At 54.9% G+C, this 56,618-nt stretch carries 55 protein-coding genes (2 of these 55 cut by a window edge); 20 read left to right on the top strand and 35 right to left on the bottom strand.

What is annotated here, in order from left to right:
- Positions 1–79 carry the 5' portion of a 2-hydroxychromene-2-carboxylate isomerase gene (locus tag GOX75_RS04750; RefSeq protein ID WP_171121432.1) on the bottom strand. Its footprint begins 527 nt before the window's first position, so only the first 79 of its 606 coding nucleotides appear in the window; the start codon lies at positions 77–79; its stop codon lies beyond the left edge, outside the window.
- A gap of 246 nt (positions 80–325) precedes the next feature.
- Between GOX75_RS04750 and GOX75_RS04755 the strand changes: the two genes are divergently transcribed.
- Positions 326–1,195 carry an acyl-CoA thioesterase II gene (locus GOX75_RS04755; RefSeq protein WP_171121433.1) on the top strand — a complete coding sequence of 290 codons (870 nt, stop codon included), beginning with the start codon at positions 326–328 and terminating at the stop codon, positions 1,193–1,195.
- Positions 1,196–1,362: 167 nt separating this feature from the next.
- Here the strand turns inward: GOX75_RS04755 and GOX75_RS04760 are convergent, their stop codons facing one another.
- The 11 genes from GOX75_RS04760 to GOX75_RS04810 form a co-directional block, all read right to left on the bottom strand.
- A complete protein-coding gene (locus tag GOX75_RS04760) occupies positions 1,363–2,592 on the bottom strand; it encodes an acyl-CoA dehydrogenase (RefSeq protein ID WP_171121434.1) in 1,230 nt (409 codons plus the stop codon).
- A gap of 123 nt (positions 2,593–2,715) precedes the next feature.
- Positions 2,716–3,405 carry a phosphate regulon transcriptional regulator PhoB gene (gene phoB / locus GOX75_RS04765; protein ID WP_171121435.1) on the bottom strand — a complete coding sequence of 230 codons (690 nt, stop codon included), beginning with the start codon at positions 3,403–3,405 and terminating at the stop codon, positions 2,716–2,718.
- A gap of 3 nt (positions 3,406–3,408) precedes the next feature.
- A complete protein-coding gene (gene phoU, locus GOX75_RS04770; protein ID WP_171121436.1) occupies positions 3,409–4,119 on the bottom strand; it encodes a phosphate signaling complex protein PhoU in 711 nt (236 codons plus the stop codon).
- A 16-nt stretch (positions 4,120–4,135) separates the two neighbouring features.
- On the bottom strand, positions 4,136–4,933 hold the full coding sequence (gene pstB / locus GOX75_RS04775; protein ID WP_171121437.1) for a phosphate ABC transporter ATP-binding protein PstB: 798 nt from the start codon (positions 4,931–4,933) through the stop codon (positions 4,136–4,138).
- A gap of 10 nt (positions 4,934–4,943) precedes the next feature.
- Positions 4,944–6,305, bottom strand: a complete 1,362-nt coding sequence (gene pstA, locus GOX75_RS04780; protein WP_171121438.1) for a phosphate ABC transporter permease PstA — start codon at positions 6,303–6,305, stop codon at positions 4,944–4,946.
- Complete coding sequence (gene pstC / locus GOX75_RS04785) at positions 6,302–7,774, bottom strand: phosphate ABC transporter permease subunit PstC (RefSeq protein ID WP_171121439.1); 1,473 nt, start codon at positions 7,772–7,774, stop codon at positions 6,302–6,304. The genes pstA and pstC overlap by 4 nt, the downstream gene beginning before the upstream one ends.
- Positions 7,775–7,858: 84 nt before the next feature.
- A complete protein-coding gene (locus GOX75_RS04790) occupies positions 7,859–8,899 on the bottom strand; it encodes a substrate-binding domain-containing protein (RefSeq protein ID WP_171121440.1) in 1,041 nt (346 codons plus the stop codon).
- A gap of 196 nt (positions 8,900–9,095) precedes the next feature.
- A complete protein-coding gene (locus tag GOX75_RS04795) occupies positions 9,096–10,142 on the bottom strand; it encodes an ATP-binding protein (RefSeq protein ID WP_171121441.1) in 1,047 nt (348 codons plus the stop codon).
- A 22-nt stretch (positions 10,143–10,164) separates the two neighbouring features.
- Positions 10,165–10,686, bottom strand: a complete 522-nt coding sequence (locus tag GOX75_RS04800) for a gamma carbonic anhydrase family protein (RefSeq protein WP_171121442.1) — start codon at positions 10,684–10,686, stop codon at positions 10,165–10,167.
- Positions 10,683–11,324, bottom strand: a complete 642-nt coding sequence (gmk, locus tag GOX75_RS04805; RefSeq protein WP_171121443.1) for a guanylate kinase — start codon at positions 11,322–11,324, stop codon at positions 10,683–10,685. The genes GOX75_RS04800 and gmk overlap by 4 nt, the downstream gene beginning before the upstream one ends.
- A 15-nt stretch (positions 11,325–11,339) precedes the next feature.
- Positions 11,340–12,218: a YicC/YloC family endoribonuclease gene (locus GOX75_RS04810; RefSeq protein WP_254428762.1), complete on the bottom strand. Its 879-nt coding sequence runs from the start codon at positions 12,216–12,218 to the stop codon at positions 11,340–11,342.
- Positions 12,219–12,474: 256 nt separating this feature from the next.
- Between GOX75_RS04810 and GOX75_RS04815 the strand changes: the two genes are divergently transcribed.
- Positions 12,475–13,092 (top strand): PAS domain-containing protein, encoded by a 618-nt coding sequence (locus tag GOX75_RS04815; RefSeq protein WP_171121445.1) that lies wholly within the window; start codon positions 12,475–12,477, stop codon positions 13,090–13,092.
- A gap of 96 nt (positions 13,093–13,188) precedes the next feature.
- Here the strand turns inward: GOX75_RS04815 and GOX75_RS04820 are convergent, their stop codons facing one another.
- On the bottom strand, positions 13,189–14,559 hold the full coding sequence (locus tag GOX75_RS04820) for a class II 3-deoxy-7-phosphoheptulonate synthase (protein ID WP_171121446.1): 1,371 nt from the start codon (positions 14,557–14,559) through the stop codon (positions 13,189–13,191).
- A gap of 168 nt (positions 14,560–14,727) precedes the next feature.
- Here GOX75_RS04820 and GOX75_RS04825 point away from each other — a divergent pair, with 168 nt between their 5' ends.
- Positions 14,728–15,732: a GlxA family transcriptional regulator gene (locus GOX75_RS04825; RefSeq protein WP_171121447.1), complete on the top strand. Its 1,005-nt coding sequence runs from the start codon at positions 14,728–14,730 to the stop codon at positions 15,730–15,732.
- Here the strand turns inward: GOX75_RS04825 and GOX75_RS04830 are convergent.
- The gene (locus GOX75_RS04830) at positions 15,729–16,826 is read right to left on the bottom strand and encodes a PQQ-dependent sugar dehydrogenase (protein WP_171121448.1); all 1,098 of its coding nucleotides are present in this window, start codon (positions 16,824–16,826) and stop codon (positions 15,729–15,731) included. The genes GOX75_RS04825 and GOX75_RS04830 overlap by 4 nt on opposite strands.
- Before the next feature lie 153 nt (positions 16,827–16,979).
- On the opposite strand from GOX75_RS04830, the gene GOX75_RS04835 reads away from it, so the two are divergent.
- The 6 genes from GOX75_RS04835 to GOX75_RS04860 all read left to right on the top strand — a co-directional run bounded on the left by GOX75_RS04835 (position 16,980) and on the right by GOX75_RS04860 (position 23,065).
- Positions 16,980–18,161: an ABC transporter substrate-binding protein gene (locus GOX75_RS04835; RefSeq protein ID WP_171121449.1), complete on the top strand. Its 1,182-nt coding sequence runs from the start codon at positions 16,980–16,982 to the stop codon at positions 18,159–18,161.
- Positions 18,162–18,288: 127 nt separating this feature from the next.
- Positions 18,289–19,077, top strand: coding sequence for an ABC transporter ATP-binding protein (locus GOX75_RS04840; RefSeq protein WP_171121450.1), 789 nt, complete (start codon positions 18,289–18,291; stop codon positions 19,075–19,077).
- Entirely contained in the window at positions 19,074–19,904 is an 831-nt protein-coding gene (locus tag GOX75_RS04845; protein ID WP_171121451.1) for an ABC transporter ATP-binding protein, read from the top strand. The genes GOX75_RS04840 and GOX75_RS04845 overlap by 4 nt, the downstream gene beginning before the upstream one ends.
- A 427-nt stretch (positions 19,905–20,331) precedes the next feature.
- A complete protein-coding gene (locus GOX75_RS04850) occupies positions 20,332–21,342 on the top strand; it encodes a branched-chain amino acid ABC transporter permease (protein WP_171121452.1) in 1,011 nt (336 codons plus the stop codon).
- Positions 21,339–22,652 (top strand): branched-chain amino acid ABC transporter permease, encoded by a 1,314-nt coding sequence (locus tag GOX75_RS04855; protein ID WP_171121453.1) that lies wholly within the window; start codon positions 21,339–21,341, stop codon positions 22,650–22,652. The genes GOX75_RS04850 and GOX75_RS04855 overlap by 4 nt, the downstream gene beginning before the upstream one ends.
- Positions 22,653–22,792: 140 nt before the next feature.
- Entirely contained in the window at positions 22,793–23,065 is a 273-nt protein-coding gene (locus tag GOX75_RS04860; RefSeq protein ID WP_254428763.1) for a hypothetical protein, read from the top strand.
- Positions 23,066–23,110: 45 nt separating this feature from the next.
- Here GOX75_RS04860 and GOX75_RS04865 read toward each other — a convergent pair whose 3' ends face one another.
- Entirely contained in the window at positions 23,111–24,652 is a 1,542-nt protein-coding gene (locus tag GOX75_RS04865; RefSeq protein WP_171121454.1) for a helicase HerA-like domain-containing protein, read from the bottom strand.
- A 435-nt stretch (positions 24,653–25,087) separates the two neighbouring features.
- Here GOX75_RS04865 and GOX75_RS04870 point away from each other — a divergent pair, with 435 nt between their 5' ends.
- Positions 25,088–25,681: an invasion associated locus B family protein gene (locus GOX75_RS04870; RefSeq protein WP_171121455.1), complete on the top strand. Its 594-nt coding sequence runs from the start codon at positions 25,088–25,090 to the stop codon at positions 25,679–25,681.
- Between the two features lie 57 nt (positions 25,682–25,738).
- Here GOX75_RS04870 and GOX75_RS04875 read toward each other — a convergent pair whose 3' ends face one another.
- The 4 genes from GOX75_RS04875 to GOX75_RS04890 are packed head-to-tail and all read right to left on the bottom strand — an operon-like array spanning position 25,739 to position 29,975.
- On the bottom strand, positions 25,739–26,947 hold the full coding sequence (locus GOX75_RS04875; protein ID WP_171121456.1) for a beta-ketoacyl synthase: 1,209 nt from the start codon (positions 26,945–26,947) through the stop codon (positions 25,739–25,741).
- A gap of 9 nt (positions 26,948–26,956) precedes the next feature.
- Complete coding sequence (locus tag GOX75_RS04880) at positions 26,957–27,214, bottom strand: acyl carrier protein (protein ID WP_171121457.1); 258 nt, start codon at positions 27,212–27,214, stop codon at positions 26,957–26,959.
- 32 nt (positions 27,215–27,246) lie between these two features.
- Positions 27,247–28,338, bottom strand: a complete 1,092-nt coding sequence (gene lpxD / locus GOX75_RS04885) for a UDP-3-O-(3-hydroxymyristoyl)glucosamine N-acyltransferase (protein ID WP_171121458.1) — start codon at positions 28,336–28,338, stop codon at positions 27,247–27,249.
- Between the two features lie 35 nt (positions 28,339–28,373).
- On the bottom strand, positions 28,374–29,975 hold the full coding sequence (locus GOX75_RS04890) for a murein L,D-transpeptidase (RefSeq protein WP_171121459.1): 1,602 nt from the start codon (positions 29,973–29,975) through the stop codon (positions 28,374–28,376).
- A gap of 356 nt (positions 29,976–30,331) precedes the next feature.
- Between GOX75_RS04890 and GOX75_RS04895 the strand changes: the two genes are divergently transcribed.
- A complete protein-coding gene (locus GOX75_RS04895; RefSeq protein ID WP_171121460.1) occupies positions 30,332–30,901 on the top strand; it encodes a DUF882 domain-containing protein in 570 nt (189 codons plus the stop codon).
- A 587-nt stretch (positions 30,902–31,488) separates the two neighbouring features.
- Here the strand turns inward: GOX75_RS04895 and GOX75_RS20310 are convergent.
- Both GOX75_RS20310 and GOX75_RS04900 read right to left on the bottom strand, forming a co-directional pair.
- A complete protein-coding gene (locus GOX75_RS20310; RefSeq protein WP_254428764.1) occupies positions 31,489–31,707 on the bottom strand; it encodes a GDCCVxC domain-containing (seleno)protein in 219 nt (72 codons plus the stop codon).
- A 4-nt stretch (positions 31,708–31,711) separates the two neighbouring features.
- Positions 31,712–32,035, bottom strand: coding sequence for a hypothetical protein (locus GOX75_RS04900; protein WP_170527115.1), 324 nt, complete (start codon positions 32,033–32,035; stop codon positions 31,712–31,714).
- 99 nt (positions 32,036–32,134) lie between these two features.
- Here GOX75_RS04900 and GOX75_RS04905 point away from each other — a divergent pair, with 99 nt between their 5' ends.
- From GOX75_RS04905 to GOX75_RS04915, 3 genes are all read left to right on the top strand, one after another.
- Positions 32,135–32,533, top strand: coding sequence for a MerR family transcriptional regulator (locus tag GOX75_RS04905; protein WP_170527113.1), 399 nt, complete (start codon positions 32,135–32,137; stop codon positions 32,531–32,533).
- A 103-nt stretch (positions 32,534–32,636) separates the two neighbouring features.
- Complete coding sequence (locus tag GOX75_RS04910) at positions 32,637–34,040, top strand: sensor histidine kinase (RefSeq protein ID WP_170527111.1); 1,404 nt, start codon at positions 32,637–32,639, stop codon at positions 34,038–34,040.
- Positions 34,037–34,684, top strand: coding sequence for a response regulator transcription factor (locus GOX75_RS04915; protein WP_170527109.1), 648 nt, complete (start codon positions 34,037–34,039; stop codon positions 34,682–34,684). The genes GOX75_RS04910 and GOX75_RS04915 overlap by 4 nt, the downstream gene beginning before the upstream one ends.
- A 75-nt stretch (positions 34,685–34,759) precedes the next feature.
- On the opposite strand, the gene GOX75_RS20230 is transcribed toward GOX75_RS04915, so the two are convergent.
- On the bottom strand, positions 34,760–35,584 hold the full coding sequence (locus GOX75_RS20230) for a hypothetical protein (protein WP_174825815.1): 825 nt from the start codon (positions 35,582–35,584) through the stop codon (positions 34,760–34,762).
- Positions 35,585–35,742: 158 nt separating this feature from the next.
- On the bottom strand, positions 35,743–36,624 hold the full coding sequence (locus tag GOX75_RS04925; protein ID WP_170527107.1) for a cation diffusion facilitator family transporter: 882 nt from the start codon (positions 36,622–36,624) through the stop codon (positions 35,743–35,745).
- A 234-nt stretch (positions 36,625–36,858) separates the two neighbouring features.
- Between GOX75_RS04925 and GOX75_RS04930 the strand changes: the two genes are divergently transcribed.
- A complete protein-coding gene (locus GOX75_RS04930; RefSeq protein WP_170527105.1) occupies positions 36,859–37,557 on the top strand; it encodes a hypothetical protein in 699 nt (232 codons plus the stop codon).
- 344 nt (positions 37,558–37,901) lie between these two features.
- Here the strand turns inward: GOX75_RS04930 and GOX75_RS04935 are convergent, their stop codons facing one another.
- Both GOX75_RS04935 and GOX75_RS04940 read right to left on the bottom strand, forming a co-directional pair.
- The gene (locus GOX75_RS04935; RefSeq protein WP_171121461.1) at positions 37,902–40,004 is read right to left on the bottom strand and encodes a DUF1214 domain-containing protein; all 2,103 of its coding nucleotides are present in this window, start codon (positions 40,002–40,004) and stop codon (positions 37,902–37,904) included.
- Between the two features lie 53 nt (positions 40,005–40,057).
- Complete coding sequence (locus GOX75_RS04940) at positions 40,058–41,569, bottom strand: DUF1214 domain-containing protein (RefSeq protein WP_217354419.1); 1,512 nt, start codon at positions 41,567–41,569, stop codon at positions 40,058–40,060.
- Between the two features lie 92 nt (positions 41,570–41,661).
- Here GOX75_RS04940 and GOX75_RS04945 point away from each other — a divergent pair, with 92 nt between their 5' ends.
- Entirely contained in the window at positions 41,662–42,684 is a 1,023-nt protein-coding gene (locus tag GOX75_RS04945; protein WP_170527101.1) for an AraC family transcriptional regulator, read from the top strand.
- 219 nt (positions 42,685–42,903) lie between these two features.
- On the opposite strand, the gene GOX75_RS04950 is transcribed toward GOX75_RS04945, so the two are convergent.
- From GOX75_RS04950 to GOX75_RS04980, 7 genes are all read right to left on the bottom strand, one after another.
- A complete protein-coding gene (locus tag GOX75_RS04950; protein WP_170527099.1) occupies positions 42,904–44,289 on the bottom strand; it encodes a transposase in 1,386 nt (461 codons plus the stop codon).
- Between the two features lie 274 nt (positions 44,290–44,563).
- Positions 44,564–45,820, bottom strand: coding sequence for a response regulator (locus GOX75_RS04955; protein ID WP_170527097.1), 1,257 nt, complete (start codon positions 45,818–45,820; stop codon positions 44,564–44,566).
- Positions 45,817–46,203 (bottom strand): response regulator, encoded by a 387-nt coding sequence (locus GOX75_RS04960; protein ID WP_170385089.1) that lies wholly within the window; start codon positions 46,201–46,203, stop codon positions 45,817–45,819. The genes GOX75_RS04955 and GOX75_RS04960 overlap by 4 nt, the downstream gene beginning before the upstream one ends.
- Positions 46,200–49,784: a PAS-domain containing protein gene (locus tag GOX75_RS04965; protein ID WP_170527095.1), complete on the bottom strand. Its 3,585-nt coding sequence runs from the start codon at positions 49,782–49,784 to the stop codon at positions 46,200–46,202. Before GOX75_RS04965 ends, GOX75_RS04960 begins: the two co-directional genes overlap by 4 nt.
- 419 nt (positions 49,785–50,203) lie before the next feature.
- Positions 50,204–50,749, bottom strand: a complete 546-nt coding sequence (locus GOX75_RS04970; protein WP_171121462.1) for a cytochrome c — start codon at positions 50,747–50,749, stop codon at positions 50,204–50,206.
- A 38-nt stretch (positions 50,750–50,787) separates the two neighbouring features.
- The gene (locus GOX75_RS04975; RefSeq protein WP_170527091.1) at positions 50,788–51,255 is read right to left on the bottom strand and encodes a DUF411 domain-containing protein; all 468 of its coding nucleotides are present in this window, start codon (positions 51,253–51,255) and stop codon (positions 50,788–50,790) included.
- A gap of 74 nt (positions 51,256–51,329) precedes the next feature.
- Entirely contained in the window at positions 51,330–51,959 is a 630-nt protein-coding gene (locus GOX75_RS04980) for a cation transporter (RefSeq protein WP_170527089.1), read from the bottom strand.
- 73 nt (positions 51,960–52,032) lie between these two features.
- Between GOX75_RS04980 and GOX75_RS04985 the strand changes: the two genes are divergently transcribed.
- Entirely contained in the window at positions 52,033–52,449 is a 417-nt protein-coding gene (locus GOX75_RS04985; RefSeq protein WP_170527087.1) for a helix-turn-helix domain-containing protein, read from the top strand.
- Between the two features lie 206 nt (positions 52,450–52,655).
- Here the strand turns inward: GOX75_RS04985 and GOX75_RS04990 are convergent, their stop codons facing one another.
- Positions 52,656–53,891: a hypothetical protein gene (locus GOX75_RS04990; RefSeq protein WP_170527085.1), complete on the bottom strand. Its 1,236-nt coding sequence runs from the start codon at positions 53,889–53,891 to the stop codon at positions 52,656–52,658.
- Positions 53,888–54,283: a sigma-70 domain-containing protein gene (locus tag GOX75_RS04995; RefSeq protein ID WP_170527084.1), complete on the bottom strand. Its 396-nt coding sequence runs from the start codon at positions 54,281–54,283 to the stop codon at positions 53,888–53,890. Before GOX75_RS04995 ends, GOX75_RS04990 begins: the two co-directional genes overlap by 4 nt.
- 177 nt (positions 54,284–54,460) lie before the next feature.
- Between GOX75_RS04995 and GOX75_RS05000 the strand changes: the two genes are divergently transcribed.
- The 3 genes from GOX75_RS05000 (at position 54,461) to GOX75_RS05010 (ending at position 56,531) form a co-directional block, all read left to right on the top strand.
- Positions 54,461–54,781: a hypothetical protein gene (locus GOX75_RS05000; RefSeq protein ID WP_170527082.1), complete on the top strand. Its 321-nt coding sequence runs from the start codon at positions 54,461–54,463 to the stop codon at positions 54,779–54,781.
- A gap of 181 nt (positions 54,782–54,962) precedes the next feature.
- Entirely contained in the window at positions 54,963–55,706 is a 744-nt protein-coding gene (locus tag GOX75_RS05005) for a hypothetical protein (protein ID WP_170527080.1), read from the top strand.
- 354 nt (positions 55,707–56,060) lie between these two features.
- Positions 56,061–56,531 (top strand): hypothetical protein, encoded by a 471-nt coding sequence (locus tag GOX75_RS05010; protein WP_170527078.1) that lies wholly within the window; start codon positions 56,061–56,063, stop codon positions 56,529–56,531.
- A gap of 5 nt (positions 56,532–56,536) precedes the next feature.
- Here the strand turns inward: GOX75_RS05010 and GOX75_RS05015 are convergent, their stop codons facing one another.
- On the bottom strand, positions 56,537–56,618 hold the final stretch of the coding sequence (locus tag GOX75_RS05015) for a HigA family addiction module antitoxin (protein WP_170527076.1). It continues 197 nt past the right edge of the window; the window shows 82 of its 279 coding nt (coding positions 198–279); the start codon falls outside the window, past its right edge; its stop codon occupies positions 56,537–56,539.

Raw genomic sequence — 56,618 nt, forward strand, 5'->3', positions numbered from 1 at the left:
CCAACTCAGGCAGTATCTTATGCGCAAGAAACGCATTTGGACTGCAAAAATCATAAATAAAATCTATGGCTTGCGACATGTTCTTCCTCCTGAAGGAATATGGCTAATACGCACTCACCACAAGCAAATGATTCTCCAACTGCTAACAGTTTAACAGACTGATGCCCTTAAAGTGCGACAGCAGGCGAATTCCGCCGATTTCCTGCCGATCTGCTTAGTGATGCCTCATGAAATCGAATCTCCCTACGGCATTCAGTCAGGGCAATGATTGAACGAAACGGGCTAGACTGTTACGCCATGTCTTAAATCCAACTGGAGACCCCGTATGACCGAGGCAGAACGTATTCTCATAGACCTTTTGAACCTCGAAAGATTGGAAGTTGACCTTTATCGGGGCGTAGGGTCAGGCGGCGAAACATCCACACGGATATTCGGCGGGCAGGTGGTTGCCCAGGCGCTTTCCGCCGCGTATCGCACAGTGGACGAACGGCTGTGCCATTCCTTACATGCATATTTTATTCGACCTGGCGATCCATCAGTACCTGTTATTTATCAAGTTGATAGAGCCCGAGATGGAGGTTCATTCACAACGCGCCGGGTCGTTGCAATTCAACACGGAAAGCAAATCCTGAACATGTCCGCATCGTTTCATGTGCGCGACGAAGGCTGGGATCATCAGCATGATATGCCGCAACTGGAAAAGCCGGAAAATTATCCAGCACGCACAGAGCTAAAGGAAAAATACCTGAGCGCGCTTCCGGAACGATTGCATGGCGAACTGATGCGTGAACGTCCAATTGAAGTGCGAGAAGTCAACCATGTGCATCCTTTGAAACCAGAGAAAACAGACGATCGCAACCAAATGTGGATGCGCATGAATGCCGCAAAGCAAGCAGATGAAAGAACGCAACAATTACTACTGACCTATGCGTCCGACATGAGCCTGTTGAGTTCTGGGATGCGACCACATGGGCTGAGCTGGTTCACAGGCGAAGTTAATGGCGCAAGCCTTGACCACGCCATGTGGTTTCACGCTCCGGTGCGGTTCGAGAACTGGCACTTATACTCAATGGATTCCCCGTGGACCGGACGAGGCCGGAATTTTAATCGAGGCTCAATCTATTCCGAAGACGGAATCCTGGTGGCATCGGTTGCTCAGGAAGGGTTAATGCGGAAAGTCCAAAGGAGCTCGTAAGATTCTGTTTTAACATCAAATTTCCAAGGCAAATGCTGTTTGTACGGCTGTTTTCTAACGCCGCATATTCACAATTTAACCATAATACCGATTATGCGAACAATCATTGCAGCCCCACAATGAAAAATCGCAGGACTTCCATCCTGCGATTCAACAGTAAAATCCCCTTAGTAAAACGCCTGCAATCCGGTTTGCGCGCGTCCGAGGATCAAGGCATGCACGTCATGCGTTCCTTCATAGGTGTTTACCGTCTCAAGGTTGACCATGTGGCGGATCACCTGGAATTCCAGAGAAATCCCGTTGCCGCCATGCATGTCGCGGGCCATGCGTGCGATTTCAAGCGCCTTACCACAGTTGTTGCGCTTGACGATCGAAATCATCTCAGGCGCTGCTTCGGCCTGATCCATCAGACGACCGACACGCAGACTGCCCTGCAACCCCAACGCAATCTCGGTCTGCATGTCAGCTAGCTTGCGTTGGAACAACTGTGTTTGGGCCAAAGGTTTGTCGAATTGCTTTCGGTCCAAGCCGTATTGACGTGCGCCATGCCAACAAGCCTCGGCTGCGCCCATGACGCCCCAGCTAATTCCATAGCGTGCGCGATTCAGACAGCCAAACGGGCCTTTCAAACCTTGCACATGCGGTAACAAAGCATCGTCGCCCACTTCGACACCATCCAGAACGATCTCACCAGTGATCGACGCACGCAAGCTCATCTTGTTTTGAATTTTCGGAGCACTCAGCCCCTTGAGGCCTTTTTCCAGAACGAACCCACGAATTTTACCGTCATGCGCATCCGACTTGGCCCAGATCACGAAGACATCCGAAATCGGAGAGTTCGAAATCCACATTTTGCTGCCGGTCAGCCGATAGCCGCCGTCAATCTTTTCGGCACGGGTTTTCATACCGGCCGGGTCTGAACCAGCATCCGGTTCGGTCAGCCCGAAACACCCAATCCATTCACCGCTGGCAAGTTTGGGCAGATATTTCCGGCGTTGTTCTTCGCTGCCATAGGCATAGATCGGGTACATCACCAATGAGCTTTGAACCGACATCATCGAACGATAACCAGAGTCCACGCGCTCTACTTCACGGGCGACCAAACCATAGGAAACGTATCCCCCGCCCAAGCCACCGTATTCTTCAGGGATCGTTGTCCCCAACAGGCCCATTTCACCCATTTCCCGAAAGATCTCGGGGTCGGTTTCTTCGTTCTGAAAGGCGTCGGTGGCTCGGGGCTGCAGCTTTTCCTGCGCATAAGCCCGCGCGCTGTCGGAAATCATCCGCTCGTCTTCCGTCAACTGATCAGACAGACGGAATGGATCGTCCCAGGCGAATTGCCCCAAGTCCGGTGCATCTTTGGCGCGCAAGGTGGGCTTCGTATTGGGGGCGTTCATGGTGTGTCTCCGCTCAAATATCTGGGCGCAAACTAACCTGTCAGCCTTTCAAATGACAGTAAGAGATTCGCAACCAACCATGAGTTTTTCTCATGGTCGATTACGCGTGTCCCCTGCCCGGCTTTACCCCAGAGCGTAACCTGCACCGCGTACGGTGCGAACAGGATCTTCGCCACCATGTTGGGTCAATGCTTTGCGCAACCGTCCGATATGCACATCTACCGTCCGTGTATCGACATAGATATCGCGGCCCCACACGCGGTCCAATAGCTGCTCACGGCTCCAAACACGCCCCGGCTTTTCCATGAACGTGCTCAGAAGACGGAATTCTGTCGGGCCAAGCTTCAGAGGTTTACTGTCTCGGCTGACCTTATGTGTTTCGGAATCCAGTATGATATCACCGAACTCCAGCCTAATGCCCACTGTTGCAGGCCGTACGCGCCGCAGTTGAGTTCTGACCCGGGCCATCAGTTCGACAACCGAATATGGCTTGACCACATAGTCATCCGCTCCGGTTTCCAGACCGCGCACCTTGTCGACCTCTTCCGTGCGAGCAGACAGCATAATGATCGGAATGGAACGCGTATCGGGCCTTGATTTTAGCCTGCGGCAAACCTCGATCCCGCTGAGATTTGGCATCATCCAGTCCAGAACGATGATGTCCGGACTGTCCTCATCGACCAAAAGCAGGGCCTCGTCCCCGTTCTCGGCCTTGGCCACCCGAAACCCCTCGGCCTCAAGGTTGTACGCCAGCACCTCACGCTGTGCCAGCTCATCTTCGACCACAAGAACGGTGGGTTGGTCGGCGGACATGTGTCAGATCTCCTGCGGGGTGTGCGACGTGATATCGGCCTTGGGTCGCGCCTCGGCGGGGCGTTCACCCGTGACAAGATAGACAACCTGTTCGGCAATGGCGGTGACGTGGTCGCCCATGCGTTCGATGTTCTTGGCAATGAAATGCAAGTGCATACAGGAAGAAATGTTGCGCGGGTCTTCGGCCATGAAGGTCAGAAACTCGCGGAAGAGGCCGTTATACATTTGGTCCACCTCTTCATCACGGTTGATGACATCGGTGGCCAGTTCGGCGTCACGTTGGATATAAGCGTCCAAAGCATCACGCAGCATATGTTCAACCTCGCGGGCCATACGGCGAAGGGCCGCAGCGCTGCCGTTGATCTCACCCGCATTGACCAGAACCGTAGTGCGCTTGGCGATGTTCTTGGCATAGTCCCCAATACGTTCCAGGTTGCCTGAAACCTTTAGCACCGACAGCACCAGACGCAGATCACTGGCCGTTGGCGCACGCAAGGCGATAAGACGCGCAGTTTCTTCGTCGATCAGCTCTTCCAGCGCGTCGATGGCCTTGTCGCCTGCGCGGACCTGCTGGGCCAGCTCTTCATCTCGTGATTCCAGCGAGCGAGCGGCGCCCATGATGGCAGCCTCAACCAGACCGCCCATTTTCATGATGTGGGCCTGAATCGCTTCGAGATCGCGGTCGAAAGCGGATGCAATATGTTGTTCAGTCATGATCTGATACCTGTCCTCAACCGATCCGGCCGGTGATGTAGCTTTCGGTGCGGGGATCTTCGGGGTTGGTGAAGATCTGGCCTGTCTCGCCAAATTCGACGAGGTTGCCGAGGTGGAAGAATGCGGTTTTCTGGCTGACCCGCGCAGCCTGCTGCATCGAGTGGGTCACGATCACCACCGAATAGCGCGAGCGCAACTCGTCAATCAGTTCCTCGACCTGTGCGGTTGCAATTGGATCAAGGGCCGAGCACGGCTCATCCATCAGAAGGACTTCCGGTGCAGTCGCAATGGCGCGTGCGATGCACAGACGCTGCTGCTGACCACCGGATAGGCCGGTGCCGGGGGCATCCAGACGATCCTTGACCTCATCCCAGATCGCACCACGGCGTAGGGATTTTTCAACGATTTCGTCCAGTTCCGCCTTGTTCTTGGCAAGGCCGTGAATGCGTGGGCCATAGGCCACGTTGTCATAGATTGACTTGGGGAACGGGTTCGGCTTCTGGAACACCATACCCACTTTGGCGCGCAGCTGCACCGGATCAACGCGCTTGTCATAGATATCTTCACCATCCAGCAGGATGTCGCCCTCAACCCGGCAGATGTCGATCGTGTCGTTCATCCGATTCAGACAGCGCAGAAAAGTGGACTTGCCGCAACCCGACGGGCCAATGAACGCAGTCACAGTTTTTTCTTCAATCTCAACGTTCACGTCCTTGATGGCGTGAGTGTCGCCGTAATAGACCTGAACCTTGTTCGCGGCGATCTTGATAGCTTTGGAGTCCACGGCTCTCTCCACTCGTGTCATATCGTTCATAATTAGCCCCTTACCAGCGGCGTTCAAAGCGGCGGCGCAGGAGTACCGCGATGGTGTTCATTGTCACGAGGAAGATCAACAGAATGATGATTCCCCCCCAAGCACGTTCGTAAAAAGCAGGGTCAGCGCGTTTGGACCATTCGTAGATTTGTGCAGGCATGGCCGAGTTCGGCGACAGGAACCCCGCCACAATCCCATCCGGCGGGTTCGAGGCGATAAAGCCCACCATCCCGATCAAAAGCAGCGGTGCGGTTTCGCCAAGCGCCTGCGCCAGACCAATGATGGTGCCGGTCAAAATGCCGGGAGCGGCCAGCGGCAGCACATGGTGGAACACCGCCTGCATTTTCGAGGCCCCTACCCCAAGGGCTGCATCGCGGATCGACGGCGGCACCGCCTTCAGCGACGCGCGTGTCGAGATGATGATCGTCGGCAACGTCATCAGCGTCAGCACCAAACCGCCCACCAGCGGCGCCGAGGTCGGTAAGTGCATATAGTTGATGAACACGGCCAGACCCAAAATACCGAACACAATCGACGGGACGGCGGCCAGATTCGAAATGTTCACCTCAATGATATCTGTCAGCCGGTTCTGTGGCGCAAACTCCTCAAGATAGATCGAGGCCGCAACACCGATCGGCAGCGCCAAAGCCAACACCACGAACATCATGAACAGCGATCCCAGCATAGACACACCGATCCCCGCGGCCTCGGGCCGTTGGTCTGAAGCGTCAGAGCCGAAGATGAAATCGGGGTTGAACGCCTTATACAGCACACCCGCGTCCCGCAATTGATCTACAAAATCCAACTGTGCAGCCGTTATGCTTTTGTCATTGGCGATAGACTCACGGGTGACGCGGCCTTTCATATACCCATCGACGCGGCTGTTGACCAGAAAGCGGAAGCTGACGGTTTTGCCGATCTGATCAGGGTTGGCGATCACGTAGTTCCGCAACTGAGCCTGCGCCGACTTTGACAGGATCTTACCCATTTCTTTGGGTTTCAGATCCGTCTGAATACCAAGTTCCTGTACTTCGGCCTCAAGCGCCGAGGCAATCAACGGGGCATATCCGAAGGTCGAGACCTTTTTGATATCTTCGATGTTGCGGTTGCCCTTCTTGTCCAGCTTGTCGGCCTTTAGCTCGACATTCAGCTCAAGAAAGCTCTGCTGGAAGGCGCCGGTGCCTGCTGTCACGATATTCGCGACCAGAATGATCAGCATCAGCAGGCCAATCCCGATGGCGGCAACCCCGTACAGCTTGAACCGACCCTCGGCGGCATTACGGCGTTTGGTGCGCGCGTCTTTCTCGAACAGTGAGCCACCCCTGGGCTTTGCAGCAGGAGCAGCGCCAGGCGTTTGGGAAATATCGGTCATTCGTACTGCTCCCGGTATTTGCGTACGATATAAAGGGCGAAGATGTTCAGCCCCAGCGTGATGATGAACAGGGTCAGACCCAGCGCAAAGGCCACCAGCGTCTCAGGGCTGGCAAAGTCGGTATCGCCGGTCAACTGACTGACGATCCGGGTTGTGATGGTCGTCATCGCCTCGAACGGGTTGCCCGAGAACTTGGCGATTGCACCGGCGGCCATAACCACGATCATTGTCTCGCCAATGGCGCGGCTGGCGGCCAGCAGGATCGCACCCACGATACCCGGCAAAGCGGCGGGCAGAACCACCTGACGCACGGTTTCGGACTTTGTAGCACCTAATCCCAACGACCCATCGCGCATCGACTGCGGAACCGCGTTGATGATGTCATCCGACAGCGAGGACACGAACGGGATCAGCATGATGCCCATTACCAGCCCCGCAGTCAGCACCGCGTTCGAGCTGGCCATCCAGCCAACCCCCAGCGCACCGCCTTCGCCGAACATCGACACCAATGCGGGGCCGACCGTCAAAAGGGCAAACAGACCGTAAACGATGGTCGGGATACCGGCTAGGATTTCAAGCAGCGGTTTCGCCACAGCGCGCGTCGCGCCCGTGGCGTATTCCGACAGGTAGATCGCCGCGAACAGGCCAATCGGTACCGCGACCAGCAACGCAATCAACGAGATATAGAGCGTACCCCACAGCAGCGGAAGGATCGACAGCTCTGACCCGCCACGGAAGTTGGGGGCCCAAGTACTGCCAAAGAAGAAGTCTTTCCACGAATGAAGCTGGAAGAAGTTCAGCGTTTCAAAGAGCATCGACAAAACGATGCCCACGGTTGTCAGGATCGCGATAGAGGCCGCCAGCAGCAGTAGCGCCAGAACCGCCTGCTCGACCACGTTACGGGCGCGGAATTCTTTATGCGTGCGGATATAAGCGAACGCTGCCCCCAAAAGTGCGACAGCCAGAACAATGGCCTGCATGGCAACCGATCCGGTCGACGTCATACTGCGGTATTTTTGCGCCGCAATCAGGATCGGCTGAGAAATCTCCTGTGTCAGTACCTGCCCGGCGTCCTTTAGTGTTGCCGTCAGTTGATCAATATCCGAATTCGCGTCTTGGGCCTGCGCTTCGGTCATTGCGCCTGCGGCGACTGCCCCATCCAACCCAACGGCCACACGACGTACTTCGCTCATTATGAGGCCGCGATCAGAACCTTCTGAGATCGACTGCTCGGGGATAAGGCTGGAAACCGTACTGTTCACGATCATCGGCTGGGCAAGAAGCCATACAATCAAAACGCCAAGTGCCGGAACCAACGCAGACAGGGCGACATTGTACCCATAATAGGACGGCAGCGAATGCAAATCGCGCGCGTCTCCTCCTGCGCTTGCCAAGGCACGGGAGCGACCCGTGAAGAAACCGATCACTGCCAGCGCAAGCAGGATAAGCAGCAGCCAGGATAATGCCATGAGAACTCCGATGGTATCGCAAGTGGAGGAGTCAAAAAGAACCGGGGCGCGAATATTACGCCCCGGTTCCGTTCACAAGATATATTAGGAACCGCCGCCCAGAACGGTTTCGTTCGCAACTGTTTCCTGTACTTTCGCCAGTTCAGGATCCGAGACCAGACCGTATTCTGCCAGCGGGCCGTCGGGGCCTGCGATCTCGTCCGCGACGAAGAACTCAGCATATTCTTTCAGACCGGGGATCACGCCGATATGGGCTTTTTTCACGTAGAAGAACAGCGGACGCGAAACCGGATACTCACCTGATGCGATCGACTCGGTCGAGGGAACAACGCCCGACATGGTCGCAACTTGCAGCTTGTCGGTATTGTTCTCGTAGAAGGCCAGACCAAAGACGCCGATGCCGTCCTTGTTGCTGTCGATACGGGCCAGAGTTTCGGTGTAGTCGCCGTCGATGTCGACCGACACGCCGTCGGTGCGGATCGCGATGCACTGTTTCTCGGCTGCTTTCTTGTCGTCGCCGGCAGCTGCCTTGAACACTTCGAAATCGCCCAGGTGCTCACAGCCAGCCAAGATAACCTTATCTTCGAACACTTCACGGGTGCCGTGCTTGGTGCCCGGAATGAAGGTTGCGATCGGCTGCGCCGGGAAGTCCGGGTTCACGTCGGCCCAGGTCTTGTTGGGGTTGTCGACAACTTCACCGTCCACGACGATTTTGGCTGCCAGCGCTTTGTACCAGTCTTCCGGCGTGAACTCGAACGAGTTGCCGTTGATGTCGGATGCGAAAACGATGCCGTCATAGCCGATCTGAACTTCGATGATGTCCGTTACACCGTTTTCGGCGCAAGCTTTGATTTCTTTCTCGCGGATAGCGCGCGATGCGTTGGCAACGTCGATGGTGTTTTCGCCAACACCTTCGCAGAAGCGCTTGAGGCCAGCCGACGAACCGCCCGATTCAACAACCGGTGTCGGGAAGTCAAAGTTCTCACCGAAGGCTTCAGCAACAATCGAAGCATAAGGCAGGACGGTCGAAGAACCAGCTACCTGAACCTGATCACGAGCAGCGGCAGCAGTGGCCGAGATTGCAGAGATGGCAAGAGCCGAAGCCGACAGTTTTACAAAGGACATTTCAGTCTCCCTGAAAGGATAGAATTTGATCACCCCCATGATGATCCTGCGGCACCCCTAAGAGCCGTGCGTAAGCCTTTTGTGACAGGTTTGTAACGCTTTTATGACACCTTGCTTTGTTTGAAGGTGACGTTACGAAAGAAATATCGGCCAAAAACTGACAAATTGGACGACCATAGACAGAATCTGAACCGAGTTATCGTGGCAAAATAACTGTAAACACAGAACCTTTTCCAAGGTCGCTTTCCACGCGCAGGCGACCACGGTGGCGATTTACAATATGCTTCACAATGGCCAAGCCCAGCCCCGTTCCGCCCAGCTCACGCGATCTATGACTGTCGGCGCGATAGAATCGCTCAGTCAGACGCGGCAAGTGTGTCGCATCGATTCCCGGCCCCTTGTCGATGACCTGTACCCTTACAGCAGGACCACGCATCGCCGTATCCCGGTCCGAGGACGTGATGCGTACCTTGACCACTCCACCGCTGCCGCCGTATTTGATTCCGTTTTCGATCAGGTTGGTGAAAACCTGACGCAGCTGATCGCTGTCACCGGTTAACGTAACAGGCCCCTGATCCGCCGAAAGGGTCAGTTCGACACCGGCGTCCTCGGCCAAAGGACGTACCGAGTTCAAAATCGACTGCATCATTCCCGTCAGTTCAAGTTGCTCTTTCGGGCGGACGCGTTCTTCGCTTTCAACCCGGTTCAATGAAAGCAAATCACCCACCAACCTGTTCATGCGGTTGGCTTCCTCGGTCATGATCTTAAGAAACCGCTCGCGCGCGACGGCATCGTCACGGGCAGGTCCCCGTAGGGTTTCAATGAACCCCATCAAGGCGGTCAGAGGGGTTCGCAGCTCGTGACTGACATTGGCAACGAAGTCACGACGCATCTGACCGGCCTGCTCCAGATGGGTGACATCCTGAAAGATGGCCAACACAGCGCCGCCGGAAACCGCTCCGACGCCGTTCATATACCGGCACTGAACTTCGAAGGTTGTGTCCTGCGCCCCGTCGTTCGCCAGGTGACGCGTTTTCGCCGGCCCTTTTGTGCGCAGGCTCTGCTCCATGGCTTCGATGACCTGAGGCTGCCTCAGGATCGTTGCGAAGTGCCGACCCTCGATCCCCGCGCCAAGCAAGGTTTTGGCGTGCGTGTTGGCGGCGATAATGCGTTCCGTTTGATCGACCACCAAAGCCGGCATGGGAACGGCCGCGACAAATTCGGTGAGCTGGTCATTTGACATGGAAAAAACCTCTTGGAGGTAATCAGACCGCCGTCATCGTATCCCGGAACCTGCGCATATTGCTCTGGTAATGCAGGGCGCTTAGGGTCAGACCCTTCGCGGCTGCATCGTCCAATGTGCGCACAACCTTGCCCGGTGATCCCATAACAAGTGAATTATCCGGTATCTCTTTGCCTTCCGTAATCAAAGCCCCTGCCCCGATCAGGCAATTCTTGCCAATCTTTGCCCCATTCAGGACGATCGCCCCCATTCCAATCAGAGAGTTCTCGCCAATCGTACAGCCATGCAGCATAACCTTGTGGCCGATGGTGCAGTTCTTGCCAATAGTCAGGGGAAAACCTGCATCAATATGCATGACGCAGTTTTCCTGAACATTGCTGCCTTCGCCGATGCGGATCTCTTCATGGTCGGCGCGGATGGTGGACCCAAACCAGACCGAGGCGCCCTGCTCCATCACCACTTTACCGATCAGGTTGGCGTCCGGTGCAACCCATGTGTCATCGTGAATTTGCGGCGTATGCTCGCCCAAGGCGTAGATTGTCATGACAGGCCCTCAAATTCATTTTGTAGTGCGCGAACGTGGTTTTGAAGGCTGGGTTGCTGAATACGGCGCATACGTTCGGCGCTGACGATGGTCTTCAGCTTTTCTTCCGTCGAATCCAGATCGTCATTGACCAGAACGTAATCGTAATACCCCCAATGGCTGATTTCGTCCCAGCTCTTGAGCATCCGTTTGGCGATCACGTCGTCACTGTCCTGGCCACGGCTTTCCAACCGACGGCGCAGTTCCGGGATCGAGGGCGGCAGGATAAAGATCGAAAGCGCGTGTTTGCCAAGGTCCGAGTTGCGGATCTGAACTTCACCTTGCCAATCCACATCGAACAAAACGTCCTTTCCGCTGTTGATCGACTCGCGGACAGGCCCGGCTGGTGAGCCGTAGAAGTTCCCGAAAACATGCGCGTGTTCCAGCATCTGCCCTTCGGCGACCTGCTGTTTGAACGCATCCTCCGTCAGAAAGAAATACTCGCGACCGTGTTCTTCGCCCGGACGCGGCGCGCGGGTGGTGGCCGAGACCGAAAACTCCAGATCGGTATCCCACTGCATCAACCGTTTGGCCAATGTGGATTTTCCTGCACCAGAGGGCGAGGACAGAATGATAAGTAGGCCGCGTCGATCCGCCATTTGGCGCTCCTGTCGTTATTCCACGTTCTGAACTTGTTCGCGCATCTGATCTATAACGGCTTTCAACTCAAGCCCTACCGAAGTCAGATCGGCACTTTGCGCCTTTGAACACAGGGTATTGGCCTCCCGGTTGAACTCCTGCATCAGAAAGTCAAGCTTTCGGCCAACTGCAACGTCCTGATCCAGCAAGTCCCGCGCAGCCAAGACATGCGCTTTCAGGCGATCAATTTCTTCGGTGATATCGGCCTTGACCGCGATCAGTGCAAGTTCCTGCGCAACACGGTCCGGGTCGGCACCCTGCGCGTTATCCATGACGCGCGACAGGTTCTCGCGCAGCGTTTCTGCGACCTTGTCCTTTCGCTGCTCCGCCAGAATTGCAGCCTGTTCTGTCAATTCCGCCACCGTTTCCAGTTGACCGTTCAATATTTGCGAAAGCGCCTGACCTTCGGTCTCGCGCATCGCGATAAATTCGGTCAAAAGCCCCGGGAACTCAGCGATTAGATGTTCGACCAATGGCGCAGGATCGTCTACGTCGCTGCCCGCATCCAGCATACCTTTTAACGCGATAAGGTCAGAAGCACGCGACGGGGCAAGCATGATATCCCGCGCTTCTGCCATTTGCTGCGTTTTTGCCAGGGCCTCCAGCGCAGCCCCCATTGCGACTTCGTTCAAAACAAGGTCCGGCGCAGATTCATCACGGTTAAGCCGCAGGGACAGCGTGACGCTTCCCCGGCTCAGGGCCTTGGACAATTGCCCACGCAATGCGACCTCTAACCCCGTCAACCAGTCCGGAGCACGCACGCGCATGTCTAGCCCCTTGCCATTGACGCTGCGCAACTCCCACGTCCAGCTATGCGGCCCAAACGCCCCCTTGCCAGAGGCAAATCCAGTCATGGATCTGATCATGCCCGCCCTTTCGTCGCTGCTCGTCTCAGAATACTTGACCGCACCTAATGCCATCACAGCACGCAGGGCAAGAGTTTGCTGGGTTTCGCCTGAAGACAGCTAAGTTAACCATTCATTAAAGAATTCCTCCAAGAGTGGCACCAACCATGTCAGTTTGGCCCCTGTCAGAACTGGTCATTCGAAAAATGCCCTCGATATCTGGCATTTTAGGAAAATGATGGCCACTTGGCGTTAGGGCTATGAAATGACAACCTTTTTCGGAAACGGGTCCGGGTCTAACTTTGGAAAGATCATCGCGATGGATCGCTTTGACAGTGGCCGCATATTTTCGCCCATTCGCCAGGCTGAGGCTTATTGGAGCGCGCTGCTATCGGGTGGCGAGATTCCAATGCGATCGCAGATTGATCCGCGCGGACTTGAGAACATTTTGGAAAACACCTTTATCCTCGAACGCATAGCACCCGGCCTGGCCAGGTTTCGCCTTGCGGGCAGTCATCTGAACAGGCTTGCCGGGATGGAGGTTCGGGGCATGCCTCTGACCGCCTTTTTCGAACCGTCGGCACGATCTCAGGTTACAGAGATATTGGAGCAGGTTTTTGCAGGTCCTGCGATTGCCGAGTTTGAACTTGCAGGCGCTGGGAAACCGGGGCGCGCCCATCTGGATGCGCGCATGATCCTGCTGCCACTGAAAAGCGATTTAGGGGACGTAAGCCGCGTCTTGGGCGTACTTGCCAGCAATGGCGCCATCGGAGCCACGCCCAGGCAGTTCGGCGTGCTTGGTCAGAAGGTTCGCACAGTGGCGTCCGTTCAATCACCGCGCACGAAGATCGAACCGACCTCAGCAGGATTTGCCGAGGGATAAAGGGAGTTTGATCACTCAAAGTCCCATTTGCGTCTGGTTGTATCGCGAGATGATTAGGTAACAAAAAAGCGGGCCTTTGCCCGCTTTTTCTATGATTTAGCTCGCCGCTCGTTTGCTGCGATCGCGCCTCAGGTTAGTCAGTTCCTCGGCCACAAGGAAGGCCAGTTCAAGGGACTGCGACGCGTTCAAACGAGGATCGCAGGCGGTGTGGTAGCGGTCTGAAAGATCCTCTTCCGTCACGGCGCGCACGCCGCCCGTGCATTCGGTTACATCCAGACCGGTCATCTCGAAATGTACACCACCGGGGATAGTACCCTCGGCCTGATGTACGCCAAAAAAGTCGCGAACTTCGCGCAGGACTGAATCAAACGGACGCGTCTTGTAGCCCGTTGCCGATTTGATGGTATTGCCGTGCATCGGATCGCAGACCCAAGTCACATTAGCACCCTCTTCCTTCACGGCTTTGACCAGACGCGGCAGATGCTCACCGGCTTTGCCCGCTCCGAACCGCGCGATCAGGGTCAGGCGACCCTCTTCGTTTTCGGGGTTTAGCTTGGACATCAGAACCTTCAGGTCTTCCGCCGTCGTGGTCGGACCGCATTTCAGACCAATTGGGTTCAATACACCGCGGCAGAATTCCACATGCGCGCCGTCGGGCTGACGGGTGCGGTCGCCGATCCAGATCATATGGCCAGACCCGGCCAGCCAGTTGCCAGAAGTCGAATCCAGACGCGTCAACGCCTCTTCATACTCCAGCAGCAGACTTTCGTGGCTGGTATAGAACTCGACGGTCGAGAACTCATGCGTGGTGTCGGCGGTGATACCAGCCGCGTGCATAAAGTCGATCGTGTCCTGAATCCGGTCCGCAATCTCAGAGTATTTCTGAACGTCCTGTTCGTCCGTGAAGCCCAAAGTCCACGAATGCACCATGCTCATATCCGCGAAGCCTCCGGTCGAGAAGGCCCGCAAAAGGTTAAGCGTCGCCGCGGCCTGCGTATAGGCCTGCAACATCTTGCCGGGATTCGGAATACGCGCTTCGGGCGTGAACGCCAGTTCGTTGATGATGTCGCCACGATAACTTGGCAGTTCCACACCATCGACAACCTCGGTCGGGGCGCTGCGTGGCTTGGCAAACTGTCCCGCCATCCGGCCAACTTTGACCACGGGAACTTTGGCGCCATACGTCAGCACCATCGCCATTTGCAGCATCACCTTGAAGGTATCACGGATTGCGTCGGCGCTGAATTGTTCAAAGCTTTCAGCACAGTCGCCACCTTGCAGCAGGAACGCCTCTCCACGTCCGGCGGCACCCAAAAGCTGTTTCAGGCGGCGCGCTTCCCCGGCAAAAACCAGCGGGGGATACTGCGAAAGCTGGGCCTCGACCTTAGACAGCGCGTCCGCGTCGGTATAATCTGGCATCTGAACCCGGGGCTTGTTGCGCCAGTTCGATTTTTGCCACTCGGTCATAGCTTTGATCTCCGCTGAAGTATTCAGGTCGTCTCTATACAAAATGCATTGAAGAGTGACCATATACGATTTGCGCCTCTTGACGCGGGAAACAAGCTTTGATCATGGTTGCTGTCAAATCTGTCGCCGACGCAACGTCATTAGGCGCCGAATCAAGGACACCTCGCCATGCAAGAGCAACGCCAAGTTGTCACGGTGGAAGACACTGCGGCCAACCCTAAGAATTTCGTATTTGTCTTGCTGGACAAATTTTCGCTGCTGTCCTTTGCTTCGGCGCTGGACAGCCTGCGTATTGCCAATCGCATGGCCGACAAAGAGCTGTATTCGTGGACTTTTGCAGGCGAAGGCGGTGATACCGTCAAATGCTCGGCCGGGACCGAGTTCAAGCTGGACACCGATCTGAACGAATTGCAGCGCGACGACGTTGTGATCATATGCGGCGGTGTAGACGTTCAGGCGGCGACCACCAAGAAAGTTCTGAATTGGGTTCGGCGCGAGGCACGGCGTGGTCTGAAAATCGGCGGGCTTTGCACAGCGGCCTATACTCTGGCCAAGGCCGGACTTCTGGACGGCAAACGTGCGACGATCCACTGGGAAAACTCGGACAGCTTTATCGAGGAATTCGATGAGGTCGAGCTAACAAAGTCTGTTTTCCAAATTGATGGCAACCGGATGACAACTGCGGGCGGGACCTCATCCATCGACCTGATGCTGAAGATCATCGCTGATGATTACGGCGAAGATCTTGCCAACGCGGTCGCCGACCAGATGATCTATTCCTCGATCCGCACCGATCAGGACACGCAGCGCCTGTCCACCCCTACCCGCATCGGCGTGCGCCATCCCAAGTTGAGCCAGGTCATCCTGATGATGGAAAAAAACATCGAGGAACCGATCTCACCTTCGATCCTTGCCAAGGATGTGGGCATGTCCACGCGCCAGTTGGAACGCCTGTTCCGTCGCTACCTGAGCCGTTCTCCCAAGCGGTACTACATGGAGCTTAGGCTGCACAAAGCGCGCAACCTGCTGATGCAGACAGATATGAGTGTCATTAACGTGGCGCTTGCCTGCGGCTTCGCCAGCCCCTCGCATTTCTCGAAATGCTACCGCGCGCACTATAATACGACACCATACCGGGAGCGCGGTGCCCAAAGTGGTCGCCTTTCGGTTTAACCTCCGGGCGCCATCCGATAAACCGCGCCTTCTCCTACGGAAATAAACCAAATGGACCCGTCAGGCGCTTCGACAATGTCCCGGACGCGCTCGGTCTCGGCTCCTTTGATTTGCTCGACTTCCTTTAGGGGTGACCCCTCAAGCCGGGCGATGTAGTTGAACTTGAGCGACCCCACGAAGATGTCGCCCTTCCACTCGGGCCAGAGTTTTCCGGAATACACCATCAATCCCGAAGGTGCGATGGATGGGTCCCAGTAGAATTTCGGTTGCTGCATCCCGGACTTCGCGGTGCCTTCGCCGATTGACTTGCCTGAATAATGCTTACCGTAGGAAATAACCGGCCAACCGAAGTTCTGACCCGGCAGAACAAGATTCACCTCATCCCCGCCCCGCGCACCATGTTCCGACGTCCACAGTCGCCCTTGTGCATCAAGACCCGCGCCCTGTGGGTTTCTATGCCCATAAGACCAAATCTCGGGCCTTAAATCGGGTTGACCGACAAACGGGTTGTCAGACGGGACCGAACCATCCCGGTTTATCCGGATAACCGAGCCGATATGGTTCGACCTGTCCTGAGCTTGAGGCCGGTCACCGCGATCACCGATTGTGACAAACAAGGTTCCGTCATCGGCTTCTAAGACCCGAGACCCAAAATGCCGACCACCAGATCCCCCCGGCATGGCTTCGAAGATCACCCTTAGATTTGTAAGGCGTTTTCCGTTCTCTGACAGGCGTGCGACCGCCACGGCAGTTCCTGCACCACCCTTCTGACGTTTTGAAAAAGTAAGAAAAATCTCACGGCTTTGGGTAAAATCGCGTGCGATGGTCACGTCCAGCAACCCACCCTGCCCTTTGGCCACCACATCCGGTGCACCGCGCACCCGGCGTGCGTCCCCGTCAGTGACATATAATAGCTGTCCGTCACGCTCGGTCACCAGAAACGTACCGTCTGGCAGTATCCCTACCGCCCACGGGGTATCCAGCCCATCGACAAGTGCGCTCACCTGCACCGGACCGGCTGATGTTCTTAGTTCATCGGCGTCGGCCACCATTGGACCGAACAACAGGAGTGAAACCGCGAACGCTCTGAGCATGGGGATCTCCACTTTAGGGGCACTGCGACAACCGCAACAAAACAAATAGGATTATGGGCCGCAAAAACACGTTTGCGTTAGGACTTTTCTTTTCCGAACAGCTTGCCTAGGGTCATGCCCAGAACGAATACGTTCACAATAGGGAGTAACCATATGAAAAAGCTGCTTACAGCAACTGCAGCAACCGCTCTGCTGTCCGGCACCGCAATGGCCGAAGATGTCACACTGGGCGTTCTGTTCGGCTTTACCGGTCCGATTGAATCGCTGGCACCTGCCATGGGCTCGGGCGCGGAACTGGCAATGGCCGAAGTCACCGAATCCGGAAAACTGCTGGACGGTTCGTCTGTTTCGGCATCCCGCGCTGACACCGGCTGCATCGACAACGGTCTGGCCACCTCGAACGGTGAGCGCATGATCGCAGACGGTGTCGCTGGCATCATCGGCGGCGACTGCTCGGGCGTGACCGGAGCGATCCTGCAGAACGTCGCGATTCCGAACGGCATGGTCATGATCTCACCGTCGGCAACCTCGCCCGGCCTGTCGACCATGGAAGACAATGGCCTGTTCTTCCGCACCGCCCCGTCGGATGCACGCGAAGGTCAGGTGATGGCCGACATCCTGAACGATCGCGGCATCAGCTCGATCGCTCTGACCTACACCAACAACGACTATGGTAAAGGTCTGGCGGACGCGATCCAGTCGTCGTTCGAGGCTTCGGGTGGCGAAGTCACCATCGTGGCCGCGCACGAAGACGGCAAGGCCGACTACTCGGCCGAAGTGGGCGCGCTGGCCTCGGCCGGTGGCGACATACTGGTGGTCGCGGGCTATCTGGATCAGGGCGGTCTGGGCATCATCCAGTCGGCGCTGGACAGCGGTGCGTTTGACACATTCGGTCTGCCCGGTGGCATGATCGGTGACTCGCTGCCCAATAACGTCGGCCCCGACCTGAACGGCTCGTTCGGTCAGATCGCCGGTTCGGGCGGTGAAGGTGCTGAAAAGTACTTTGCCATGGCCGAAGCTGCGGGTTTCGACGGCTCGTCGCCCTATTCGCCGGAAAGCTATGACGCCGCAGCGCTGTTCATGCTGGCAATGCAGGCCGCCGGATCCACCAACCCTGCGGACTACGGCGCCAAGATTATGGACGTCGCCAACGCTCCGGGTGAAAAAATCTATCCCGGTGAACTGGCCAAGGGTCTGGAATTGCTGGCCGCAGGTCAGGACATCGACTATGTCGGCGCATCCGGTGTTGAACTGATCGGTCCCGGTGAAAGCGCCGGTTCGTATCGTGAGATCGAAGTCACCGACGGCGAAAACAAGACCGTCAACTTCCGTTGATCGGACTTAAATAGTCATAAAAACAAGCAGCCCGGGCCTTGTGTCCGGGCTGTTTCAATGAAAAAAGGCCGCACCCCGGCAAACGGGGATGGGACAACAACGCCGAAAACGGCGGCTAGGGGAAAAGATGATCGTCGTCGAAGACGTGCACAAGCATTTCGGCGGGTTTCATGCGGTGGACGGGGCATCGCTGGAAATCCAAAAGGGCTCGATCACCGGTCTGATTGGGCCGAACGGGGCCGGAAAAACCACTCTGTTCAACGTGATCGCGGGCGTTCTGCCGCCGACCAGCGGCAAGGTTCATATGGACGGTGAGGACATCACCGGCCTGCCCCCGCATGAGCTGTTCCACAAAGGCCTGCTGCGCACGTTCCAGATCGCGCATGAGTTTTCCTCGATGTCGTGCCGTGAAAACCTGATGATGGTGCCCGGCGCGCAATCGGGTGAATCGCTTTGGAACACATGGTTTGGGCGCAAACGCATCGCTGACGAGGAACGCGCGCTGCGCGCCAAGGCCGATGAGGTGCTGGAGTTCCTGACCATCGAACATCTGGCCGATCACAAGGCCGGTCAGGTCTCGGGCGGGCAAAAAAAACTGCTGGAACTGGGTCGCACCATGATGGTCGACGCCAAGATCGTCTTTCTGGACGAGGTTGGTGCAGGCGTGAACCGTACCCTGCTGATGACCATCGCCGACACGATCCTGCGCCTGAACAAGGAACGCGGCTATACCTTCGTGGTTATTGAGCATGACATGGATTTCATCGGCAAAATCTGCGACCCGGTCATCTGTATGGCCGAGGGCAAGGTGCTGGCCGAAGGTACCTTGGATGAGATCAAAGCGAATGAGCACGTGATCGAAGCCTATCTAGGCACCGGCCTGAAGAACAAAGACAAGCTGGAGGCCGGGGCGTGAGCGACAATCCTTATCACGACGACAAGGGCAACAAGGACGCCTCGATCACCAACACGCATGGCGTCGGCACGATGACCCCCGCCCATCGCAAAAGCGGTGAAACGCATAAGGTCGAGGGCGGCCCCTTCCTGATCGGCGACACGATGACCGGTGGTTACGGCAAAGGGCCAGACATCCTGCACGATTGCACCATCGCCGTCGACAAAGGCGAGATTGCGGTGATCGTCGGCCCTAATGGCGCGGGCAAATCGACCGCGATGAAGGCTGTATTCGGCATGCTAGACGTCCGCGCCGGAGCTGTTCGACTGGACGGCGAAGACATCACCAAACTGTCGCCGCAGGACCGGGTGATCAAGGGGATGGGCTTTGTTCCGCAGACGTCGAACATCTTCACCTCAATGACGGTGGAGGAGAACCTTGAGATGGGTGCCTTCATCCGCCGCGACGATATCAGCCAGACGATGGAGCAGGTCTATGACCTATTCCCCATCTTGCGCGATAAACGCAATCAGGCAGCCGGAGAGCTATCGGGCGGCCAACGCCAACAGGTCGCCGTGGGCCGCGCGCTGATGACTCAGCCCAAGGTGCTGATGCTGGACGAACCCACCGCCGGGGTCTCGCCCATCGTGATGGATGAGCTGTTTGACCGGGTCATCGAGGTTTCTCGCACCGGGCTGCCGATCCTGATGGTCGAACAGAACGCCCGTCAGGCGCTGGAGATCGCGGACAAGGGATATGTGCTGGTTCAGGGGCGGAACGCCTATACCGGCACGGGCAAGGAACTGCTGGCCGATCCCGAAGTGCGCAAGAGCTTCTTGGGGGGGTGAGGATGCGATTTTCATTCACGCTGCTAATTGCGTGGCTTCTCCAATCTTCTACCCTTTTTGCTGCCTTGGATCAAACAGGATATCGCGCAAACTGCACTATTTATTCCGCGTGTGAGGACGAAGTTTGTGTGGGCGTAACAGTGCCACTTTACTCTCTTACTCTGATCCGTGAAGGAGAAGCATACTTTCTGATAGGCAATGCAAGCGAGCGTCGAAAACTCGGGCTTTTCGAAGACCCGATCAATGCAACAAGTTACCTTAACGAGAACCCAAGACCTGATTTTTCGACCGTCGTGATACCAAACAATGAAATCGCCGATGGATTTGGCCTGAACTTTATCCCACTAGTTCGCAGTAGAGACCTTGTTGTCATGTCTAATCGGATCACGAAATTTACTTGTACCACTATTGGAGATGGGCTGTACTAATGGACTTCCTCAACGCCCTTGTGGCGCTCTCCAACTTCGTTCTTGTTCCCGCAATCGCCTATGGCAGTCAGTTGGCGCTGGGGGCGCTGGGGGTGACACTGATCTATGGCATCCTGCGGTTCTCGAATTTTGCTCATGGCGACACAATGGCCTTTGGCGCGATGATTGCTGTGTTGGTAACTTGGGGTCTGCAAGCGGCAGGCGTCAGTTTCGGGCCGCTGCCGACCGCTCTGCTTGCCCTGCCCTTTGCCATACTGGGCTGTATCTTTCTGGTTCTGGTCACCGACCGACTGGTTTACAGGTTCTACCGCGAACAAAAGGCCAAGCCGGTCATTCTGGTAATCGTGTCGATGGGCGTGATGTTCATCATGAACGGGATCGTGCGATTCATCATCGGTCCTGATGATCAACGCTTCTCGGACGGCGCGCGGTTCATCGTCTCGGCTCGTGACTTCAAAGCGATGACCGGGCTACGTGAAGGGCTGGCGATCAAGACCTCTCAGGGCATTACCGTGGTTGTTGCGGTTGTCGCCGTGGTGCTGTTGTTCTGGTTCTTGAACAAGACACGCACCGGCAAGTCGATGCGCGCCTATTCCGATAACGAGGATTTGGCGCTGCTGTCCGGCATCAACCCAGAACGCGTGGTGATGATCACATGGATCATTGTCGCGGCGCTGGCGACTACGGCGGGTGTGCTCTATGGTCTCGACAAAAGCTTCAAACCCTTCGTCTATTTCCAGCTTCTGCTGCCGATCTTCGCCTCGGCCATTGTCGGCGGTCTTGGCAACCCGATTGGTGCCATCGCGGGCGGGTTCATCATCGCGTTTTCCGAAGTCACCATCACCTATGCGTGGAAAAAGGTGCTGACCTATCTAGCACCCGAAGGTCTAGAGCCCTCGGGCCTCGTCCAGTTCCTATCCACCGATTACAAATTCGCCGTCAGTTTCGTGATCCTGCTGATCGTGCTTCTGTTTAAGCCCACGGGCCTGTTCAAGGGGAAAGCGGTATGACCGAGTCCGTCAAAAACACGCTGCTTTTCATTGCGGTCGGCTCTCTGATCCTGCTGACAGGATTCACGCAAAGCTGGAACTCGGCCATTTTGATCCTGAACATGGGGCTGATCTCGGCGATCATGGCGATCGGGGTGAACCTGCAATGGGGCTTTGCGGGCCTGTTCAATGTAGGCGTTATGGGATTTGTCGCGCTGGGCGGATTGGCTGTGGTACTGATCTCAACCCCGCCCACGCCGGGCGCTTGGTCGGCCGGGGGGTACGGTATTCTGCTAGCCCTGCTTTTGGGTGCCGCGACAGTGGTCGCAGCCGTGCTTGTCGCCACGCGAATGCCAAAGGGACGGATGCAAACCCTGTCTATCATCGGTATTCTCATCGCCGGGTTCTTTATCTATCGCGCGGTGTTCGATCCCAGCATCGCCGCGGTCGAGGCGATTGATCCCGCAGTCGCAGGCAATATCGGCGGTTTGAACCTGCCGGTTCTGTTGGCATGGCCTGCGGGCGGCTTGCTGGCAGCGGGCGCGGCCTGGTTGATCGGGAAAACTGCGCTGGGCCTGCGGTCAGACTATCTGGCGATTGCGACGCTGGGTATCGCCGAGATCATCATCGCCGTCATGAAGAACGAAGACTGGCTGGCTCGTGGCGTCAAGAATGTCTACGGCATCCCGCGCCCCGCCCCAGTGGTGGGTTATGAGGTCGAGTTGCAGGCCGATCCCGGCTTTATCGCCCGCGCCGAATGGCTGGGGCTTGATCCCGTCACGGCCTCGACCCTTTCGGTCAAGCTGGGCTATTCGTTGCTGTTCACAATCGTCCTGCTGGCGCTGCTATGGATGGCGCAAATGGCGCTAAAAAGCCCATGGGGTCGGATGATGCGCGCCATTCGCGACAACGAAGTCGCGGCCGAAGCAATGGGCAAGGACGTCACCCGCCGCCACTTGCAAATCTTCGTTTTGGGGTCGGCGATCTGCGGCATTGCTGGCGCGATGATGACCACGCTTGACGGCCAGTTGACGCCCGGCACCTACAATCCGCTGCGGTTTACATTCCTTGTTTGGGTCATGGTAATTGTCGGCGGGTCCGGCAACAATTTCGGCGCAGTTTTGGGGGCTTTCCTGATCTGGTTCCTGTGGGTCCAGGTCGAGCCGATTGGCTTGTGGATGATGAACCTGATTACGGCAGGAATGCCGGACGGCAGCGCGCTTAAGGCACACCTGATTGAAAGTGCCGCTCATATGCGGCTGTTCACTATGGGTCTAATCCTTCTCATCGTGCTCAGGTTCAGCCCACGAGGATTGATACCCGAAAAATAGACTGACCCAAGGTTAAGTTTCAAACCGCGCCAAGTGTTTGGCGCGGTTTGTTGATTTCAGCGTATCGCTTGTTTACACGATAGGTGACCGCAGTGCTTCAGGCCGGTGTTCCTCTCACCCTGGATAACGCGGACGGCCTGATGAGTATGAAAAGAGTTCACATGAAAACCTTGATCACCAAAACAGTTCTTTTTCTACCGCTTGTCGCAGGTTTGTCGGGATGTATTCCGTCACCCGAAGACGTCGAAAGCGCACCGGTGAAAGTTCAAACCCCCAAGGGCGAAGTCACCTGCCAGCTTTATCGCCTGGACCGGGTAATCTGGGATCGCGCCACTGACTTCCCGGCTGACAAGATGTCGGTGCCAGAGGCGGACGCCTACTGTAAGCAGGAAGGCCAGCGCCGCCTGAAGTGATCCGGCTGGCTGCGCGCTGAACCAAATTGGTCCGGCGCGCGGCCCCTAATTGTTTTTAAACAATCCACCAAGGATACCGCGAACAATGCGGCGTCCGGTGGTGCCTTTCAGCTCTTTGATGACCGCCTCGCTCATCGCCGACGTAAACGTATCCCTTTTGCGGGTGACGCGGGACGAGGACCGCCCCACCCTGCTGCCGGAATAGCGTCGCGCTGTCGAAAATTCACGTTCGGCCACGGATTGAGTTTCTTCGTGTTCTTCGGCCTCAGCAGCGGCTGCGGCGGCGGCCGAAGCACGGGATTTCAAAATCTCGAAGGCGGACTCTCGGTCTTGCAGCGCATCATATTTTGCTTTCATCGGGGACGTATCCATCACGGCCTGACGCTCGGCCGCAGTTACCGGGCCAAGCTGCGAGCCCGGCGGTCTGATCAAAGTACGTTCGACAATACCCGGCACGCCCTTTTTCTGAAGCATCGAAGTAACGGCTTCGCCAACCCCGACTTCACGGATTGCGGCCTCGGTATCAAAGGCCGGGTTTTCGCGATATGTCTCGGCTGCAAGGCGCAGGTTCTTCCTGTCCCGCGCCGTAAAAGCGCGCAGTGCATGCTGAATCCGGTTTCCGAGCTGACCAAGAATATCTTCTGGGATATCTGCGGGGTTCTGAGAAATGAAATAAACACCAACCCCCTTCGAACGGATCAGGCGCGCAACCTGTTCGACCTTGTCCACCAAAACTTTTGGGGCGTCTTCAAAAAGCAGGTGCGCCTCATCAAAGAAAAACACCAACTTTGGCTTATCCGGATCGCCGACTTCGGGCAGCTCTTCGAACAGTTCACTAAGCAGCCACAAAAGGAACGTCGCATAAAGACGCGGCGCACCCATCAGCTTGTCCGAGGCAAGGATATTCACGACGCCCTGCCCGTTTTCGTCAACGCGCATCAAATCCGCAAGTTCCAAAGCTGGCTCGCCGAACAGGTTGGTGCCACCTTGGTTTTCAAGAACCAAGAGGCGTCGCTGAATGGCCCCTATCGAAGCCGTCGAAACATTGCCAAAGCGTAAGGACAACTGCGTTCGATTTTCACCGATCCAAACCAGCAGCGATTGCAGATCCTTAAGGTCCAGCAGCGGCAACCCTTCTTCGTCCGCCACACGAAAGGCGATGTTCAAAATACCTTCCTGTGCCTCGCTCAGATCCATCAGACGAGACAGAAGAAGCGGCCCCATCTCAGTTACGGTTGTACGGACGGGATGCCCTTGTTTGCCAAACAGATCCCAAAAGGCGACAGGGCACGCCGCATAAGAATAATCTGTGAAGCCAATTCTTTCGGCGCGTTCGTGAAAAGACTTGTGCAGTTTATGCGTTTCACTACCCGCCTTGGCCAACCCGGACAGATCACCCTTAACATCGGACAAAAACACCGGAACACCTGCCTGCGAAAATCCCTCGGCAAGAATTTGCAATGTCACCGTTTTTCCGGTTCCAGTCGCACCAGCGATCAATCCATGCCGATTGGCATATTTCAACGTCAATGATTGAGGCTGGCCATACTCGTCACCCGCGCCACCTAAAAAAATACCATTTTCCATATGATTATGGTCCCAATATCCACCGATCTGACGGCAGCATACAAATTTAATATTTAACTGCGATAGTCTATTCGTTTTCTCCGCAGTGAGAGGTGCGAGGCAACGATCTTCCTCCCTGTCGACTGGCCGCGCTTTCGGGCGCGGCTTTTTTTAAGATTGCGACCTATGTCATTAAATTTTCAGGTTTGCAGTTGACCGATGCGCTCCCCTCTCGTAACGTCTGCGCATAACTAAGTCGGCCAGTCCGACGGGGAGAAAATTCAGTTGAAGGGAGCCGCTCCACCGGCTCCCTTCTTCGTTGGAAAAAGCCCCGAAAATCGCGGCAAACCGGCAAGATTCCGATCACTTCCCTGCATTTTGAAAGCTTAATGCCTGACACCCTGCCACAAGGATGTTAGACCGGGCAAAAAGCTTAACCAATCTGCCGAGGCGTTCATGTTCAAGAAACTTCTCTCACTCAACATTGTTGGCGCCGTGCTTCTATCAGGCGCGGTTGCTGCTCAGGAAACTCAATCCGGTGAATCTCAACCGGCGCAAGCAGACAGTGGTCTTGATCTGGGTCAGTCCGGGCCGCGTGTCGGCGAACAGTTCATCAAGGAAAAGTCAGGCGACTGGGAGGTTTCCTGCATCAAGGCCGAAGAGGGCAATGACCCCTGCGCCTTGGTCCAGATCCTGAACGGTCAGCAGGGTGAACCTATTGCCGAAGTCACCATTGGTAAATTGCCCGCTGGTGGAGCTGCCGCTGCATGGGCCAGTGTGATCGTTCCCCTTGAAACCCTGCTTCAGGCGCAGCTTGCCCTGTCAATCGACGGAGCACCGCGCAAACTCTACAATTACCACCACTGTGTTCCTGTCGGCTGCGTTGCCCAACTTGGGTTGAGCCAAGGCGATGTCGACGCAATGAAAGCAGGCAGCAAAGCGGTTCTGTCGCTGGTTCCGGCCCGTTTTCCGGATCAGGTTCTGTCAATGGACATGTCGCTTGCGGGATTCACGTCGGGGTTTGACAGCCTGACGGCACAGCAAAACTAAGAACGGCAGACAAAGGCGGCTGAAGAAATAGTCGCCTTTCTTTTCCGCCCGACGTGCTTAGACACGTTTCAGCGCCAAAACCGCATTCAGGCCGCCAAAGGCAAACGCATTGCTCAGCGCCACATCCACTTTGGCATCGCGCGCGTCATTTGGCACCACGTCCAAGGCGCACTCGGGATCAGGTTCTTCATAGCCTATGGTTGGCGCGATCACCCCGTCGCGCAAAGCCATTATGCAGGCCAGCAACTCAACAGCTCCGGTTCCTCCAATCAAGTGACCGTGCATCGACTTGGTGGACGAGATCATCAACTCGTCCGCATGCGGCCCAAAGACATCAGCAACGGCAGCACATTCGGTTTTGTCGTTGGCTGCCGTCCCCGTGCCGTGCGCATTGATATAACCTACCTGATCTGCGTTCAGCCCCGCATCGGCCAACGCACCCGACATGGCCCGCGCCGCGCCCTGCTTGCTGGGCATCACGATATCAGAGGCATCAGATGACATCGCGAAGCCGACGACCTCGCACAATATGTCCGCACCACGGGCGCGCGCGTGTTCATATTCCTCGAACACAAAAACTCCAGCGCCTTCACCCTGAACCATTCCATTCCGGTTCGCGCTGAACGGGCGGCAGGCGTCCTTGGACATGACACGCAGTCCCTCCCACGCTTTGACGCCGCCAAAGCAGAGCATGGATTCCGAACCACCGGTCAGCATCGTTGGCGCAGCGCCGCTGCGCACCATCTGAAATGCTAGCGCCATAGCGTGGTTCGAGGACGCACAGGCCGTCGAAACAGTAAAACTTGGCCCCTTGAGGTTATGTTCCATCGACACATGGCTGGCAGCAGCATTATTCATCAATTTGGGCACGACGAACGGGTGAACCCGGTTCTTTCCATCCTCATAGACTGAGCGATAATTGTCGTCCCACGTCGAAACGCCCCCTCCGGCCGTGCCCAGCACAACACCGGACCGCGCGGCCAGATCACCGTGAAACTCGATACCGGATTGTTCGATTGCTTCCTTAGCAGCCGTCAGCGTGAACTGCGTGAACCGATCGTACAGGGTCATTTGCTGTCGGTTAAACCGGCCCTCGGCCTCGAACCCCCGGACCTGACCACCGATTTTGATGGCCAACCTCTCAACGTCGCGGAACTCCAGTTCGGAAATCCCACAGCGGCCCTCACGCATTGCTTCAAGTGTGGCGGGAACGGAGTGGCCCAGCGAATTGATCGTCCCGGCCCCGGTAATGACAACGCGTTTCATGATCTTGTGTCAGACCTTTTCCGACACAAGTTTTTCGATGCCGGAAATGATCGCTGCCACGTTCGAGATGTCGAAATCACTTGCCGTGGGTTCGTTGGCATTGAATGGAACGGTGATATCGAACTCTTCCTCGATGGCGAAAATGCTTTCCACCAGACCAAGGCTGTCGATTCCAAGATCCTCGAGCGTACTTTCGGGCGTCACATCCGAAGGTTCCAACACGGCCTGTTCGGCGATGATGGCGATGACGCGTTCGGTGATGCTCATGTCGAACCTCTGATTGTCCCGTTGAGGGTGATTTAATCGTTCGGAGCCTGTTTGAAAACAGCCTTTTTGAGCGCCTCTACGTCACGCGCCATGCGTGGAAGGCGGCGCTGGGCTTTGTACATGTCCGTATGCGTTTCCATCTTTACGCCCGGATACCCCATAATCACACGCCCGGCCGGCACATTGGAAAGGATTTTCGTACCCCCACCTGCGATCACACCGTCGCCGATAAAAATGTTATCGGCCACACCGGTTTGACCGCCAAGAACCACGTTATTGCCGATCTCGACCGAACCTGAGACGCCTGTTTGTCCGCAAAGTAGGCAATCTTTACCAACACGCGTGTTGTGGCCGACATGCACTAGATTATCCAATTTCGAGCCATCACCGATATACGTGTTTCGGATTGTGCCGTTATCGACCGTGCAATTTGCGCCGACTTCGACATCGTCCCCGATTTCAACCGCGCCAAGCGAGTGGATACGCAACCAACTTTGCGCCCGCGCATCGCCCTGGTAACCCAACGTTTTACGCACGTTTTCTACGCCTGACACCTCGGGCGTAACAAAGCTAAACCCGTCGCCACCAATCCGGGCACCCGGTTGCGCAATGAAACGATGGCCGATTTGGGCTCGGGCGCCGATGCTGACAATCTCGCGCAGCAACGCGTTCTCACCCAAGACGGCATCCATTCCGATCACACAATGCGCGCCAATCACGGCCCCTTTGCCGATCTTTGCGCGCGCGCCAATCACCGCCAATGGACCAATCGAAACGCCGTCGGCCAATTCTGCCGTTGGGTCAACCACCGCCGAGGGGTGAATGCCAGGCGCAACACCCTGCCCCGGATCAAGCATCGAAGTGATCCCGGCCATGGCCATTCTGGGACGAGCAACAAAAATAGCAGCCTTCAGGCCCAATGCCCGCCAATCGGCCCCTGCCCACAGAACCGCCGCCTGCGCGTTCCCCGCACCAAGAGCGTCGGCATATTTTGGCGACATGGCCATTGCCAAATCCAAAGGCCCCGCATCACCGGGTTCTGCTGCGCGCTCAATGGCAAGATCACCTTCGCCCTGGTATTCAGCACCCAGGGCTTCGGCGATTTGTAGAATTGTGTACTGCATGTCGGGCTTCCCGGAACTAGGACTTAACCCGGTGATTACCCCTGAACGTCCGGCAGGGCTACCCCTGCTTTCTGGAGCGCCTCCCAGATTTTCCGGTCGCGGTCGTAGACATCACGCCGATACTGCACCTCACCCTTCGGGCCGATATAGGCCGTTCGATAGATCAGATGAACCGGCACGTGTTGCTCCAACGGCACCGTGGTCTCTTTTCCGGTGGCAAGAATGCGATGGAAGAACGCCTTGGGGTCTTCTTCCTGTTTGGCCAGAAGCGCATAGGCAAACTCGAACGGTTGAGCCAGACGAATACACCCGTGCGAGAACGCCCGAACCTCACGCGCGAACAGAGATTTCTGAGGCGTATCATGCAGATAGATATTGTATTGATTTGGGAACATGAACTTTACCAGCCCCAAAGCGTTACTTTGGCTCGGCGGCTGTCGCATGGCAAACGGAAAGTTGCGAGCGTTGAATTGGGTAAAGTCCACGGCCCCCCGGTTCACTTGCCGACCACTGCGGTCGGTGATGTGAATATGCCCAACAGCATTAGGGTTGGACTGCAGCTTTGGCAGGTATTCCTTGGTGATAATCGAACGTGGCACGTACCAACTGGGGTTGATAACCATATGCTCCATTTCGTCCGAAAATTCAGGGCTGCGCCGATCATGAGTGTTCTTACCGATCACCGTCCGGGTTTCGAATGAGACCAAGCCATCATCAACAATCTTGGCAGAAAAATCCGCCTGATTGACAAGGATATGCCGCGCGCCCCGCTCTTTCGGCAACCAGCGTTCACGCTCGAGCGCCACATATACGGACTTCAGGCGGTCAGATGCCGTCCGGTTCAACTCTGAGATTGTTCCTTGACCGGCCACCCCATCCGCAGCAAGGCCATGATCGGATTGAAACCTCTTTACAGCATCCAGCAACGCATCGTCGAATTCAGGGCTTGCCGTGGACTTCAAATACCCCATGGAAATCAAACGATTGCGCAGTTTAATTACATTCGGCCCCGTGTCACCGTATTCCAGCTTATCCGAGGGAACGCCCGCCCCCCAGCCGCCTTGTCGAATAAGGTTTTCAAGCGCGATCTTCTGCTTCATCAGCGCGCGGTACTGTGCGTTTTGCGGGGTAAGCAGATCAAAATACGCGGCATCGTGATCCACCAAGCCCTGCAGATGCTGGGCGGCTGTCCGGCGTTCGACCTTGCGCACCAGCCCGTCGTCAATCTGGGATGGGCGTAAGGCGCCCGAGTACATGTCATTGGCGTAGGCGACGAAAGCACGGCTCAGCGACATTTCGACCGCACCTAGATCGCGCTGGGTTTGCGCGTCCTGCATCTGAGCCAGCAAACCCTGCACGTCGTAAGCGCCCTGTGGCAAACCGTGCATGTCAACGCTGGACAGTGCGCGGATCAAACCTGACCTGCGCGCCTGATGTGCGGCCGAATTGCCAACCCAAACCGGAGAAAACCCGTTAGAGCGGTAAAAATCGGACATTCCAGAGCCTGAGGGCAGAAATTCGGCAACGGACATCTGAAACGCGGTCGCGGGTTTGGAATCGGTGTTCGCCATCGCCGCAGACGCCGCAATGCAGGCTGCGAATATGAAACCAGATGGCGCACGTAAAAATGCTCGCATGGGATGACCCTGATTATTCAATAACTTGGACGCTTTTTCAGTTCACGTCGAACAAATATGATTGCGGGTCAGACCGCTTGTCCATTCACAAATGCATCACTTCAAATCTTCTTTTTGGCCGTGATGCGCGTTTGCATCGTCAAGGGACCAGCATGACCCATCTGCTTAAAGACTATACCGAAATGCATCATCTGCGCAAAAAACTGCCGAAAATTCCCCCTTGAATAGATGAGTATGAAAGACTTCTTGGCGGTCTTTCGCGTCTGTGCCATAAATTCGGCATCTGGGATGGGAAAAAATTAAGAACGCGCGCGTAACATCGTGTGCAGGCAGGAACAGTACGGGACGAAACTATAATGACTACGAGCAGTACTTCGGGCTTGACCCGGCGTGCCCTATTGGGCGCATTCGCAGCTACGGCAGTTGTCGCGGCACCGACTTATTCCAATGCAGCAGGATTTCTCCGCGGCGGTGGCGACATTCGCCGTATTCGCATGTATTCGGGTCGCACCGGTGAACGGATCGACATGATCTACTGGGTCGACGGCAAATACATCAAGGATGCCGTCAAGGAAGTGAACCACTTCATGCGTGATTGGCGCACCGATCAGGTCAAACCTATGGATCTGCGCACCATCGACATCATGGCTGCCTCTCACAATCTCCTGAATGTTGACGAGCCTTATATGCTGCTGTCGGGTTATCGCTCGCCGCAGACAAACGCGATGTTGCGGTCACGGTCGCGTCGCGTTGCCAAGAACTCATTGCACATGAAAGGTCAGGCTGCTGACCTGCGCCTATCGTCCCGTTCAGTCTCGCAAATGGCCAAGGCCGCAATGTCCTGCCGGGCCGGTGGCGTTGGCAAATATTCCCGCTCGAATTTCGTCCACATGGATTGCGGTGAAATCCGAAGCTGGGGCGGCTAATAACAACCCACCCCCCAAAACACAGAGCGCCCACGGGCGCTTTTTGTTTTTCTGGAAGGTCTGACGACGGGCGCAATACCGACAAATGCAGAATTGCGACGTCAGGATAGATAAACTGATCGGATGATTATGGCGCACCTGAGAGGATTCGAACCTCTGGCCTCTGCCTTCGGAGGGCAGGTTATAGGCACCTACCGTTCGATTGGGGTCGCTTAACCATTTGTTATTAATAACTATCGGGTCCAGTCGGGTTTAAGCGAATCTAAGCGGATTGTTTGCAAAGTTCACAAATTTGTATGTAAATGCGAAAAAAGAGGCCCGCCGGGCAAGACCCTATAGGTAAATGTTGAAAGAGGCTGAGAGTTCAGCATCTTTCCTTTTGTGCTCAGAATGAGAAGTTCGAAAATTGGCGCCAATTTTCAGACGTTCGATTTTGGTGCAGCGAAGGACCGCTTCGAGCCCACTTTGACCGATGCTGCGCGATGCCCCAACTACAGAAATGCGCAGAAACCAGACTTTGCAAACTTTGGTGGACGAGCCAACACGGACAATCAACATCTTTCTCGGATGTCGCGGTTGCGTCCCGCTTATCCACAACGGCAGTCACCTAACTGAATTGGCGGACATGGGACAGTTGCGTAGGAGCAAAAAACACAGCAATCGCCTTCTAAAGGCTTCAAAACTGACTTGCATGATTTGCATTCATAAAACCACTGGCATGAGTCAGTTGGCATTTTCTCAGTTTCAACGTGCCCACACCGAGGGCAGGTCAATGTGCTATCGAGCACCACAGTTTGTTTTGTCATTGTCTCACATCTGCATGATTAGATAATCGTTGATTTCAGCCTCATTGAACACGATGACCCATGCCAACGCGGTAATCGCCGTGCTTCCGACAAGCCACCATTTCAGATTTGCTAACGTCCCGTTTCGATGCGCTACGAACCACGAAACCGCAACCAGCGCTGTTGAGATGGCGAGAACATAGTAGCTTGCTGCCGCTATTTTTCCGAATATCGCCAACCAACTGCCACCCAAGCCGAGCAACATCATGGCCATTGGAAGAACACAGCATGTCGCGACCCCCAGAGCTGAAACCGATCCCAGGTAGCTAAGAGTCACATATTTTTTCATCTTTCGCTCCCTGGGTAGGCGATTTGATTGTGTTGAGGCGCCAGCATTCAGTGCGTATAACTCCTGTAGCAACTACAGGATCAAGTGGAGGCACTTCACATGATTGCGATAGGTGAGGCTTCCCGGCAATCCGGGGTCGGAATAGAAACCATCCGCTACTACGAACGCGAAGGTATCGTACCAAAACCCGCGCGAGCTCTGAACAATCGTCGCCTCTATTCAGCAAACGATGTGGGTAGACTTCGGTTTTTGAAGAAATGCCGCGACCTGGGGTTTCCTCTCTCAGACGCAAAGGCGCTTTTGGAGCTGTCAGAAGGAAGTGCCGAAGACTGCCGGTCAGTGAAAGAACTGGCCGAGGCACACATTGCCAGCGTTCGAAGCAAAGTTGATGAGCTCAAACGCCTGGAGCACGCTCTGAGTGAGCTTACGGCCAATTGTGATAGCGGAAATGTTCAATGCCCGATGCTGCAAAGACTGAGAACGATGGATGATACCTGACTCCGGCCACTATGAGGAAGCTCAGGACCCGAGATTTAGCCAGATCACGTCAGACCAAGGTCTGTGGTGCGATAACAGATTGTAGTTCATAGTCGATTTCACGATGAGAGAGAAAGTAACTGACCTGACGATTGGCAATTGGTCGCTGTCGCGAGTCTTTCTTGCAGCCAGCATTTTAGTGATGGGCATTGCTACCGCAATCGTCGGGGTCTGGGTGTCAAATCAAATCCAGAACGCAGTCGTGCAAAACTCCGCCAACTCTGCCGCGCTATATATGGAAAGCGTAGTATCCCCACTCAGTCAGGAATTGGCACATGGCGACCGCCTCTCAGACCAGGCGAGCCTGGCGTTGGACGAGATTTTCATGACCCAGCCAATGCGTGACCGTATCGTTTCCTACAAATTCTGGAAGCAAGGCGGTGTGATTGCGCATGCCTCGGATACAGACATCATTGGAAACCGTTTCAATCCAACGGATGATCTAAGGCGGGCGTGGAACGGTGACATCTCCGGCTCTTTCGAAGAGCTTGATCATGCCGAGAGCGCCGCCGAGGCGGCATTGGGGATACCACTGCTTGAAGTTTACAGCCCCATCCGCGAACTCTGGTCCGGCGAAATCATCGCAGTTGCGGAGTTTTACGAAAGAGCCGACCAGCTTGAATTAGACTTAGCCAAGGCCAGACGAACAAGTTGGTTGGTCGTCGGTTCCGCATTTCTGGCATGTACGATTGTTTTGTATTCCATCGTTGCAATTGGCGACAAAACAATTCGACGACAGGGGACTCTTCTTAAACAGCGGTTGAAAGAAAGTGAGAGGATGGCTGAGCAGAATGCGCTGCTGCGCTCGCGTGTGGTCGAGGCGTCAGAAAGATATGCCACGCAAACAGATCGGTTCCTTAAGAAACTCGGTGCCGAGCTACATGACGGTCCTGCGCAGTACCTGTCGCTCGCGGCACTAAGACTGGAGGCGGCGTTTTCCAAAGAGGCCGAAAGGCCTAAAGAGGCAGAGGAAATTCAGCAGTCTTTGCAAAAATCTCTGGCTGAAATTCGTGCAATTTCGCGAGGGCTGTCCGCGCCGGATATCGACAACCTGGCGCTCGTCGATGTCGTGAAGAGAGCCGTAGAGGATCACACCGAACATAGCCCGTTGCGACCGGATATTTCATTCCTGGGTAGCCAGGCGCCAGAGTTGTCATTGTCCGACAAGCTATGCATTTTTCGGTTCCTTCAGGAGACGCTTTCCAATGCCGCGAGATATGCTCCAGCTTCCAAGTGCACTGTTATCTCTGAGGCGCAGAACGGCCGCATAGTTGTGAAGGTCACAGACGACGGACCAGGATTTGACAGGTCAGAAGAAACCGCGTTGCGAGACGATGGTGGCCAGGGGCTTATGGGATTGCGAGATCGGGTCGAGAGTATTGGTGGCAGGTTCGAAGTCGCATCGAGACCGGGCGAAGGTACGACCATTGCTATGACACTCTTTCCCAGAAAGTTAGGTACATCATGACTACATCTGTCGTAATAGCTGATGATCACCCGATATTCAGGGATGGTTTGCAACGAACGTTGGATGAAGCTGATGGCTTCGAAGTTTTGGCCGCTGGGTCCAACGCTGAAGAGGCCGTATTGCTGGTCGGCACGCATCAGCCGGACATAGCTATTCTTGACCTCTCTATGCCTGGTGGTGGGATAAGCGCGACACGTAAAATTGCGGCAATGGCGAATCCACCCGCTATTGCAATTTTGACGGTCTCAGAGAACAGCAGCGATGTCGCGGACGCATTGGAGGCGGGCGCGATTGGGTACATTGTGAAGGGCGTAACCGCGAGTGAACTAACCGCTTCCTTACGCAGCATCGCCGCAGGTGAAGGTTTCGTTTCTCCCGGCTTGGCCTCGCGAGTATTGCTGCAAATCAATGCTGACAGTGGCATGTCTGTTAACGGCAGCATTCTCGATGACCTTACGCATCGTGAAGAAGAAATACTTAGACGTGTTGCCAAAGGACTGAGTAACCGTGAAATCGCTGACGAGTTAGACCTTCAGGAAAAAACCGTGAAGCATTACATGACTGCAATCCTGTCCAAGCTTCATGCGCGCAATCGGGTAGAGGCCGCGCTTATTGCACATGATGTTTGGAACAAGGGAGATTAACAGCGGTCTCTTTGACGACGTTGGCGGCCCGTCACAAAGAGAAGCCGCCAACCTATCATCGACTGAAGTTACTGTTCAGTTAGCAACCGACTGTAGCCTCCGGCGATCAGAGGCCGTTGCGTTTCTCTCGACAACAGTCCGGTTGTACGGGTCTTTCAACTCGTAGCGCCCAAACTCGATCTCCTCTTTCCACCCATTGGCATAGTTCACTTCGATATTGTTGCCTTGGATTTCCACTTTCGTGGGCCGACTTCCAGCAGCGCCGCCTTGCCCTGAAGAGCGGACGTTGTCGATTGAGATACCATTCGCCAATGACCGAAGCCTTGAGACGTCAGCACCGGTCGCGGGGCGCTCCTCAACAGTTCGGTTCTGCGCATTCTTTCTCTCATACCGCCCGTTTTCGATCTCCTCCTTAGTTCCGTCGGCGTAACGTACTTCAATGCCGCTGGCGTTTGTCTCGACCTTTGTTATCCCAGCCGAACCCGATGGCTTGCCCCCCGCTTGAGACCGATCCGTCTTTCCGCTGCCTCCATTGGAGCGTTTGGAGTCATCATCATCGTCGTGACCACTTTTGCCTGATCCCGAATTGTCGTCACGGTCATCACCCCTGTCGTCGTCGCGATCATCGTCTCTATCGTCATCACGATCATCATCCCGGTCATCGTCTCGGCCGCTACTACTCGACCCCGAGTTGTCGCTGCGGTCATCATCTCTGTCGTCGTCACGATCATCGTCGCGACCATCCCCGTCGCTTCCACTGCCGCTCTTGGCAAAGGCATATGACGGTTCAAAGTGTAGGCGACCATCGGCGTCGAACGCTGGCACATAAGGCGTCGCCGCGATCAACGAAGCCAACGTCGCTGTACTAAGAAGTTGACCCAGATTTCTTTGAATTTTCATTTTCGCCTCCAATTCTGATCATCACGCTTCGTGACATTGAAGACAGGTTATTTCTGGTCCGGCTTTCTCACATCGGCCTTAGGTCTGACGAATTTCAAGCCGAACGTCTTAGTCTGATCAGTCAATCCAAGAGAGTTTTGCTGAGCCATCTGACCAGTTCAGTGGGAACTAACCCCGTCACCCTTCAACTCGTCATCAGGTTCGAGGTGAATGACAAAGACCGAACCCGGATACAAACGATCCAATTCTTCCTCGATGTCATTGCATATATCGTGCGCTGCACTGACTGGCATGGTGCCGTCCACAACAAGGTGAAACTCCACGAAGATGACATTTGCGGATCTGCGCCCTTTGAGGTCGTGGTATTCCAAGGCTGCGCCGAGATTTGCTTCGATTGCGTTGGAAACAGCCTGCAAGTCATGATCCGAAAGGGTCACATCCATCAGGCCATCGACAGACGCCCGAATAACCTTCCAGCCCTCCCACAAGATGTTCAGCGCAACAAGAATTGCAAGGATCGGATCGAGGATCAGCCAGCCGGTGACAAGAGCAAGTATCAGACCTACGACTACACCAACTGAAGTCATTACATCTGTGAAAATGTGCTGGGAGCTTGCCTCCAATGCAGGCGACCCCTCGCGCCTTCCGGTTTTGAGCAACAAGTAGGCCCATGCGCCATTCACCCCCGTTGCAACGATATTGATGGCGATTCCAAGCAACGGCGCATCCTCAAGATGCAGGTTTGGGATTGCCAGCACAGCTTCTCTGATGATCAAGAACGCCGCCAACACAATTAGTACGCCCTCGACGACGGCAGAAAGATACTCGGCTTTTTTGTGACCAAAGGGGTGGTTTTCATCAGGGGGTTTATTGGCGACCCGAACTGCTAAGTATGCCAGCAACGCCGCAACGACATTCACGGTAGATTCCATTGCGTCCGACAACAACGCCACCGAGCCTGTCAGCCACCAAGCCAACAGTTTTAGGGCCAGTACCGCAATGGATATCGGAATGGACCAAAGAGCGATTTTTTGTGTCATTCCATCACGACCCTTAGTCAATCGTTACAAATGATCCTGGGAACAGGTGAGCGACCGTACTTAACACGTAAGACAGGAGTTGGGTAATAATGAATAGGGCCACACGGTCGGTCATGCACGACCGGCTGTAGTGAATGGCTCCAGCACCATAGTGCCATACATCCGTTACTTGGATGGACCTGATGGTTACATATAGCTAGCATCTGTGATCAAACAGCACGAGGGGAGACACACATGTCGAAGTTCACCAACAGAAAAACTGCTCATGGGTTTTTTGCACTCGTAATCTGCTGTATCGCGGCGACTGCACACGCGCAATCGGCAGGCGAGGAGATGTCGTTTTTCATCACTAGTGTGGGCAAGGGGGACGGTGCAAATCTAGGCGGTCTCGAGGGCGCCGATGCTCATTGCAATGCGCTTGCTTCCGCGACCGGTTCTACCAAGACTTTTGCGGCCTATCTGAGCACCTCAATGTCCATTGATCGCAGCACCGACCCGATGACAATCACCAATGGCGTTTCTGCTCGCGACCGGATCGGATCGGGTCCGTGGTACAATGCCAACGGAGAGCTCATCGCCAACAACGTTGAGGACCTGCACACCAACAGCGTGAACATTAACCTACAGTCCGCGCTCGACGAAAATGGTAACCCTGTCAATGGGCGTGGCAGTCAGCCAAACAAACACGACATTCTGACCGGCTCCGATTCCGCGGGATACTTCTCGACGGCAGGAGGCGACACGACGTGCAGCAACTGGACTTCGAATAGTGAAGATGGATCTGCGATTGTCGGGCACCATGATCGTGTAGGTCTCAACGATGCTCGAAACATGATATCCTGGAACTCATCGCACGGCTCGCGCGGTTGCGGAGAGGAACATCTGCCACGTTCTGGCGGGGCGGGTCTGTTTTATTGCTTCGCAACTGACTGATCGGGCAGCATTGGCACGCGTATCGCCCGTATTGAACCTGATATTTCCAAGTCAGGTTTGGTTATCGCGCTTTGGAAGCGGTTTTTGGGCGGAAATAGCCTAAATGCCGCTTCGTTGCGAGTCTGCTAAACTGCAAAACTTGGTTGAAAAGGTCCGCTTTGGGCTGAGACCGGTCCTCAACAACCATTGAGCCTACGGCAACTTTGTCCGCATTGCAGTCATTGAGTGGAATTGAGCGAACGTCTGCCTCGAGCCCAAAGCGGCCGGTTTTGGAGACGCCCCAATTTCTTGGAGCGTCCATGTTCGCCATAAGACATTTGCTCGTCTAGCCTAAACTTCCAAGACTACTCCACGAGTTCCAAATCACCGGGCCGCCAGCTTTTGTCGAACCATGGTTCAAGCGGCCCGTAAAGGCGCATCATAACATTGAAGCTTCGACCGGGAACTGTTTGCGCCCAGTTGTTTTCCCAACCTTCCGGCGCTTCCGGTCCAAAATAGATGCTGAAGCTACCATCGTCGTTCGGCTTTATTCCGGGCCGGTTGGAGTCGATCCCTCCGGATTGTTGGTCTGTTTCCAAGATCGAACGAGTCTGCCCACTATAGAGCATGAATGACGCAAAGTTCTTGGCAGGGACCGGCGCGGGAAGCGTTACCTTATAGGTCTTTGAACCATCCAGATACTCCCCATCTTTGTCGCGGGCCGTCATTGCATACACCGACCCGGTGCCAACCGGCGGCGCAGTCATTGCAGGTGTGATACCTGTCGCCATGTAAAAGAAGTATGTCCGATCATCCAGAATACGCGCGCCATCCTCAAGGAACAGATAGCTCTGGCGTTGGAACGGCGAGTTCCATTGACGATCTTCATAGAAGTACACCCCCGGATCCCGTGAGGCATATGTGATCGCACGCGCTGTCGCGTTTGCGATGGCTGCTGCTTCTTTGAAGATTCCCTTCATTCTGGCGTCCGGTTCGAACGGTTCGCCTTTTTTGATGCCAATGGAAGCAAATGTCCCAACAATTTCTGGATCAAAAGCGCCGACCGGATTGTTATCCAAGGCTACATGAATCTCCTCGAAGAAGTCTTCGTTGTTGGCATGGACTGTGTTGTGCTGAACGCCGGAGATATTGATGAAGTTCTCCGATGGCGGATTGTCGGCTGCGCTGAGCGGATAGATGTTCAGCCCTGCCTTGATCTCTGCAACTGGTCCTGTTGTGTCACCATCTGCCCCGGGGGAGCGACGCAGCAGCAACCAGTGTTCATTTGTTCTTGTACGAAGTTCAAAATATCCTTCTGGCACTGCAGTTTCATCGTCGTGATGCATCAACAGGTATTTCCCGCCTTCGCCTTTGTCTGCACCAAGCGCGCCAATGTCTGCGACGTAGTCGAACCCTGCGTCGTCCAACAGGCCCAACATGCCAGCGGGCACCTCTATGACCATAGGACCTTCGGAGATATCAACGTTGGAACCAACGTAAATAGTCGTTGTATTAGGCGTCAGCCAGATTGATCTGGCATCCAGAAGATTTTCTGCAATGACGACATCATTGGGTTGTGCGCCTACATCTTCATAGCCTTGAAACATTCCACGCAGAGACGCGATTTTCATGCCATCAAGAAAAGCAGTCGTTGCGCGCATCAAGTCCAGATTGTCGAAGACTTTCTCAACCGTATCTGGTGAAGGCATGCCATCGAAAAACTCAAGTGTGCCAAGTGTCTCTGTTTTCACTCTGTCCGGTGTCAAAACGTTTTGCGGTACGATTGCGGCGAACTCTCTGTCTGATTGTGGAGGCAATGCAACTTGTTCGTTTGCGCCCTCGTTTTGTTGAATCATATCTTCGTTCAGCAAAACGAACTCCACGCGCCGGTTCAGCGCGCGTCCTTCCTCGGACAAGTTCGAGGCAACAGGCGCGATTGGACCTGCTCCCATGGCGACCAGACGTTCCGCCGCGACGTTGTAGGGTTCGCCCATCAGTGCATTGCGTACGGCCGCAGCACGGCGCTCAGCGAGGTCAATGTTGTATGCAAAGTCACCCACCGAGTCCGTATGGCCCACGATCGCCAGTCGCATTTCAGGCAGCGTCGCCATCGCGCTGGCAACTTTGAACAACACCTCGGGTGACGTGCCGGTTAGCGCGTCACTGTCGGTCTCAAAAAAACCGCCGCTCATTGAGACGCGACCATCTTCGCGCAGAGCGGACACAACCGCTTCATCTGTCAGTTCACCGACCGCTCGTGCTCTTTCTTGGCCAAATTGTTGCGCCTTAAGCGGTCCCGTGTTGACTGCGAGTGCAATCGCAATCGCTGTCATACAAGTCTTAATGTTTCTCATTTTGAAACTCCCATTTTCATTGCCTTTATGCGCTTGTCGCGACTTGGCACTTTGGTGTTTGTTGTGGAGAGACGGTGTCCCGAGGCATACACCGCCTCTCCAATTACTGACCAATTGGTTTGTGCCAATACCGGTCAGTGTCCGAATTCAATTGCGAAAAGTTTCAGCTACTCGACCTTCTTGAGATCTCCGAGCATCCAGCCGCTTTCCAGCCAGCCCTCTTCAGGGCCGTAGAGGCGGAACAGGAGGAAGTAGGGCTCGGTGGTTGGGATCCAGTTGCTTTCCATGCCCTCTGGCGCTTCAGGCCCGAAGTAGATGTCGTAAGAACCATCTTCGTTTGCTTGCATCGTGTCGGTGTCGCGCTCGGAAAGTCCCACAGGATCGACGTCGCGGATGAAACTCTTGGTCTCCATCGAATAGACAATGACTGACCAGAAATCCTCGGCGGGTGTGTCCGCTGGCACGTTCAGCTTGTAAGTCTGATTGTGGTCATACATCTCGCCTTCGCTGTCGCGCAGACCAGTTAGGTAGAACGTCCCGCCGCCAAGTTGTTTCGGCAAATAGGTAATCCAGAAGTAGCTGCCGCCGGCACGGGCATCGACAAGCACTTCGGTTTCAGTTTCGTAAGGAAACCCAAGCTCGGCCTGACCCTCTGCAAAGTCCCAGATAAGCCATTGGCTTTTCATGTCGCCGTTTTCGTCCACCCATAGCGGCAACATCGCTTTGCCTGGCGTCACAAAATAATGCTGCATGGATGCATAAGCCAGCAACAGACCTTCCTCCATTGCCTTCACCTGAAGTTCGGTTGGCTCGAACGGCTTACCCTTCTCAATCCCGAGATCCTTCAGAAAGTTCACCATGACTTTGTCTTGAGGACGGATTGGGTTGTTCTGGACGTAGTCGTTTAGGTCCTGAAAGAAGGTTTCGTTGTAGTACGGCAGGGAGTCGTAGGGAACCTCAGAGGCTTCATGATAGGTGTTCGGTGGTGGGTTGTCGGCTTCTGACAGGTAGTAGACTTTTATCGTCTGTGCGTATTCAGCCGCGTCCGCATCAGTCGCGCCGTTGGTCAGCTTTGGGCGGAATGAAAACCCGTATTCGTAAGTGTCTGTCTCGAACGGCAAGTATCCCGCGTCAGTCAGTTCCTCGATTGACATGTCGCCATCATAGTCGGGTGGCAGCATGAGATATTTACCACCTTCTCCTTCGTCGAACCCGTCCGGACCAACATCGGCAATCGGGACATCCCAGGCGTTTACAATCGTACCGAAGTAATTGACCTTGTCTGTTGCTGCCGGAACTTCGATCACCAAAGGCCCGGGCTCAGATGTCATGGACGCCCATGCGTAAGCTGTTACATCATTGGCCGTCAGAAACCCGTGTTTGGAGTCGAACGGTTTGTTGAGATACACAATGTCGTTGTAATCCCCGCCCAGATCTCGGCGAATACCTTTCAGGAAGTCGATCATGCCTGCAGCAGGCATGCCCCAAATCGCGGTTTGCGTCGCGCGCTGCACCATTATTTTGTATTCGATGTCTTCAACCTGCGCCGAGCGCGCGAGAATGTCGCCCGTGTCGTTAAATTCCTGCGCCTCGACCTGAGCAGCGGCGCCGCCGACGCAAATGGCCGCAACTAAACACTTGGTCGATAAGTCTGTGAACAATGTGCCCATCTGTTTCATTCGTGACTACTCCCTTGAGGTTTTCGCGAGACTTGCACATCCGAAACGCAGATGCGTATCATTTCACGACAGGCGCATTTCCGGAGAACTCAATGGCACTGCCACCGATGATTTCAGCGAAGGCGCTTGGTGCGATGCCGCAGTTTGTCCATGAGGTCGCTGGAGAAAAAAGATTAGCGAAGGCCATGGATGTCGCTGACCTTCCATATCACTTTATCGAAGAACGGTCGGGATACATTTCCGAGCATTCGCTGGCGACATTCGTCGAGGAGGCGGTTCGATTGGCGGGCCATCAAAACATTGGCTTGCTTTGGTCTCCTTACCTAACGGTCGCAGACTACGGGCTTTGGGGAGAGTATGTCCTGTCCGCGCCTACGTTGGGTAACGCGCTACGTCGCGCAACATCGGTTATGCCTTTGCACTCATCAGTTGATCGTGCATGGCTGGAAGCCTCTGGCCGACGTTCGCGCTATTGCTACAAATTCGGAATGCCGGAGCACCCCGCTTACGCCGATATAGCTTTTTCCGCGATCGGCGTTTTCCTAAGTATTTTTCGCGAGTACCTAGGTAAGGAATGGACGCCTACGGCAGTTCTCTTGGATTTTGCAAAAGTACCGAACTCGGTCGAAGTCGAAGACACATATGGGTGTCCCATAGTTTGGAACGCACCAAGGTTGGGTGTGGAATTCGAAAGCTCATTGCTTTTGGTCGAGAACAGAAGGCAATATCGCGTTCGCGGTTTTGTGACGGTTGACGATGTTGCGAGGGAACGCGTCGGCGGACCACCTGAAACAATAGCTGGTCGGGTTGCCGCAATAGCCCGACAGCAACTCCACCACAAAGAAATCTCGGTTGATGCAACCGCTCGCGCACTCGGGCTTGGTGTTCGCGCTCTTCAAAGGAAGCTCGAGGAAGAAGGCGCGCAATTCCGTCGCATAGTAACCGATGTTCGCGTAAGCCGGGCGAAAGAGTTACTTTCATTGCAGTCTGGCACCATCGCCGATATTGCTACTGCGCTTGGATACGAGACAGCCAACAACTTCAGCCGTGCATTTAAGACCGCCACTGGTGTCTCGCCATCTGAGCACCGAATTCTTGGGCGCGATAGGTTCTAAACCTTCTGAAACCGCTCCAGTACCACCGACTGCTTCGTCCGCAGAGCGGTCATTGAGACGGAGCGCAGCGAACGACCGCTCTGAGCCCAATGTTGCCGTTAATTAGAATTGTGCGCGAAGCTCCGCAGCGAAAGACTGTTAAGAGCCGATTCTGTGGAAAAACAACGTGTTGCTGGCGCAGAAAGTGGGCGTGTGAATGCGAAGCGAGCGCCTTTCGGGTCAGGCTTTGCGCCTTTTCTGCGGTGCGGGAAAGATCTTTGCCAGCTTGCGGAGGTTCTGGGCGGTGGCGGCGAGGAGGAATTCGTCATTTGCACCGCATGGTCCACGTAATCGGAGGCGGCCAAGACCAAGAATGCGTTTGAGATGAGCGAAGAGCATCTCGACCTTCTTCCTGAGTTTCATCGAGATGTCGTATTGCTTGGTCTTGGCGATGTCGCGTGCGACCTGACGGGCGTCTTCGTGCTCCTCACGGGTGATCTTCCGCGCATCGGCGTTCGGACAGCATTTGGCTTTGGATGGGCAGATCTGACAGACTTCTTTCAAGGCGCGATAACGCGCCGTGCCCTTGCCAGTCGGCCCCCTGTTCGGGTCTGAGTAGTTACGGCGGAACTGCTTCAGGGCGTGACCTTCGGGACAGACATATTGATCGTTTTCGGCGTCCCATTCGAAGTCGGCGCGGGTCCATGTTCCATCGTTGCGCCCGGACTTGTCGAAGACCGGGATGTGCGGTGCGATCTTGCGATCGACCAACCAGCCCAGGAGCGGCCCGGTGCCATAGGCGGTGTCCGCGATCAGGCGTTCGGGATGCAGATCGAACTTGTCCTCTACCCGGTCCAGCATGGTCTTGGTTGATCCGACCTCAGCTTGTCGGATGGACCGTGTGGCCTCGACATCAACGATGACGCCATGGTCGGTGTCGATCAGATAATTGTCAGAATAGCTGAAGAAAGCAGGCCCCTTACGCGCTGCCGTCCATTGGCTCGCAGGGTCAGAATGCGAGGTGAACTTGGGCTGCACCTCACTCGCAGCTCCAAAAGCCGCCTCATCCAGAGTGCTAAGATACTCGCGGACCGCACGAGGCGCATCTTCTGGATCGATGGTTGATGCATCCCATTCTTCTTTTGGCGTTGAGTTCTGTTTGTTTGCATCGGCTTCGATCAGGCTGGCATCAATTGCCATGCGCTGGCCGCTGACCAGACCTTCCGCGATGCAGCGCGCCACAGTCGTCTCGAAAAGGTGGCGCAGCAGTTCGCTCTCGCGGAAGCGTCCATGCCGGTTCTTGGAGAAAGTCGAGTGATCCGGGATACGCTCATTCAGATCGAGGCGGCAGAACCATCGATATGCCAGGTTCAGATGCACCTCTTCGCACAGCCGCCGCTCGGAGCGGATGCCGAAGCAATAGCCGACCAGCAGCATCCGGATCAGCAGTTCAGGATCGACCGATGGACGACCGGTGTGGCTGTAAAAATCCGCGAGATGCACTCGAATGCTGCTCAAATCAACAAAGCGATCAATCGACCGAAGCAAGTGATCTTGGGGAATGTGGTTTTCCAATGAGAACTCATAGAACAGCGACGATTGCGCTTCCTGCCTCGGTCCCATCATCGCCAATCCTCCCGCCCCTTGGAAGAATTGAATCAGCAGTTCATGCGTCGATCAAGGAAGAGTTTTTCAACAAAATAAGCCCGAAGTGGACATGCGCTGGTTAGTAAGCTGTGTGGTATTGCTCGTCTATGAAACGTCGCATAATCGCAGTTCTTGCCGCCGATATAGGCAACCCTATTGTTATTGTTGGGTCGGGGTCGACCGGCTCGCGGCGAGTGTTGGGCAGCCTTATCATGGTTGTTTAGCGGTAATGACGTTGGGACAGGTCTGGCGATCAACCCACTGCTTCAATGTCTGCACCAGTTTCGCCGGCCAGCAATCGACCAAGGTGAAACAAGATCAAGGGGTCGTCTTCGCACTCGACCAAAAGCGCCGCAAAGGATTGGCGCGCTTTGGGGTCACTCGCCTCTAGCAGCTCATACGCCGCCTTGTAATCTCTCACTTGATCGCTGTCGACAAGCGCCTCTGACAAGGGTTCATAGCAGGTCACCGCTTGCGTTTTGCCTTTCAGCAAGAGTCTTCCAATTGGGCGGCCAGAGAAGTTGTCGATCCCCTTGGCAACACTTTCCGAAGTGCAGATGCGCGTCCCTATCGTCTTGTTAGCCTGTTCCAGCCTTGCCGCAGTGTTCACAGCATCGCCATACGCTGTATAGTCGAAATAGCTCTTGCCGCCGAAATTGCCAATGATCGCACCGCCGCTGTTCACACCTATGCGCGTGTCTCCCAACGCGATGCCGCGATCCAGTAGTTTCTTCTGAAAACCTTGGGCAAATTCGTCGAGCGCCAAGGCGCAGGCCACCGCGTGCGCGGCATGTTCCGGGTCGTCAACTGGCGCACCGAATATTACTTGGATGGCGTCGCCTATGATTTTCATGACTGTTCCGCCGTGCGAAAAGATTGTTCGGGTCATGCCATCTAGGTATTCGTTGAGAATTTCGACGATCAGGTCGGAATCCGAGCTTTCTACCAGCTGAGTGAAATCGGCCAGATCAGTAAATAGAAAGGTTGCTACGCGGCGCTCGCCCTTGGCCTCTATTGCCTCTGGATCACGCGACAACGTCTCAACCACCGTAGGAGAGAAATACCGTGACAGCGTCAATCTCGCTTGCTCGGCATTATCACGGGCCGTGCGCAATTGGCGGAGCAACTCAAGGTGTTCCAGCGTCTTGGCAATGGTCCGGTCGAGATCATCGAACTCGATCGGTTTGGTCACGAAATCGAAAGCCCCGCGGTTCATAGCCGCGCGGATATTGTTCATGTCGCCGTAGGCCGAAACCATAACAGTTTGCAGATCAGTTTCCATCTCGCTCAACCGCTCAAGCAAAGTGAGGCCATCCATCCTGGGCATGTTTATGTCGGAAAGGACGATATCTATTTTAGGGTTCTCTTCGAGAACTTCGAGGGCGTGTTTGCCGTCATGAGCAAACAATAGATCCAGTTCCCCTTTGCGTACGCGACGCCGAAACTTTTGCGAAATCAACGCTTCAAGGTCGGGCTCGTCATCGACAACAAGAATGCGTGGCGGCGTCACGTCGCATCTCCGACAAATCGTGAGAGCCGCTCTTTCAGTTCAACAAAATCGACGGGCTTGGTCAGGAACTGTTCCGCTCCCAGTTCCCGGACTTTCGCCTCGGTCGCTGCATCACCATAGGCGGTGATCATCATAACCGGTAATTCAGGCCAGCGAGCGCGCAGTTCCTGCAAAAGCTCGATTCCTGACATGCCGGGCATGTTGATGTCCGAAAGCACCAACATTACTTCTTCTTTCGAATGACTTATTGCGTCCAAGGCGGACTCGCCAGACCCGGCAAACCCAAAACTGTAGACTCCTTTTCGTATCTCCCGACGAAAATTCTGTCGAATCAGGTCCTGTGCGTCGGGTTCGTCATCTACCATCAGAATTTGTCCTGTCATGCTAGGTCCCCCTGAGAATGGACCGGGACCGAAACGACAAAAATTGTGTGATCCCCTGGCTTACTGTCCACAGTCAAAGTTCCACCATGCTGCTTGACGATGGTATCATAGCTCAACGATAGGCCGAGCCCTGTGCCTTCACCCGCGGGTTTTGTGGTGTAAAACGGTAGAAAAATTTTCTCCCTCATTTCTTCTGGAATGCCCGTACCATTATCGCGAATAGTGACGTTGACGCGGTCACCATTGGCTCGCGTCGACAGCCAGATCGTCGGTGAAAAGTCACCTTCTTCCGCGTCTTTACGTTTGTTGGCCGCATACATGCCGTTGCTGATGAGATTAAGAAAAACACGCATCAAATCCTGCGGATAGCAATCGATTTGGTCAACGTCGGGATCAATGTCGGCTCGTATTTCGACATTGAAACTGGAGTCCTCCGCCCGAGCACCGTGATAGGCAAGGTTCAGCGCTTCTTCTGCGATCGGGTTTAGTGCAACACGTTGCAACTCGCTTGGCCCCTCACGGGAATGCAGAAGCATGTTTTTAACGATGCTGTCAGCACGTTGACCGTGTTGGTTTATCTTGCCTAAGTTGCCGCGTACTGTCTGCCATAGGTCCTTAGCTTCCTCGCGATCCTCTTCCTCCAGAGCCGCGATCGGGTCTTCTAATATCTCGTGTAATTCTTCCAACAACTCGCCAGACAATTTGGCAAAGTTGTTGACGAAATTCAGCGGGTTCTTGATCTCGTGGGCAATGCCGGCAGTAAGTTGGCCTAGGCTGGCCATCTTCTCGGACTGGATGAGCCGTTCTTGGGCTTGCCGCAGATCGTTGAGGGCTTGTTCAGCCGCATCACGCGCGTTGGAAATCTCCGCTTCACGCCGTTTTAGTTCGGTGATATCGAAATAGGTCAGCATGCGACCGCCATCCGGCAGGTCCACGCATTGGAAACTCAAAGTCATGCCATCAGCCCGACACAACTCGCCCGGTGTCATGTTTCCTGCCCGTATTGCCTCGACCCGCATGGACAGCCAGTCATCCCAGTCCTTCGGCGCGACATCATAGACTCCTGTGCCCTTGTTGTACTCTATCAGCTCCTGCATAGTTGGGCGCTGGTCGATGAATTTCTGATCGATGTTCCAAATTCGCGCAAATGCCCGATTTATTATACGCGCACGTAAATCCGGTCCCATGAACAGAATTCCATAGTCGACGTGATCGATGACCGCGTTAAATTCTGCCAGTGCCGCTTTCAGTGCTTCGTCAGCGAGTTTGCGGTCCGTAATGTCAGTGTAGGTTGCAACTAGGCCGCCACCTTGGATAGGGTTGCCGATAATCTCAATCACCGTACCATCAGGACGAATACGCTCAAATTTGTGCGGTAAGAATTTTGCGGCCAGTTCCACCCGCTCGCGCACTTGGGTATCAATGTCGCCCGGCCCATATTCCCCTCGTTCAGCATTGAACCGAAATGCCTCTTCCATTGTGAATCCGGGGCGAAAGCGTTCGCGAGGAAACTCCATGAGGTCGAGGAATTTCGAATTCAACGCAATTGTGCGCAGCTCTTTATCTACCAGCGTAATCCCCTGGCCCATGTTCTCCATTGTTAACTCGAGGATCGCTGATTGTTGTTCGATCTCCAGCTGTTTGGTCTTCAGTTCGGTAATGTCGGTATAGATCGAGACGATGCCACCATCCGAAGTGCGGTGATCCGTAATCTGCAGCCAGTACCCGGCGACTAGCTGTTCGCGTGGTTCGCCCGAGGCTTTCTTGCGTTTTTCGGCAATTCTCTCAAGATACCCTTCTACTTCTCCTTCGGAAAGTGGAAACAGGCCGCGCTTGATGCCGGCACCGATGATCTCTTCGAATTTCACGCCGGGTACGACCTTGTCGGCGAGTTCGCTCATGTAGGTGCGGTAGCGCTCATTACATACAACTAGCCGATCCTCGGCATCCCACAATGCAAAACCAGACGAAATCGCTTCAATTGCGTCTTCAAACCGCTGCCGTGCGGCCTGCGCATCTGCCTCCCTGCGTTTGAATTCGGTTATGTCGTTGTAAACCATGATGCGGCCACCATCAGGCAGGCGACGTTCGTTGAGCATGATCCACACACCGTTGCCCAACTCTAGTTCCCAGTTCGCCTTTGGCTTCTCCCAAGCGACGCGGCGGGCAGCGATCCAACCGTCAACGCCGTCTGGATGTTCGGTAAACATCCCAAGCTCATAGCCGTTGCGGATCATGTCGAAGAATTCGCGGCCCTCATAAATTAGGTTGCTCAAATCGGCGCCGCCAGCGGCGTCGCTGAAGATCTGGACGTAGCGGTCGTTGAATAACTCGACGCGATTTTCAGGTCCCACCAAAAGCAAACCATCGGCGATCGTTTCAATTGCTCCGAGTAGCCGACCTTCAATTCGGGCAATTCGTTCCCGTGCATCCCGGATTTCAGTTATGTCGCGCACGGCACCGACAAGCCGAACGACCCGGCCTTCGGCGTTTCGCACACCAACGCCTCGGTCGTGAACCCAACGGTAACCGCCATCACGCGCCCTCTGCCGGTAGTCACATTCAACGGCATCAGTCCCGCCCTTGAAATGGTTAACGATTGCCTTGACATAAGCGTCGTAATCATCCGGATGGATCTGCTCGGCCCATCGTGTCGAAGACGAATTGGCCTCGTCCAAACTGAGTAGATCGTTCAGGTCAGCAGAGACAAACAGAACATCATTGGTCACGTCCCAATCATAAATTCCATCGCTGGTAGCTTGAGTGACCAACTGGTATCTTTCCTCACTTGCGGCAAGGGCTGCATCCCGTTCAATCTTGGGTGTAATGTCCCGAATTGCGGCCACCATACGCGTCGCGTAGCCGTTAGTATCGCGAATCGAGGTGCCGTGATCCGATACCCAGCGCCACTTTCCGCTGGCTACTTTGAGTCGGTACTCACATTCCCATCGTTTCTTCTTACCGGATATATGCGCCTCCAACGCTGACAAGTAAGAGGGCAAATCGTCGGGATGAATAATGTCTTGCCATACCCACGTTCTCTCTCCCTTAGGACCGGTCTCAAGCCCTAGGAAAGTCTCAAGTCGTGGGGACGCATAAAACTGGTCGTCGGTAATGTGCCAATCGTAGATTGCCTCTTCCGCAGCGTCTGAAACAAGCGCGTAGCGCTCCTCACTTTCTCGCAATGCTCTTTCTGCTTTTCGTTCGGCGGTGCGGTCCTGATAGGTGACCATCGTTCCTCCAGAGGCCGTTCTGCGATAGCTGATCGCTAGAATCTGCCCGTCTGCCATCTCATGCTCGAGCGCGCGCTCACCAGAGGCACCAATCTCATTCATTCGATCGGCCACTAGCCGATCAGTTTTGCCCGCGCCAAAATCTCCGCGTTCGGCGTTGAAATGCAGCAAATCTTCTAGACTAACACCACGGCGGCAGAGCTCTTGTGGGTAGCGTCGCATCTCGCGAAATGCGGGGTTGCAGTAAACCAGTCGGAGTGCGTCATCGAATATGCCGACACCCACATCCAGAAGCGCTATACCTTCTTCGTACCTGTCTGCTTGGCTTTTCTGGTCAGCGCCATTCATATCGCGTTCCCCCCCTGGAGAAGAATGACTGAGTCAAAGAGTTGAGTCAAAAAATCAACCGTAGAAGCTTGGTTTTAGAGAACACGAGCTATTGTAGAAAGTTCTTGCAATTCAAAGGGTGACGTAGCTTGCCGCTCCAGAGCTTACCAAGCCGACCAACCCGTTCCACCAGCCTTTAGGTCACGTGCGTTAGTTAAGACATCCCCGTAAGGTCCGCTTTGTCCGCATAGCGGTCGTTCAAAAGGAGCGCAGCGAACGGCGTATCTGAGCCCTAACCTGCTCGTGCTGCCACTTACATATATGTCTGCTTCCGCTAAACTTACTGGAACGGTGCATTGTCAGCTTTATGCCTGCTGCGAATTGTCGTCACAGTATCGACAGCAAAAACACTCACCAAAAAACAGCGGATTGACGACAGATCAAGGGAACTCCGCACGCATGTAAACGATGATCTTCCAAATGTCTTCTTGGCTCAGCGCTTCCTTGAAGGCTGGCATGTCTGTTCCGAAGCGTTCGCCGCCCTCGGAGATTGCCCAAAGAAGGTACTCGTCCCCCGACATCGGCATCTGAACGAACCACCGTAGGAGAGCGGGAGAGGGCACGAGCGAACGTCCGGCTTCACCATCGCCCAAGCCCTTAGCTCCATGACAGCTTGCGCAGTTTTCCGTGTATAGCGTCTTGCCCTCTGAAACGTTCTCGGGCGTTGCACGAATGGTGCTCCGCGCCCCGCGGTAAGCTGCGGGCACGTCCTCGTTCATATACGTCCAATGTCGTTGCATGCGCTGCTGCTGGCCAGGCCCCATATTGCCGTGCCCCCAACCACGCATGTGCTCAGACCTCATGTGGTTAGATCCCATTGGCCCGTGACCCCACCAATCTCCTCGTTGTTGTTGTGCGCAACCCACTGTAGCAATGGTGATAGACAGAACGCTCAAGGCAAGAGTGCGTAATCCAAGCTTCGTCATCTTCTCCTCCTTACTGTTTCCGCTCGATGAACGTCGCCTCAGGCCGCTTCGTAACTGTTGAACACCTCGGTGCTACCGTCCTTGAGGATCAAAAACACGTCGTAGGCCTCACGACGATCTTCCGGCCCCATCCCAGGGGAACCGTAGGGCATGCCAGGAACAGCAAGTCCAACAGCATTGGGTTGCTCCTCCAGCAGACGACGAATGTCGGCAACCGGCACATGCCCCTCGATCATATAGCCATCGATCTCGCCTGTGTGGCAGGACATCATTTCTTCGGGAATGCCGTTGTCCAATTTGTGGCGGACAAGCTGTGTTCCAAAGCTGCGCTCCTCGGTAACGCGAAAGCCTTCTTGCCGTAGGATGTCGATCCAAACCTGGCAACAGCCGCAGTTCGGATCCTTGAGAACATGGATGGAAGGCGTGTCTTGCGCAAACGCGGCAAATGGTACTGTGCTGGCAAAGCCAGCGGCGTAAGTCAGTACTTGGCGGCGTTTCAGGTCCATAGTGAGAGTCCTTTGTATTTCCAACTCAATTGAGTCAAATTCGCATCATTCGAGATCAAAGGTCATGACCCACGTCAAACATGCTGATGTTCGCCAACTTCCCGGCGCTCGGCGAGCGCTTGGCGCACGATCTGGAAAGCAGAGGAAAGAAACAGCGTTGCCATGACCGCCGCAACAATCAGGTCAGGCCAACCGCTAGCTGTGCCCCAGACGCCCAATGCCGCGAACATAACGGCCACATTGCCAATGGCGTCATTACGCGAACATAGCCAGACAGAGCGCACATTTGCATCGCCGTCCTTGTAACGAACGAGCAAGAGAACACTTGCGAGATTGGTCATAAGGGCGAAAAAGCCAACGATGCCCATGATCTCGGCCTCCGGCACTCCGACATAGAACACCCGGTACAAGGTCGATCCGAACACCCAAAGACCCATCAGCAGCAAGCTCACCCCTTTGGCCAGAGCCGCATTGGTGCGCGCACGGATTGAAGCCCCGATCACTGCGAGCGAGATACCATAGGTCAAAGCATCCCCAAGGAAGTCTAGAGCGTCGGCCTGAAGCGCCTGAGACTTTGCGTAGTGACCGGCCGTCATCTCGACGACGAACATCGCCGCGTTCAGAGCAATGACAATCCACAGCCGCCTTTTGTAGTCGTCTGATACGCCGTCGAATTTGGCGTTGTGTCCGCAACATGCTGACATTGGGAAGCCCTTTTGTATCTGTCGTGACCATAGTGTAGTGTCTCTAGTTACTAGAGGTTCAAGAGGTATTTTCATGTTTTCTATCGGGGAGCTTTCCAAGCGCACGAAGGTCAAAGTTACGACTATCCGCTACTATGAGGAAATGGGCCTGCTTACCGCACCAGAACGCACCGAAGGCAACCAACGGCGCTATGATATGGCAGGGCTGGAGCGTCTCAGTTTCATCAAGCATGCACGTGATCTTGGTTTCTCGATTGAAGCGATCTCCGAATTGATTGTGCTCCAAGGCCACCCGGATCGTTCATGCCAAGCTGCGACGGACATCGCCGTCTCACAACTTTCCGAAGTAAGAGCAAAGATCAAACGACTACGGGCTCTTGAAAAAGAGCTGGTTCGGATTTCGAAGGGCTGTGATGACGAGGGTGTGTCAGAGAACTGCTATGTACTCGCGTCTCTTGCCGATCATAAACTCTGTCACCACGATCACTAATCTATGAGCGGACATTGCTCTAGTCGCAGCGAAAGACTGTTTTGTCCGCAACGCGGTCATTCAGGCAGAGCGCAGTGAATGACTACTCTGAGCCCACTTTGACCGATGCTGCGCGTTGCCCCAATTACAGAAACGCGCAGAAAGCGGACTTTGCTTCAGATAGCAGCGAGTGTCGGCCATGAGCCTTAAGGGCTGCTCAGAGGCGCTTACTCTACGACGCTAAGCTGCGCCACAGAACCGGTATTCAGGTTAGCCAGACGTCCAAGTTTTTCGGTGCGCTTAAAATAGTGTTTCAGGATCAGGTTTGGGTCTACATCGCTCATCTGAGAAATCGTCAGAAGGTCCGTCGCCTGCGACTCCACCGCGTGTGTGATCGCGCCTCGCCGGATCGCATACAAGGTCGCCTCCTCCGGAAGTCCGACTTTCTTCACCGCCCACTTCATGGGGTATCGCTGGAAGTCCTGCTCAAGCCTGTTTCCCTCTGTGTTCGTGATCAATGGAGCCCAGCGAGACCGTCCTGCAACCAACCCCTGAAAGAACTCAACCGCGTCTGCAAACAACGGGATGACGAGCGGCGTGTCTTTCTTTGCTGCGTTCTTTCCGTACCTGAGTGTCAACTCCGCTCTGTCGGCATCAAAGTCCCGAACGTCGGCCATCCTTAAGGATTGAACGCGCTGTAGCGTCAGGAACATCGCTTGCGCAAATCGCGCGAAACCGATGTTGGTGGACGTCCCGATGACCGCCTCGATCTCCGGCACCGACAATGCAATTCCATCTAACTCGTCTGCATCAGCTTTTCGGTGCGCCAATTCCCCTTTTGGAATCTTCTGAGCCTTTTCCCATGCGCGAGGCCCAACGTACTCTGCCGCCCCGGCTGTAAGGACCGCTTTGACGTGGCCCATTTCTCTGTTGAACCCCTCCCCACCTCTCTCGGTCGATCCCGTTTCCTTGTTCGCGCGCTCTTTTGGTCGCCCAGCCCACTCGTTGACCATGTCGACGGTGATCTCGCTCAGCGGAGTGTCATCGCCGAGGAACTGGCAGAGTTTGTCTGCGCGCCCAGCCCACCCGAGGATAGACTTCTCGGACACGCGCTTTCCCTTGTTTCGTTTCATTTTTGTCAGCCAAGCATCGGCACAGGAACGAACAGTCGGTTCGCCCCGCCGTTTTTTCTTAGCGACCATTTCTGTGCGCTTTTGTTTTGCCCAGCCCAATACCTTGAGCAGCGCCTCTTCGTAGCCGATACCGTCGCGCTCAGGCGCGCATGGAGCAAAAGTCTCGTAGACAAATCGCTTCCCGTTCCCGAGGTTCTCCACGCGGCCTTTCCAAGTCATCCCTTTTTTGCCGACGTACACTCCGAGCGCCACGTTCTCGGCGACGGTCTCGTAGTAAGGCGCAGAGCGGACTTCTAACCGCGACCGGCCAGTTTGGCTTTTGATGTTCATGTCGGTCGCTCCTTGTTCAGAATTTGGTTAATGCGCGCTGGCGACACATCTAAGTGTTCAGCCAATTCTCGTTGCGTGGGCTGCTTTCCCGTTTGCTCTTTGATCCACTCGCTCAACTTGGCAACGTCGGAGTAAACAAGACCGACCGTCTTTCTTGGTGCTTCAAGTAGGGTGATGAGGCGCGATTGATTTCCTGCCAGCGTCTGTGCTGCGTCGCTCAGCTCCACCAGATGTTTCAGGAGTTTTTCTGGCGGCAAATTCCTTGCCAACTCAGGATTCTCTTTCAGCAACTGGACCTGGCCGATCAAGTTGTGAAATGGCGGGATTGCGCGGTCCACTGCCTTCCGCGCTTCTGCCTTCGTTTCAGTTTGCGAGTTTTTTTTCGCGTTCATCGGTTACCTCGTCCTTAACCGTTTCGGATTGATCCGGGTCTATACGAAATGATTAAGAGGTAAACACCATTTGTTCAATATATGTGTTTAGTTGTTTGTAAATTTAATTCTTGTGATTTAACTTTTGCCGAGTAACCCTTGATTGCAATTGAAACGAAACTATGGGGGGGGTTAGCGATGCCAGCTATCATCGCGGGAGCGAAGCCAAGCGGTAAAGCGGTGCCATACGTTGAGGAAATGAATCGACGGGGGATCAAGAAAAACAAGGCAAACGAGATCGCGCGATGTGAAAAAGGCCCGCAGACATTCTTTTTGGGCAACCGGCGAATGGTCGACATTGGTTTTCTCGACGCGTGGTTCATGGCGCAGGCCACCGGGCAAATTCACGTCACGGCTCAAGACCTCAAAGAAGTGCGCGACGCCGCTGTGCCGAATGAGAAAATTCGGGAAGGAAAGCGGCGGGGAAAAGCTGCACGCGAGGCGGAGACCGCAGCCTAACTTATCAGAAGATCGACCAAGCACGGCAACGTCTCAGGGCGAACAACAGGACGCTGCCAGCCAGAAAGAACGCGCCGCTGCAGGGGCGACGCGTTTAAACAAAAAACCCGGAGAATCCGGCGGTCTGTGCATTGCTGAACACAGATTAACGCAGGTTTTCCACAAATGAAAGCCCGGCGTAATGGCGCAGTTAAAACCAGAAATCGACCTGATTCAGTATTGGCAACCGATTTGCGCAACGTTCAAAATGAACTCCACTGCGAAGTTGATTTTGAAAACGCTGCTTTTTCGCGCACAGCTAAAACCTGACCGCTGGCACCTAACCCAAACCGACGCTCTGGCCGTTGAATGGGGGTTGGGGAAAAACAGCGTGACTCGTGGTCTGCAACGCCTGCATGCGCTGGGCCTAATCCACCGCAAAGGCCAGCGTTTCAGAGTTGACGCATTGCACCTAATGGCGGTGGCACGCCAAGGTAAATCCAAAAATCACCAAAACCGGGAATGTGACACCTTAAGCAGCGGTAATAACGAGGAAACAGTTGAAAATCACCGAAACCGGGATTTTGACCCAAATTGGCAATATTGGAATTCCCCAAAACCGGGATCAAAATTCCCCAAAACCGGGAATAAGAATCACCAAAAGCGGGATTCCCAACTAAACAAAGAACAAATTAACAATTTAGGGGGACGTCAGAAAACTGAAAACCAAAACGGCAGCAGCAGTAACGACGTCGTCTTAGAAAGCGCCGATGAGCGAGGCGGCAAGACTTGGACCTCGGTAGCATTCAGTCTGATGCGCGGATTGAAACCGGTATACCCCGGAACATCGATCCCGGTTCCAAGTCTGGGGCCGTATCCAGAGCCTCTACAAATCGCGCTCAATGACGAGGGCTGGTCGAACCCGAGAACGGACGCTGCCGAATGAGTGGCCGTGTTTTACGAATAGATGAAATGACAGACGACGCGATCCGGGGCCAGGTCGGACGCATGAGGGCGCCGTCGCGGCACGGATGACTGCGGAAAGGAAATAAGTATTCGCCCCACAGCACGGTCTTTCAAAACGCATCCGGAAAAGCGAAATGGTCCGGTGGGAATGACCGGCGCGCAGCCTGGCGGGGGGGGGGACGGTTAAAATATTTGCGCGGGCGCTCGACCGACGGGGGTAGTCTCGTCTTATTGCTAACGAGATTTTTAGGGGTAAATTTTTGGGGCGGCGATGGGTCAGCATTGATTTTTTACTTTGCCCGGTTAGCCTCTTGCGGGACCAAAAGGGGCGAGCATGGCAAAGAAGCGGGCACCGCGCAGCGATTCAATTCAGGGCCAGAGACAGGCTGTTCTCAACGCAATGGAGGAAGTGCATCCGCCTGAAGGCGTCAAACTAAGGCACGAAACTGACTGGATTATCTGGCGACAACTCGCGCGCGCGCGCGTCCCGGATGATTGGACCGATTACGCTCTCATCTGCCTTGCGCGAATAGTTCGATTTGAGACGGACATTCGCGAACTGGACGACCAGATCGATACTACCGGCTTGATGCTGCGATCCAAGAAAGGGTTCCCGATTAAGAACCCATTGCTTGAAATTCGCGAAGGTCTGTTGCGCCAGCAAATGGCGATTGCGCGATCCATCGGAATTACTGCTCTGGGCGACGACTTGCGAACAATCAATTCCAAGGGTCGCGCCACCCAAACCGCCAATGCCCGCGCCGCCAAATATGGGCGGCACGCGCTATTAGCGCGCCCACAGTGAAAAGGTTAAGCCGCGTCTGCCTCTATCGGCTGAATCGCGGTTAGGTCGATTTCATCTGCTGCGCGGGCCAATTCAAAGCTAGTTTGC

It is taken from the genome of Ruegeria sp. HKCCD7251 (assembly GCF_013031165.1).
Taxonomy (GTDB): domain Bacteria; phylum Pseudomonadota; class Alphaproteobacteria; order Rhodobacterales; family Rhodobacteraceae; genus Ruegeria.

What these genes read in the sequence shown, in the direction of transcription:
- GOX75_RS04755 (WP_171121433.1), top strand. Translation starts at nt 326, where the DNA reads ATGACCGAGGCAGAACGTATTCTCATAGACCTTTTGAACCTCGAAAGA.
- GOX75_RS04760 (WP_171121434.1), bottom strand. Translation starts at nt 2,592, where the DNA reads ATGAACGCCCCCAATACGAAGCCCACCTTGCGCGCCAAAGATGCACCG.
- phoB (WP_171121435.1), bottom strand. Translation starts at nt 3,405, where the DNA reads ATGTCCGCCGACCAACCCACCGTTCTTGTGGTCGAAGATGAGCTGGCA.
- phoU (WP_171121436.1), bottom strand. Translation starts at nt 4,119, where the DNA reads ATGACTGAACAACATATTGCATCCGCTTTCGACCGCGATCTCGAAGCG.
- pstB (WP_171121437.1), bottom strand. Translation starts at nt 4,933, where the DNA reads ATGAACGATATGACACGAGTGGAGAGAGCCGTGGACTCCAAAGCTATC.
- pstA (WP_171121438.1), bottom strand. Translation starts at nt 6,305, where the DNA reads ATGACCGATATTTCCCAAACGCCTGGCGCTGCTCCTGCTGCAAAGCCC.
- pstC (WP_171121439.1), bottom strand. Translation starts at nt 7,774, where the DNA reads ATGGCATTATCCTGGCTGCTGCTTATCCTGCTTGCGCTGGCAGTGATC.
- GOX75_RS04790 (WP_171121440.1), bottom strand. Translation starts at nt 8,899, where the DNA reads ATGTCCTTTGTAAAACTGTCGGCTTCGGCTCTTGCCATCTCTGCAATC.
- GOX75_RS04795 (WP_171121441.1), bottom strand. Translation starts at nt 10,142, where the DNA reads ATGTCAAATGACCAGCTCACCGAATTTGTCGCGGCCGTTCCCATGCCG.
- GOX75_RS04800 (WP_171121442.1), bottom strand. Translation starts at nt 10,686, where the DNA reads ATGACAATCTACGCCTTGGGCGAGCATACGCCGCAAATTCACGATGAC.
- gmk (WP_171121443.1), bottom strand. Translation starts at nt 11,324, where the DNA reads ATGGCGGATCGACGCGGCCTACTTATCATTCTGTCCTCGCCCTCTGGT.
- GOX75_RS04810 (WP_254428762.1), bottom strand. Translation starts at nt 12,218, where the DNA reads ATGACTGGATTTGCCTCTGGCAAGGGGGCGTTTGGGCCGCATAGCTGG.
- GOX75_RS04815 (WP_171121445.1), top strand. Translation starts at nt 12,475, where the DNA reads ATGACAACCTTTTTCGGAAACGGGTCCGGGTCTAACTTTGGAAAGATC.
- GOX75_RS04820 (WP_171121446.1), bottom strand. Translation starts at nt 14,559, where the DNA reads ATGACCGAGTGGCAAAAATCGAACTGGCGCAACAAGCCCCGGGTTCAG.
- GOX75_RS04825 (WP_171121447.1), top strand. Translation starts at nt 14,728, where the DNA reads ATGCAAGAGCAACGCCAAGTTGTCACGGTGGAAGACACTGCGGCCAAC.
- GOX75_RS04830 (WP_171121448.1), bottom strand. Translation starts at nt 16,826, where the DNA reads ATGCTCAGAGCGTTCGCGGTTTCACTCCTGTTGTTCGGTCCAATGGTG.
- GOX75_RS04835 (WP_171121449.1), top strand. Translation starts at nt 16,980, where the DNA reads ATGAAAAAGCTGCTTACAGCAACTGCAGCAACCGCTCTGCTGTCCGGC.
- GOX75_RS04840 (WP_171121450.1), top strand. Translation starts at nt 18,289, where the DNA reads ATGATCGTCGTCGAAGACGTGCACAAGCATTTCGGCGGGTTTCATGCG.
- GOX75_RS04850 (WP_171121452.1), top strand. Translation starts at nt 20,332, where the DNA reads ATGGACTTCCTCAACGCCCTTGTGGCGCTCTCCAACTTCGTTCTTGTT.
- GOX75_RS04855 (WP_171121453.1), top strand. Translation starts at nt 21,339, where the DNA reads ATGACCGAGTCCGTCAAAAACACGCTGCTTTTCATTGCGGTCGGCTCT.
- GOX75_RS04860 (WP_254428763.1), top strand. Translation starts at nt 22,793, where the DNA reads ATGAGTATGAAAAGAGTTCACATGAAAACCTTGATCACCAAAACAGTT.
- GOX75_RS04865 (WP_171121454.1), bottom strand. Translation starts at nt 24,652, where the DNA reads ATGGAAAATGGTATTTTTTTAGGTGGCGCGGGTGACGAGTATGGCCAG.
- GOX75_RS04870 (WP_171121455.1), top strand. Translation starts at nt 25,088, where the DNA reads ATGTTCAAGAAACTTCTCTCACTCAACATTGTTGGCGCCGTGCTTCTA.
- GOX75_RS04875 (WP_171121456.1), bottom strand. Translation starts at nt 26,947, where the DNA reads ATGAAACGCGTTGTCATTACCGGGGCCGGGACGATCAATTCGCTGGGC.
- GOX75_RS04880 (WP_171121457.1), bottom strand. Translation starts at nt 27,214, where the DNA reads ATGAGCATCACCGAACGCGTCATCGCCATCATCGCCGAACAGGCCGTG.
- lpxD (WP_171121458.1), bottom strand. Translation starts at nt 28,338, where the DNA reads ATGCAGTACACAATTCTACAAATCGCCGAAGCCCTGGGTGCTGAATAC.
- GOX75_RS04890 (WP_171121459.1), bottom strand. Translation starts at nt 29,975, where the DNA reads ATGCGAGCATTTTTACGTGCGCCATCTGGTTTCATATTCGCAGCCTGC.
- GOX75_RS04895 (WP_171121460.1), top strand. Translation starts at nt 30,332, where the DNA reads ATGACTACGAGCAGTACTTCGGGCTTGACCCGGCGTGCCCTATTGGGC.
- GOX75_RS20310 (WP_254428764.1), bottom strand. Translation starts at nt 31,707, where the DNA reads ATGACAAAACAAACTGTGGTGCTCGATAGCACATTGACCTGCCCTCGG.
- GOX75_RS04900 (WP_170527115.1), bottom strand. Translation starts at nt 32,035, where the DNA reads ATGAAAAAATATGTGACTCTTAGCTACCTGGGATCGGTTTCAGCTCTG.
- GOX75_RS04905 (WP_170527113.1), top strand. Translation starts at nt 32,135, where the DNA reads ATGATTGCGATAGGTGAGGCTTCCCGGCAATCCGGGGTCGGAATAGAA.
- GOX75_RS04910 (WP_170527111.1), top strand. Translation starts at nt 32,637, where the DNA reads ATGAGAGAGAAAGTAACTGACCTGACGATTGGCAATTGGTCGCTGTCG.
- GOX75_RS04915 (WP_170527109.1), top strand. Translation starts at nt 34,037, where the DNA reads ATGACTACATCTGTCGTAATAGCTGATGATCACCCGATATTCAGGGAT.
- GOX75_RS20230 (WP_174825815.1), bottom strand. Translation starts at nt 35,584, where the DNA reads ATGAAAATTCAAAGAAATCTGGGTCAACTTCTTAGTACAGCGACGTTG.
- GOX75_RS04925 (WP_170527107.1), bottom strand. Translation starts at nt 36,624, where the DNA reads ATGACACAAAAAATCGCTCTTTGGTCCATTCCGATATCCATTGCGGTA.
- GOX75_RS04930 (WP_170527105.1), top strand. Translation starts at nt 36,859, where the DNA reads ATGTCGAAGTTCACCAACAGAAAAACTGCTCATGGGTTTTTTGCACTC.
- GOX75_RS04940 (WP_217354419.1), bottom strand. Translation starts at nt 41,569, where the DNA reads ATGAAACAGATGGGCACATTGTTCACAGACTTATCGACCAAGTGTTTA.
- GOX75_RS04945 (WP_170527101.1), top strand. Translation starts at nt 41,662, where the DNA reads ATGGCACTGCCACCGATGATTTCAGCGAAGGCGCTTGGTGCGATGCCG.
- GOX75_RS04950 (WP_170527099.1), bottom strand. Translation starts at nt 44,289, where the DNA reads ATGATGGGACCGAGGCAGGAAGCGCAATCGTCGCTGTTCTATGAGTTC.
- GOX75_RS04960 (WP_170385089.1), bottom strand. Translation starts at nt 46,203, where the DNA reads ATGACAGGACAAATTCTGATGGTAGATGACGAACCCGACGCACAGGAC.
- GOX75_RS04965 (WP_170527095.1), bottom strand. Translation starts at nt 49,784, where the DNA reads ATGAATGGCGCTGACCAGAAAAGCCAAGCAGACAGGTACGAAGAAGGT.
- GOX75_RS04970 (WP_171121462.1), bottom strand. Translation starts at nt 50,749, where the DNA reads ATGACGAAGCTTGGATTACGCACTCTTGCCTTGAGCGTTCTGTCTATC.
- GOX75_RS04975 (WP_170527091.1), bottom strand. Translation starts at nt 51,255, where the DNA reads ATGGACCTGAAACGCCGCCAAGTACTGACTTACGCCGCTGGCTTTGCC.
- GOX75_RS04980 (WP_170527089.1), bottom strand. Translation starts at nt 51,959, where the DNA reads ATGTCAGCATGTTGCGGACACAACGCCAAATTCGACGGCGTATCAGAC.
- GOX75_RS04985 (WP_170527087.1), top strand. Translation starts at nt 52,033, where the DNA reads ATGTTTTCTATCGGGGAGCTTTCCAAGCGCACGAAGGTCAAAGTTACG.
- GOX75_RS04990 (WP_170527085.1), bottom strand. Translation starts at nt 53,891, where the DNA reads ATGAACATCAAAAGCCAAACTGGCCGGTCGCGGTTAGAAGTCCGCTCT.
- GOX75_RS04995 (WP_170527084.1), bottom strand. Translation starts at nt 54,283, where the DNA reads ATGAACGCGAAAAAAAACTCGCAAACTGAAACGAAGGCAGAAGCGCGG.
- GOX75_RS05000 (WP_170527082.1), top strand. Translation starts at nt 54,461, where the DNA reads ATGCCAGCTATCATCGCGGGAGCGAAGCCAAGCGGTAAAGCGGTGCCA.
- GOX75_RS05005 (WP_170527080.1), top strand. Translation starts at nt 54,963, where the DNA reads ATGGCGCAGTTAAAACCAGAAATCGACCTGATTCAGTATTGGCAACCG.
- GOX75_RS05010 (WP_170527078.1), top strand. Translation starts at nt 56,061, where the DNA reads ATGGCAAAGAAGCGGGCACCGCGCAGCGATTCAATTCAGGGCCAGAGA.